The 57671-nt window shown below is 35.1% G+C and carries 54 protein-coding genes and 1 riboswitch (1 of these 55 cut by a window edge); of the genes, 40 read left to right on the top strand and 14 right to left on the bottom strand.

Annotation, left to right across the window (positions count from 1 at the left end):
• Positions 1-290: 290 nt before the first annotated feature.
• Positions 291-653 (bottom strand): YtxH domain-containing protein, encoded by a 363-nt coding sequence (locus ACYFX0_RS08805; protein ID WP_000030302.1) that lies wholly within the window; start codon positions 651-653, stop codon positions 291-293.
• Between the two features lie 180 nt (positions 654-833).
• Entirely contained in the window at positions 834-1268 is a 435-nt protein-coding gene (locus tag ACYFX0_RS08800) for an HIT family protein (RefSeq protein ID WP_460270275.1), read from the bottom strand.
• Between the two features lie 561 nt (positions 1269-1829).
• Between ACYFX0_RS08800 and ecsA the strand changes: the two genes are divergently transcribed.
• The 3 genes from ecsA to ecsC are packed head-to-tail and all read left to right on the top strand — an operon-like array spanning position 1830 to position 4498.
• Entirely contained in the window at positions 1830-2573 is a 744-nt protein-coding gene (gene ecsA, locus ACYFX0_RS08795; RefSeq protein ID WP_460270273.1) for an ABC transporter ATP-binding protein EcsA, read from the top strand.
• Positions 2566-3777: an ABC transporter permease EcsB gene (ecsB, locus tag ACYFX0_RS08790; protein ID WP_199669532.1), complete on the top strand. Its 1212-nt coding sequence runs from the start codon at positions 2566-2568 to the stop codon at positions 3775-3777. Before ecsA ends, ecsB begins: the two co-directional genes overlap by 8 nt.
• A gap of 13 nt (positions 3778-3790) precedes the next feature.
• On the top strand, positions 3791-4498 hold the full coding sequence (gene ecsC, locus ACYFX0_RS08785; RefSeq protein ID WP_460270271.1) for an ecs operon protein EcsC: 708 nt from the start codon (positions 3791-3793) through the stop codon (positions 4496-4498).
• A 38-nt stretch (positions 4499-4536) separates the two neighbouring features.
• Here ecsC and ACYFX0_RS08780 read toward each other — a convergent pair whose 3' ends face one another.
• On the bottom strand, positions 4537-4671 hold the full coding sequence (locus ACYFX0_RS08780; RefSeq protein ID WP_102981857.1) for a YjcZ family sporulation protein: 135 nt from the start codon (positions 4669-4671) through the stop codon (positions 4537-4539).
• A gap of 115 nt (positions 4672-4786) precedes the next feature.
• Here ACYFX0_RS08780 and ACYFX0_RS08775 point away from each other — a divergent pair, with 115 nt between their 5' ends.
• The 13 genes from ACYFX0_RS08775 to ACYFX0_RS08715 all read left to right on the top strand — a co-directional run bounded on the left by ACYFX0_RS08775 (position 4787) and on the right by ACYFX0_RS08715 (position 21942).
• On the top strand, positions 4787-5368 hold the full coding sequence (locus ACYFX0_RS08775) for a TetR/AcrR family transcriptional regulator (RefSeq protein WP_000164836.1): 582 nt from the start codon (positions 4787-4789) through the stop codon (positions 5366-5368).
• Between the two features lie 2 nt (positions 5369-5370).
• Positions 5371-5538, top strand: coding sequence for a hypothetical protein (locus ACYFX0_RS08770; protein WP_000783816.1), 168 nt, complete (start codon positions 5371-5373; stop codon positions 5536-5538).
• 79 nt (positions 5539-5617) lie between these two features.
• Complete coding sequence (locus ACYFX0_RS08765) at positions 5618-6094, top strand: PH domain-containing protein (protein WP_199669533.1); 477 nt, start codon at positions 5618-5620, stop codon at positions 6092-6094.
• Complete coding sequence (locus ACYFX0_RS08760) at positions 6087-7529, top strand: PH domain-containing protein (protein WP_460270268.1); 1443 nt, start codon at positions 6087-6089, stop codon at positions 7527-7529. The genes ACYFX0_RS08765 and ACYFX0_RS08760 overlap by 8 nt, the downstream gene beginning before the upstream one ends.
• A gap of 201 nt (positions 7530-7730) precedes the next feature.
• On the top strand, positions 7731-8384 hold the full coding sequence (locus tag ACYFX0_RS08755) for a DUF975 family protein (RefSeq protein ID WP_000625404.1): 654 nt from the start codon (positions 7731-7733) through the stop codon (positions 8382-8384).
• A 224-nt stretch (positions 8385-8608) separates the two neighbouring features.
• Entirely contained in the window at positions 8609-9034 is a 426-nt protein-coding gene (locus ACYFX0_RS08750) for a hypothetical protein (RefSeq protein WP_002083032.1), read from the top strand.
• Between the two features lie 451 nt (positions 9035-9485).
• Positions 9486-10022 carry a TetR/AcrR family transcriptional regulator gene (locus ACYFX0_RS08745; protein ID WP_000028014.1) on the top strand — a complete coding sequence of 179 codons (537 nt, stop codon included), beginning with the start codon at positions 9486-9488 and terminating at the stop codon, positions 10020-10022.
• A 172-nt stretch (positions 10023-10194) separates the two neighbouring features.
• A riboswitch (cyclic di-GMP riboswitch) is annotated at positions 10195-10287 on the top strand.
• A gap of 60 nt (positions 10288-10347) precedes the next feature.
• A complete protein-coding gene (locus ACYFX0_RS08740; RefSeq protein WP_460270266.1) occupies positions 10348-16839 on the top strand; it encodes a SpaA isopeptide-forming pilin-related protein in 6492 nt (2163 codons plus the stop codon).
• Positions 16840-17317: 478 nt separating this feature from the next.
• Positions 17318-18055 (top strand): 2OG-Fe dioxygenase family protein, encoded by a 738-nt coding sequence (locus tag ACYFX0_RS08735; protein WP_000144818.1) that lies wholly within the window; start codon positions 17318-17320, stop codon positions 18053-18055.
• Positions 18052-18798, top strand: a complete 747-nt coding sequence (locus tag ACYFX0_RS08730) for an SDR family NAD(P)-dependent oxidoreductase (RefSeq protein WP_001208943.1) — start codon at positions 18052-18054, stop codon at positions 18796-18798. The genes ACYFX0_RS08735 and ACYFX0_RS08730 overlap by 4 nt, the downstream gene beginning before the upstream one ends.
• A gap of 89 nt (positions 18799-18887) precedes the next feature.
• Positions 18888-19829, top strand: coding sequence for a DMT family transporter (locus tag ACYFX0_RS08725; protein WP_000939629.1), 942 nt, complete (start codon positions 18888-18890; stop codon positions 19827-19829).
• 228 nt (positions 19830-20057) lie between these two features.
• On the top strand, positions 20058-20534 hold the full coding sequence (locus ACYFX0_RS08720; protein WP_001182726.1) for a PH domain-containing protein: 477 nt from the start codon (positions 20058-20060) through the stop codon (positions 20532-20534).
• On the top strand, positions 20527-21942 hold the full coding sequence (locus ACYFX0_RS08715; RefSeq protein WP_106081492.1) for a PH domain-containing protein: 1416 nt from the start codon (positions 20527-20529) through the stop codon (positions 21940-21942). The genes ACYFX0_RS08720 and ACYFX0_RS08715 overlap by 8 nt, the downstream gene beginning before the upstream one ends.
• Positions 21943-22112: 170 nt before the next feature.
• Here ACYFX0_RS08715 and hmoB read toward each other — a convergent pair whose 3' ends face one another.
• On the bottom strand, positions 22113-22616 hold the full coding sequence (gene hmoB / locus ACYFX0_RS08710) for a heme-degrading monooxygenase HmoB (RefSeq protein ID WP_000644095.1): 504 nt from the start codon (positions 22614-22616) through the stop codon (positions 22113-22115).
• 127 nt (positions 22617-22743) lie between these two features.
• On the opposite strand from hmoB, the gene ACYFX0_RS08705 reads away from it, so the two are divergent.
• From ACYFX0_RS08705 to hemY, 4 genes are all read left to right on the top strand, one after another.
• Positions 22744-24861 (top strand): transglycosylase domain-containing protein, encoded by a 2118-nt coding sequence (locus tag ACYFX0_RS08705; protein ID WP_000756277.1) that lies wholly within the window; start codon positions 22744-22746, stop codon positions 24859-24861.
• Between the two features lie 177 nt (positions 24862-25038).
• Positions 25039-26085 (top strand): uroporphyrinogen decarboxylase, encoded by a 1047-nt coding sequence (hemE, locus tag ACYFX0_RS08700; protein WP_000252608.1) that lies wholly within the window; start codon positions 25039-25041, stop codon positions 26083-26085.
• 14 nt (positions 26086-26099) lie between these two features.
• Entirely contained in the window at positions 26100-27035 is a 936-nt protein-coding gene (hemH, locus tag ACYFX0_RS08695; RefSeq protein WP_000726782.1) for a ferrochelatase, read from the top strand.
• A 19-nt stretch (positions 27036-27054) separates the two neighbouring features.
• Positions 27055-28476: a protoporphyrinogen oxidase gene (gene hemY, locus ACYFX0_RS08690; RefSeq protein ID WP_001228108.1), complete on the top strand. Its 1422-nt coding sequence runs from the start codon at positions 27055-27057 to the stop codon at positions 28474-28476.
• A 56-nt stretch (positions 28477-28532) separates the two neighbouring features.
• On the opposite strand, the gene ACYFX0_RS08685 is transcribed toward hemY, so the two are convergent.
• The gene (locus tag ACYFX0_RS08685) at positions 28533-29885 is read right to left on the bottom strand and encodes a DUF4026 domain-containing protein (protein ID WP_000453731.1); all 1353 of its coding nucleotides are present in this window, start codon (positions 29883-29885) and stop codon (positions 28533-28535) included.
• A 241-nt stretch (positions 29886-30126) separates the two neighbouring features.
• On the opposite strand from ACYFX0_RS08685, the gene ACYFX0_RS08680 reads away from it, so the two are divergent.
• A complete protein-coding gene (locus ACYFX0_RS08680; RefSeq protein ID WP_460270262.1) occupies positions 30127-32493 on the top strand; it encodes a DUF6359 domain-containing protein in 2367 nt (788 codons plus the stop codon).
• 105 nt (positions 32494-32598) lie between these two features.
• Complete coding sequence (locus tag ACYFX0_RS08675) at positions 32599-32898, top strand: hypothetical protein (protein ID WP_098130001.1); 300 nt, start codon at positions 32599-32601, stop codon at positions 32896-32898.
• Between the two features lie 85 nt (positions 32899-32983).
• Here the strand turns inward: ACYFX0_RS08675 and ACYFX0_RS08670 are convergent, their stop codons facing one another.
• Entirely contained in the window at positions 32984-33838 is an 855-nt protein-coding gene (locus ACYFX0_RS08670; protein WP_106103666.1) for a hypothetical protein, read from the bottom strand.
• A gap of 228 nt (positions 33839-34066) precedes the next feature.
• Between ACYFX0_RS08670 and ACYFX0_RS08665 the strand changes: the two genes are divergently transcribed.
• From ACYFX0_RS08665 to ACYFX0_RS08650, 4 genes are all read left to right on the top strand, one after another.
• The gene (locus ACYFX0_RS08665; RefSeq protein WP_106103665.1) at positions 34067-34468 is read left to right on the top strand and encodes a BlaI/MecI/CopY family transcriptional regulator; all 402 of its coding nucleotides are present in this window, start codon (positions 34067-34069) and stop codon (positions 34466-34468) included.
• Positions 34469-34470: 2 nt separating this feature from the next.
• The gene (locus ACYFX0_RS08660; protein WP_460270259.1) at positions 34471-36414 is read left to right on the top strand and encodes a M56 family metallopeptidase; all 1944 of its coding nucleotides are present in this window, start codon (positions 34471-34473) and stop codon (positions 36412-36414) included.
• 273 nt (positions 36415-36687) lie between these two features.
• Positions 36688-37260 carry a TetR/AcrR family transcriptional regulator gene (locus ACYFX0_RS08655; protein WP_000963378.1) on the top strand — a complete coding sequence of 191 codons (573 nt, stop codon included), beginning with the start codon at positions 36688-36690 and terminating at the stop codon, positions 37258-37260.
• Positions 37261-37476: 216 nt separating this feature from the next.
• Positions 37477-40650, top strand: coding sequence for a YhgE/Pip family protein (locus ACYFX0_RS08650; RefSeq protein ID WP_460270258.1), 3174 nt, complete (start codon positions 37477-37479; stop codon positions 40648-40650).
• Between the two features lie 25 nt (positions 40651-40675).
• Here ACYFX0_RS08650 and ACYFX0_RS08645 read toward each other — a convergent pair whose 3' ends face one another.
• The gene (locus ACYFX0_RS08645) at positions 40676-41107 is read right to left on the bottom strand and encodes a PH domain-containing protein (protein WP_106103663.1); all 432 of its coding nucleotides are present in this window, start codon (positions 41105-41107) and stop codon (positions 40676-40678) included.
• A gap of 106 nt (positions 41108-41213) precedes the next feature.
• On the opposite strand from ACYFX0_RS08645, the gene ACYFX0_RS08640 reads away from it, so the two are divergent.
• The 3 genes from ACYFX0_RS08640 to ACYFX0_RS08630 all read left to right on the top strand — a co-directional run bounded on the left by ACYFX0_RS08640 (position 41214) and on the right by ACYFX0_RS08630 (position 42351).
• Positions 41214-41429: a hypothetical protein gene (locus ACYFX0_RS08640; protein ID WP_106103662.1), complete on the top strand. Its 216-nt coding sequence runs from the start codon at positions 41214-41216 to the stop codon at positions 41427-41429.
• A gap of 35 nt (positions 41430-41464) precedes the next feature.
• Positions 41465-41770 (top strand): DUF2087 domain-containing protein, encoded by a 306-nt coding sequence (locus ACYFX0_RS08635; RefSeq protein WP_142313048.1) that lies wholly within the window; start codon positions 41465-41467, stop codon positions 41768-41770.
• 71 nt (positions 41771-41841) lie between these two features.
• Positions 41842-42351, top strand: coding sequence for a GNAT family N-acetyltransferase (locus tag ACYFX0_RS08630; protein WP_460270255.1), 510 nt, complete (start codon positions 41842-41844; stop codon positions 42349-42351).
• A gap of 113 nt (positions 42352-42464) precedes the next feature.
• Here the strand turns inward: ACYFX0_RS08630 and ACYFX0_RS08625 are convergent, their stop codons facing one another.
• The gene (locus ACYFX0_RS08625; protein ID WP_106103660.1) at positions 42465-42965 is read right to left on the bottom strand and encodes a DinB family protein; all 501 of its coding nucleotides are present in this window, start codon (positions 42963-42965) and stop codon (positions 42465-42467) included.
• Between the two features lie 92 nt (positions 42966-43057).
• Positions 43058-43999, bottom strand: a complete 942-nt coding sequence (locus ACYFX0_RS08620; protein ID WP_106103659.1) for a helix-turn-helix transcriptional regulator — start codon at positions 43997-43999, stop codon at positions 43058-43060.
• 196 nt (positions 44000-44195) lie between these two features.
• Between ACYFX0_RS08620 and ACYFX0_RS08615 the strand changes: the two genes are divergently transcribed.
• Positions 44196-45212: a LacI family DNA-binding transcriptional regulator gene (locus tag ACYFX0_RS08615; RefSeq protein WP_106103658.1), complete on the top strand. Its 1017-nt coding sequence runs from the start codon at positions 44196-44198 to the stop codon at positions 45210-45212.
• 39 nt (positions 45213-45251) lie between these two features.
• Here ACYFX0_RS08615 and yhfH read toward each other — a convergent pair whose 3' ends face one another.
• On the bottom strand, positions 45252-45380 hold the full coding sequence (gene yhfH, locus ACYFX0_RS08610; RefSeq protein ID WP_000567010.1) for a protein YhfH: 129 nt from the start codon (positions 45378-45380) through the stop codon (positions 45252-45254).
• 180 nt (positions 45381-45560) lie between these two features.
• Here yhfH and ACYFX0_RS08605 point away from each other — a divergent pair, with 180 nt between their 5' ends.
• The 4 genes from ACYFX0_RS08605 (at position 45561) to ACYFX0_RS08590 (ending at position 49587) form a co-directional block, all read left to right on the top strand.
• Positions 45561-46295, top strand: coding sequence for an MBL fold metallo-hydrolase (locus ACYFX0_RS08605; RefSeq protein WP_106081489.1), 735 nt, complete (start codon positions 45561-45563; stop codon positions 46293-46295).
• 9 nt (positions 46296-46304) lie between these two features.
• Positions 46305-47294, top strand: coding sequence for a lipoate--protein ligase (locus tag ACYFX0_RS08600; RefSeq protein ID WP_106081488.1), 990 nt, complete (start codon positions 46305-46307; stop codon positions 47292-47294).
• Between the two features lie 170 nt (positions 47295-47464).
• Positions 47465-47893, top strand: a complete 429-nt coding sequence (locus tag ACYFX0_RS08595; RefSeq protein ID WP_106081487.1) for a hypothetical protein — start codon at positions 47465-47467, stop codon at positions 47891-47893.
• Positions 47894-48054: 161 nt separating this feature from the next.
• Positions 48055-49587 carry a fatty acid--CoA ligase family protein gene (locus tag ACYFX0_RS08590; protein WP_001055176.1) on the top strand — a complete coding sequence of 511 codons (1533 nt, stop codon included), beginning with the start codon at positions 48055-48057 and terminating at the stop codon, positions 49585-49587.
• 177 nt (positions 49588-49764) lie between these two features.
• Here ACYFX0_RS08590 and ACYFX0_RS08585 read toward each other — a convergent pair whose 3' ends face one another.
• Positions 49765-50352 carry a hypothetical protein gene (locus tag ACYFX0_RS08585; RefSeq protein ID WP_106081485.1) on the bottom strand — a complete coding sequence of 196 codons (588 nt, stop codon included), beginning with the start codon at positions 50350-50352 and terminating at the stop codon, positions 49765-49767.
• 360 nt (positions 50353-50712) lie between these two features.
• Here ACYFX0_RS08585 and ACYFX0_RS08580 point away from each other — a divergent pair, with 360 nt between their 5' ends.
• The 3 genes from ACYFX0_RS08580 to ACYFX0_RS08570 are packed head-to-tail and all read left to right on the top strand — an operon-like array spanning position 50713 to position 51696.
• Positions 50713-50931 carry a hypothetical protein gene (locus ACYFX0_RS08580; RefSeq protein WP_000516160.1) on the top strand — a complete coding sequence of 73 codons (219 nt, stop codon included), beginning with the start codon at positions 50713-50715 and terminating at the stop codon, positions 50929-50931.
• Positions 50932-50980: 49 nt separating this feature from the next.
• Complete coding sequence (locus tag ACYFX0_RS08575) at positions 50981-51460, top strand: hypothetical protein (RefSeq protein ID WP_098437610.1); 480 nt, start codon at positions 50981-50983, stop codon at positions 51458-51460.
• A gap of 8 nt (positions 51461-51468) precedes the next feature.
• Positions 51469-51696 (top strand): hypothetical protein, encoded by a 228-nt coding sequence (locus ACYFX0_RS08570; RefSeq protein WP_012614766.1) that lies wholly within the window; start codon positions 51469-51471, stop codon positions 51694-51696.
• Between the two features lie 383 nt (positions 51697-52079).
• On the opposite strand, the gene ACYFX0_RS08565 is transcribed toward ACYFX0_RS08570, so the two are convergent.
• The gene (locus tag ACYFX0_RS08565; RefSeq protein ID WP_460270252.1) at positions 52080-52625 is read right to left on the bottom strand and encodes a TetR/AcrR family transcriptional regulator; all 546 of its coding nucleotides are present in this window, start codon (positions 52623-52625) and stop codon (positions 52080-52082) included.
• Between the two features lie 172 nt (positions 52626-52797).
• On the opposite strand from ACYFX0_RS08565, the gene ACYFX0_RS08560 reads away from it, so the two are divergent.
• From ACYFX0_RS08560 to ACYFX0_RS08550, 3 genes are all read left to right on the top strand, one after another.
• On the top strand, positions 52798-53715 hold the full coding sequence (locus ACYFX0_RS08560; protein ID WP_000301540.1) for an alpha/beta hydrolase: 918 nt from the start codon (positions 52798-52800) through the stop codon (positions 53713-53715).
• Positions 53716-53861: 146 nt separating this feature from the next.
• A complete protein-coding gene (locus ACYFX0_RS08555) occupies positions 53862-54968 on the top strand; it encodes a metallophosphoesterase (protein ID WP_460270251.1) in 1107 nt (368 codons plus the stop codon).
• A 120-nt stretch (positions 54969-55088) separates the two neighbouring features.
• The gene (locus tag ACYFX0_RS08550; RefSeq protein ID WP_460270250.1) at positions 55089-56066 is read left to right on the top strand and encodes an HD domain-containing protein; all 978 of its coding nucleotides are present in this window, start codon (positions 55089-55091) and stop codon (positions 56064-56066) included.
• A gap of 43 nt (positions 56067-56109) precedes the next feature.
• Here ACYFX0_RS08550 and ACYFX0_RS08545 read toward each other — a convergent pair whose 3' ends face one another.
• Positions 56110-57234: an anti-sigma factor gene (locus ACYFX0_RS08545; RefSeq protein ID WP_460270249.1), complete on the bottom strand. Its 1125-nt coding sequence runs from the start codon at positions 57232-57234 to the stop codon at positions 56110-56112.
• Between the two features lie 5 nt (positions 57235-57239).
• A protein-coding gene (locus ACYFX0_RS08540) for an RNA polymerase sigma factor (RefSeq protein WP_460270247.1) crosses the window boundary here: on the bottom strand, positions 57240-57671 show its 3' portion. It continues 72 nt past the right edge of the window; the window shows 432 of its 504 coding nt (coding positions 73-504); its start codon lies off the right edge, out of view; its stop codon occupies positions 57240-57242.

Genomic DNA, 57671 nt, shown 5'->3' with positions numbered 1-57671 from the left:
CACTTTAACATTCTTTTTTCATTACTATCTATTATGCCAGTAAAATAAAAATTAATAAAGTCTTTTTGTGAGAATTGTGAAAATTTTTTAACAAAATGACATTCTATACAAATCATGCATAACTATGGAAGCGTTTTATGAGTCGTGAATACATGCGTTGTCCTTACATGTTAATTGATAACATATATTGTAAATGCATAAAAACACGGCATATCTATACGATATGCCGTGTCAAGGTCAATTTATATAAAAAATATTTGTTATATGCAAAAAACTAAGCAGGAATTTGTTTACGCTTTTTCTGGAACAGCTTCTTGTAGTTTCTCAATTGACTTTTGGATGTCCAAAATTTCTTTCTCAATATGGCGCTTGTTTTGAGAAATATCTTGTTTCCAGTTAGAAAGCGTGTCTTGCATGTCATCTTTTAGTTCTTGAAACACTTCTTTACCTTCTGAAGCAGTTTCAACAATTTGACGCTTTAATAATTTCGTATCAGCTGTAATATCAGCTAAAGTCTTTTTAATATCATTTCCTTTTTCTTTTAACTTGCCGCGCATGTCTTTACCAGAAGAAGGAGTTGAGAAAAGAACGGCTAGTCCAGCAACTGCTCCCCCGCAAATAACACCTGTAATAAAGGATTTAGCTTTTGACATAAAAGGAGACCTCCTTATTTTTTGTTCGTATTCATGATGTAAAACAATATGCATATCTTTCTTATATGTGCTATGCACAAACAATCATCCCTGAGCATTTTAAGTGAAGAAACAAGCCATGCGGAATTTGATGACTTCAGGGAAGTGGCTTGTTATGTATTACGCCTTCTTATAGTGTCATTATTTCACACTATTTGCAATTGTACTTGCGATGTTTTGTAAATTTTCCATAGTGTATTCATTTTGGTGTGATTTCCAAACAGCACCGAAACCATCTTTTTCACCGTAGCGTGGAATTAAATGAAGGTGGAAGTGGAACACAGTTTGTCCAGCTTTTTCACCGTTATTGTTAAGTAGGTTAAAGCCAACTGGATTAAACTCTGCTTTAATCGCATTTGTGATTTTTGGAACGACAGAAAAAATGTGTGATGCGATTTCTGGCGTTAACGCAAAAATGTCTTGTTTGTGAACTTTCGGAATAACAAGAGTATGTCCTTTTGTTACTTGACTAATATCTAAAAATGCAAGCACATGTTCATCTTCGTATACTTTTGAGCAAGGGATTTGCCCGTCAATGATTTTACAAAAAATACAATTGTCTGCTGTATGATTCATTGATCTCATCCTTTCAAATATCCTTAGCCGTATTTTACCATAATTACATAAGAGAACAAACACGAAAAACAGGAAGCTGACTCAGCTTCCTGTTTTCTGAAGAGGGATTGAAAAAGCATTATCGTAATTTACGTTTCGCAGACACCTCATTTATTTAAGAAATGCACGGTAAATCGGCTAAAGTTTCTGCCGTAGACACCCCATTTTCAAGTGAAATGAATTGCAATCTTTCATAAAAGGAAATTGTTTATTTTTTAAAACAGTATATGCTCTTTCGGAGACACCCCGTTTCGAAAATGAAACAAATGATCTGGTTATGTGTAAATTTCTTTGTCCAACATGGACACCCCATTTCATGATGACTTAACTATGTTGTTGTACTCATCAATTGGTGGTCGCTTTTTCAATGTGTTCCTTCTTCACTAATTATGATGTCCGCTTTCGGGAAAATATATGCTAATAAATTTAAATTTATTTTTGAGTACATGGATACTATGTAGTACACCATAATTTTTGGTAAGATGAATATAGAATGAATACTAATGAAGAAAGTGGTGTCGTATGAGTGAGTTATTGCGTGTAGAAAATGTTACAGGAGGATATACGAAACGACCTGTATTAAAAGACGTTTCGTTCTCTGTTAATAAAGGCGAACTTGTCGGCTTAATCGGATTAAATGGAGCTGGTAAAAGTACGACGATTAAACATATTATCGGTTTAATGAAACCGAAAAAAGGAACTGTCACAATTAATGGGAAAACAATTCGTGATGATATGACAGCGTACCGTTCTAGCTTTTCATTCATTCCAGAAACGCCGGTATTATATGATGAATTAACGTTAGAAGAGCATTTGAAATTAACAGCGATGGCGTACGGAGTTGATGAAAAACAATATGAAGAACGTGTAGGACAACTATTACATGAATTTCGCATGAAAAATCGTTTAAAATGGTTTCCATCTCATTTCTCAAAAGGGATGAAACAAAAAGTAATGATTATGAGCGCATTTTTAGTTGAGCCATCTCTTTACATAGTAGACGAACCTTTCGTTGGATTGGATCCGTTAGCAATTCAATCCCTTCTTCAAATGATGGATCAAATGAAAAAGAGTGGTGCCGGTATTTTAATGAGCACACATATTTTAGCGACGGCAGAGCGTTACTGTGATTCGTTCATTATTTTGCATCAAGGTGAAGTAAGAGCGAAGGGAACGTTATCTGAACTGCAATCACAGTTTAATATGCCAGGTGCAACGTTAGATGATATTTACATCGCGCTAACAAAGGAAGAAGATTATGAATAGCACAGCGTTATGGAAAGAACGATTTCGTTACTTTCTAAAAGAAGTTCGTACATATAGTAAATACGTATTTAATGATCATTTGAAATTTATTTTCGTGTTCATCATCGGTGCGGGAGCGTATTATTACCAGCAATGGTTACAAACGTTAACATCTTCGTTTCCAACTGCGCTCGTAATGGCAGTATTAATTGGACTCGTGTTAACGGCTGGATCCATTCAAACGTTATTAAAAGAAGCGGATCTCGTTTACTTACTGCCAGTTGAAGAAAAGTTAAAACCTTACTTCACAAAGGCATTTCTTTTTACGTTTATGATTCAGTTATACATAATCGCAATCGTAGCAGCTGCGCTTGCCCCGTTATATTTCCAGCAAATGAAACAAACAGGAGCTGCTTACATATGGATTGTACTCGCGTTTGTCATTGTAAAAGCGTGGAATTTATTTGTAGCGTGGGAAAAATCATTTTTAACAGATCAAAATATACAAAGGGCTGATTGGTTTATTCGTTTTATCTTAAACGGTTTATTTGTATATTTCCTTGTAGAACGTACTTCAGTTCTTGTTATTGGCGGAATCGTTCTGCTCATGGTGTTATATCTTGCTATCATGCATCAAATGGTAAAAGGAAAGCCGCTAAACTGGGAGTATTTAATTTCTGAAGAAGGTAAGAAAATGATGCTGCTGTACCGAATTGCGAATATGTTCGTTGATGTACCAGCATTAAAAGAAAGAGTATCTCGCCGAAAATGGCTGGATTTCATTCTGTCGATAATCGGCGAAAAGCGCACATATTTATACTTATATACGAGAACGTTTTTAAGATCAGGTAACTATTTTGGATTATATGTGCGTCTGCTCGCTCTTGGAGGAGTTATTCTTTACTTCATTCCATTTTTATACGGGCGATTTATCGTAAGTTTTATTTTCCTATACTTAATTGGCTATCAGCTATTAACTTTATGGAAACATCACCGCATGAAAATTTGGCTTGATTTGTATCCAGTAAAGGTAGATGAAAAGAAGAAAGATTTTCTTACTTTATTAAATGTGATTCTAATCATCGGGAGCGTAATCTTTACAGTTATATTTGCACTAGCAACGAAAGATTTCATGATGACAGGAATTTTACTTGTCGTAAGCATATTATTTAGTATCGGTTTCGTTTACCAATACGGTGCGAAGCGCATTGAACGTTTAAATTGAAGGGAATGAACCTATGATTACATATGAAGAAAAGGTTATAAAAGAACTGGAGCAGTGGAAAGCTACATTCATGAAAGATTCTTCTATGATGACACGGTTCTCAAAGAAAGTGCAGACGAAAGTACAACAGCTTATTCCGGCGAAAGTGCAAAAAGTCTTAACAGAAACGATTCGGATGATGGTGCAAACGATCAGCGCCGGATCAAACTTTATAAAGCCGAAGCTAAAAGAGACGACATGGTCACTGCAAAGACGTGATGACGAAGTGCATAAAAAAATGGATGAGTACAAAAAAATAGCTGCGGCAGAAGGAGCAGGGACGGGGGCTGGTGGTATTTTACTCGGTCTTGCTGACTTTCCGCTTTTACTTACGATTAAAATTAAATTTTTATTCGATGCAGCAACGTTGTATGGATTTGATACAAGTAAACAAGAAGAGCGTCTTTTTATTCTTCACGTTTTCCAACTCGCCTTTTCAAGTGACAGTCACAGAAAAGAAATATGGAAAGCAATTGAAACGTGGGATACAGAAAAAGAAAATCATATGGACTGGGAAAAGTTCCAAACAGAATACCGAGACTATATCGATTTAGCGAAAATGCTTCAGCTCGTACCAGTAATCGGTGCCCCGGTAGGCGCATATGCGAACTATCAATTGCTGCAAAGACTTGGAGAAGTGACAATGAATTGTTATCGTATGCGATTGCTAAATAGAAAGTAAAAAAAAGCATCCTAAATGTGTGATTTAGGATGCTTTTTTTAGAAGTTAATTTCGCTATAGCCAACTCCGACTACAATCAATATGATAAAGAGCACAATAATGGATGGAAATCCGCTTTTATTATCGTGACCAGCCTCATCGCCGCCTTTATCCCGCTGTTTATGGAGGCTGATTAAAGTTTCACTTTATCAAGAACTTCCTGTGTAAACTCTTATTAACTTGCCAATTATTCAGTTTCATTTTATAATTTATTTACCGACCGGTAAGTAAAAATAAGTGAGGTACAGTATGACAAAGAATTTACAAACATCGCAAAACATTGTCGAGGCATCATTTAAACTCATGGCAGAGCACGGCATTGAGAAGATGAGTCTTTCCATGATTGCGAAAGAGGTAGGTATTTCAAAACCGGCTATTTACTATCATTTTTCTTCTAAAGAAGCGTTAGTTGATTTTTTATTTGAAGAGATTTTTTCTGATTATCATTTTGCAAATTACTTCGATAAAGAGCAGTATACGAAAGAAAATTTTGCAGAAAAGCTAATCGCAGATGGTTTACATATGCTCTCTGAGTATGAAGGGCAAGAAGGAATACTACGCGTTATCAATGAATTTATCGTAACTGCATCGCGAAATGAAAAGTATCAGAAACGATTATTTGAAATACAAGAGGATTTCTTACATGGTTTCCACGATTTATTGAAGCAAGGCGCGAGACTGGGCGTTGTGTCACAACATGCAACGGAAGAAAACGCTCATACGCTAGCGCTTGTGATCGATAATATGAGCAATTATATGCTCATGGGATTTCAGTTAAAATATAAAGAAATTTGGATTCGAAATGTGAAAAGCGTCATGAAGGAGGAGTAAAAATGAAAATGCAAAAAAACTGGTGGCTCGGTTTTCTTGGATTCATTGGAGTTTATAAAATTCCAGGCATGATAGAGGCTTTTCAAGCAGATGGAAGTTGGATGAAGTTAATCGGTTTTATTTGGCTACTTTGGTTCGGATATTTTATTCCAGAGAGGAAAGAAGATTAAATTTTAATTTTCTGTAAAGTTATGTAAAATATAGATTAAGAGTATTCGTATATTAGATTACTAGATTTGGAGTGGTTACATGGATCCATTGAAAAATGAAATTAACCCTGACATGGTCAAAGTGTGGAAAATTCGTGCTGTAATTGAAGAAGGGATCGGTATACTCGTCATTTTAGCTTACCTTTTCCTCATGATAAAGTTTGATTGGTGGGCGTGGATTTTGTATGTGATGATTGGGCTAACAGTTGTGTTCGCGCCATTTTCGTACTTCTTATTCCCGAAACTACGTCAACGTTATTACAGCTACCAACTAAATGAAGAAGAACTTGAAATTCAGCATGGTCTTTTCGTCGTAAAGCGCGTATTAGTACCGATGATTCGTGTGCAGCACGTTACGATTGAACAAGGACCAATTATGAGAAAATACGGATTAGCAGAATTACACATTTCAACAGCAGCAACTTCTCACAGCATCCCAGGCTTAACGATGTATGAAGCAGAAATGTTGAAAAAGAAAATCGCAGAATTAGCGAAAGTGAGTGATGAGGATGTATAAGAGGCAGCATCCAATCACGATGTTATTAGAATTAAAAATAACAGATTTTATACCACTCATTATTTTCATGTTTAGCTTAAACGGAAAATTCCCGTTTTGGTATTTAATTCCCGCAGCATTTGGTTTACTCACTGTTTTTTCAGTATTTGAAAAATGGTATTACACAACATATTGGGTTGAAAATAACGTATTACATGTGAAAAAAGGTCTCTTCGTGAAAAAGGAGAGCTACTTAAATAAAGAACGTGTTCAAACGATTAAGACAAGTTCTAACGTACTATATCAAATGCTCGGTTTGAAAAAAATTCAGATTGAAACAGCTGGTGGGGGCGATGAAGCAGAAGTTAGCTTAGCTGGTATTACGGCAGAAGAAGCGGCGGAGCTTATTGCTTTGCTAAATGAGCCAACTCCAGAAGTGAAAGCAGAAAAAACGTTAGACGAAACAGCAGAAAATACAGTAGAAAAAGCAATCGTTACAGAGGAAAAGCAAACGACAGAGTACAAGTTAACGTGGAAAGAGATTTTAATAGCGTCTGTTACATCTGGTCAGTTTGGACTATTATTCTCATTAATCTTTTTTGTGTATCACCAAGTAGATGAGTACATTCCAAAATGGATAGAGAATGGCGTAAAGTCGTATGTAATGGAACATGATATATATGGCTGGATTTTCATGATAGCTATTTTGCTCGTCCTTTCGTGGATTATATCGACAATTGGCTACGCGTTAAAACATGGTAACTTCACAGTAAATCGAAAAAATGATGAAGTCCGTATTTCGCAAGGGTTACTGGAAAGAAAAGAACTCGTACTAAAATTGCACCGTATTCAAGGGATTACGATAAAAGAAGGCATTTTACGCCAACCGTTCGGTTATTGTGCTGTGCAAGTAGAAGTCATTCAAAGTGAGGGAAAAGAAGAAAAAGTTACACTGCATCCTATCATTCGAAAAAATCGAGTGCAACAGTTACTCGCGCATTTACAATTACCATACGAACTGAATACAAATATTACTTCGTTACCAAAAGCAGCATTGCGCCGCTATCTCATTGATAGTTTCATTTTCTTCGCTATGCTAGCAATCCCGCTTACTGGAATAAGCGTATACTTTGAAAAGTATTACATCATGTGGGCATTACTACCGCTCGCAATCCTTATCTTTACACTTGGCTACGCAACATTTAAAACAAATGGTTACTGTGTTAACGGAGAACAAATTACACTTGTCTATCGTAGCGTCGGAAAATACACAGGACTTATTAGAAGAAGACACGTCCAATCAATGGAGAAGACACAATCATATTTCCAGCGCCGCGCGGATTTATGTACGTATAAGTTTTCTAGTGCATCATCTAGTTATAAAATAGAGCATACGAGAGTAGAAGACGCGGAGAGAATGCAGGATTGGTATAAGAAGAGAATGAGTGAGGAATAATTTGAGAAAGCTTGCCTATTATGAAGGGCAGGCTTTTTTTGTTATAAGGAAATGAGTGGTTTAAGTGATAGAGCAGTACAACTACAGCACACATGTATTAATATGTATGAAAAAAGGTAATATTCTTCTATTTTAGAGGAATCTGTGGAATTTTTGATATAAATGGTATACTAAAATATAAATAGTATTAGGAGGTTATATATGATAAGTCAGTTGAAAAGAGAAGCACTTGATGCATTAAAAGGAAGATGGGGATTAGCGGTAGGGGCAACTTTATTAATTGGAATCCTTATTGGAGCTGTTGAAATGCTAACAACAGGTATTTTTTCGATATTTTGGGGTTGGGAAGAAGCAAGTGATTCACTCACAGTAAGTATTATTGTAATGCTTGTTATTGGTCCATTAACAATAGGTGCCTATTATCTTGTTTTAAATGCAATTCGTAGGACTGATGCTCGCATTGGTCATATATTTAGATGGTTTAGCGATGGAAGTAAGTTGATGAAGTCGTTTTTAACATATTTACTAATGTATGTATACTTGACTCTATGGACATTACTTCTTATTATTCCAGGTATTATTAAATCATTTTCTTATTCTATGACATATTTTATTTTGAATGATCATCCAGAATATACAGCGAATCAAGCGATTACTGAGAGTCGTCATATGATGAATGGACATAAAATGGATTACTTTTTACTATGCTTAAGTTTCTTAGGCTGGTTCATATTAAGTATTCTTACTATAGGAATCGGTTTCTTATGGTTAGTACCTTATTTCTACTCGACATCGGCAGCATTTTATGAAGAGATTTCAAAAGAATATTATAAAAAAGAGAGCACTACTTTCTAATAAAACATATAAACTATCTACCCTAAAGAATGTAGGGAGCAGATAGCAGATGGTTTAGGTGTTTTGATATTTGTCCTATTTTCGGGATTCACTTCAGGATAAGGTATAGATTTTTATATAGAAATGCTTCCCTCTATGTTTTATCATAGAGGGTTATTTTTTTATGTAAAAATGATAGGAAATAATGAATAATATATGTAAAGAAAAAAGCGAGGTGAATGAGAGTGAGCAAATTTTTAATACCGTATTCATTTTCTATATTAAGTTTCTTTATTTCAGCAACAGCACTTGATTTATATGATAGGATGGGAAACGATAGTGAGCTGGTTTCGCCGAACATAATTGGAAAGATAATTCAATCTACTGCGCAAATGGGAGTCCTTACATTGTATTTCGGAGTACCTATTATTTTAGGTGGCTGTCTACTTGGTGAGCTATTGTTTAGAGGTATCATTTTACGATTTAAACTAAGCTATATTATATCTTTATTATTATATCTATTTTTAGCTTTTAGTATTGTTTTCGTAACGGTAGGCATTCCAACTACATATGAAGATTCTAATACATTTTTCATAGGGATAACTATGATTTGTGCTGTTACATTCTTTGTGAGTCGGAATATATGGGAAAACAAGTTAATAATGGAGTGACAAAATGAAATACACCTGTCCATGTTGCGGATATAAAGTTTCACTTTATTGGATCAGTTAGAAAACCGACTAGTGAAGATGTGAAGGATGCTAGTTGGCCGCGAATTTGTTAAGTAAAATGTTATTACTCGATTCGATGGGAGTAATAACATTTTTTATTTAATGCTGAAAGAATTACTGCCGTCTTATAAAGTAATAAGGAGGACTACATCGGTAAATTTTATTGATGGATATATTAGGAATGAATACAAAAGTATAGATGTATAGTCGACTTTGTGTATTTAATGTTATCATATTGAATGATATGGAAATTTTTAATAGAATAAGTAACTAAAAATTCAAAGGTAATGAAGCTTTTGTTGTATAAAGAAAATACTTAGTAGTAATCAACAATATTAAAAATAAGATTCGTATTTATATAAATTTAGTAGAAATGGGGTTTTAAAAAGGAATGAGTATCAGCATAACGCGGCAAAAGATTTTGGCGGCCGCTTCTCAAATTGTGCAATGTAAAGGGGTTGCTAAATTAACCTTAGAAGCAGTGGCAAAAGAGGCGGGTGTAAGTAAAGGTGGATTATTGTATCACTTTGCAAATAAAGAAGCTTTAATAGAAGGTATGATAGTCAGAGGGATAGAGGATTATGAGGGCGCTATTTACAATAAAGTAGCGGAAGACTCAGAGAGGAAAGGGAGATGGGTTCGCTCTTTTGTAGAGGAAAGATTAAGTAATGAGAGAAGAACAGAAGAGTTGTCTAGTAGTATGATGGCAGCATTCATGTTAAAACCTGAATTACTTGAGCCATTACAACAATCATTTCAGCAACTGCAAAAGAATATAGAAAACGATGAGATAGATTCAGTTTGTGCAACAATTATTAGATTAGCAGCAGATGGATTATGGTATTCGGAATATTTAGGGGTTGGCAGACTAAGCCCCGAGTTAAGAGAAAAAGTGATTCAAGCTCTTATTGATAATTCGTATAAATAGAATATACGAACTATATAATGCGAAAACAATTCACCATTACTTATTTAATGTAGTGGTGAATTGTTTTTTTTATTAGAAAAATAGAACAATTTTATAGAGTATTGAATTATAACCGTCCAGACGGTATAGTAATATTTGGTTTAAGAGGAAAATGAAACAAAAAAAGAATAAAAGATATTTTTAGCACACTATTCGAAAGGATAGGCCGCAAAGCTTAGAGTCTACGGTAATACATATTGGTTACTAAGATCGTCTGGTTGCACATTTTTGATGCAACCGGACGGTCTTTTTTTGTTATATAAATATAAAAAAATAGGAGGGAACTATGCAAATGAAAAGTACTAAAAGGCATATTTCAATGGTTTCATTAGTTTTTCTAGTATTATTTTCAGTGCTGAATGTGTGGGCTCCAGTTATTCAAGCTGCTGTGATGAAAAGTCCAGTGGACGAAATTAATATTTCCCGTACTGATGGCACGACATCTGAACCGTATCAAGCCTCAGATGGTATGAAAGTAGAAGTGAAGTGGTCAGCTAAAGAAAAAATAAAAAGTGGAGATCAATTCACAATTGATATGCCAAAAGAGTTTCGAAAAGACCTTATGAATATGAGTTTTCCTTTAAAAGATGCTGAAGGAAAAACAGTTGGTACATGTGAGATGAAAAAGGGTCTATTAACGTGTACTATGGGTGATTACGTAGAAGGAAAGAATAACATTAAAGGCTCTTTATTCGTAGAATTCTACTTTGGTCTAGAAGCATATGATGGTGTTAAAGAAATTCCATTAGAATTTAACGTTGATGGTCAAATCGTCAATAAAGAAGTAAGTGTAAATAATACGACAGAGAGACCGAAGCCACAGCCCAATACGGAAAATTTATTGAAATGGGGTTCTTATAATCAAGAAGATCCTTCAATTGCTGATTGGCTTGTATACGTAAATGCAACTGGAACAGAAATGCAAGATCTTAAATTAACAGATACATTAGGACCTGGGCATGAGTTAATTACAGACAGCGTAGTATTAGAAGAGGCTGTATTTGAAGATGGTTATGCACCAACAAATATTAAGCCAGCAGATTTATCTAACATTAAAATAAATGCAACGAAGACTGGATTTACAATTGAGTTTCCAGACAGTTCAAAAGGTTATATTTTAAGATATAAAACAAAGGTTACAAATCCTGCTGCAAAGCCTCATAAAAATACTGTGAAATTAGAAGGTAAAAATATTAAAACTGAAGAAAAAGTAGGACAAGTATTTGTAAGTGGTGGAGGAGGATCCGGTTCAGGTGACAATAATCCACCTAGCATTGAAAAAAATATAGTTGATGAGAATGGCAAGCTTGTAGAGAATGAGCAGTTAACACAAATGGATCAAGTTATTCAATACCAAGTTGGTACACATATACCGAACGATCCTCCTAAATACACATCTATGGTAATTAGTGATGATTTAGAAGATGTTTTAGAAGTATTAGAGGCAAAAGTGTATGATCAAAATGGCCAAGATATTACTTCTAAAGGAACGTTAAATATAGATAAACAAAGAAGTGAAGTAACATTTACTTTTGGTGAGAGTTTTGACTATAAGTCATATGAAGACCAGATAATCAATCTCAGTATCAAGGCGAAAATAAAAAATAATGCAGACTTATCTTCTTACGTAGATAAGAAGATTCCTAATAAAGCGGAATTGCATTTTGATGATAAAACATTAACATCAAAAGAAGTAACTATTACGCCGCCTGAAGCTCCAAAAGATGGTACAGTATTGATTCATAAAACAGATTCTGAGAATCCGAATAAAGGGTTAAAAGGTGCCGAATTTGAAGTTCGAAATAGTGCAAATGAAGTTGTTGCAAAACTAAAAACGGACGAAAAAGGTTTTTCAGTACCTCAAACTTTAGCTCCTGGGACGTATAAAATTTATGAAACAGTAGCACCAGAAGGATATCAAAAATTAACAAGCCCAGTAGAGGTTACACTTCAAGCTGGAGAAACAAAAACAATTGAAATTAAAAATACTATGCAAAAGGGTCAAATTGAAGTAAAGAAAATTGATTCGGAAAATGGTGAAAAACCATTGGAAAATGCAGAGTTTGATATAGTAAAAGACGGTGTAGTAGTCGAACATATTGTTACAGATAAAGATGGTAAGGCAATCTCTAAACCGTTAGCACCAGGAAAATATATTTTAAAAGAAACAAAAGCACCTGAAGGCTACCAATTAAAAGAAACAGAGTTCGAAGTAAATGTAACAGGGGACGGCATATTCCCAATACAAGTGGAAAATGCAATGGTAGACAAAGGGAATATAGAAATTACAAAAGTGGACAAAGAAAACGGGGCAGTATTAGCCGGTGTCGAATTTGAAGTCCAAGATGAGAAAGATGGCGTAGTAAGAAAAGTAGTAACAGATAAAGATGGAAAAGCAAACGTTTCAGATCTATCAGTAGGAAAGTACAAATTAGTAGAGACGAAAAGCTTACCAGGTTACAAAAATCTAGCAGAACCAGTACTATTTGAAATTACAAAAGGTATGACAAAAGCTTTATCAATAAAAGTAGAAAATGAGCAGTTAGACAAAGGCTCAGTAGAAATTACAAAAATAGATAAAGATAGTCAAAAAGTATTAGAAGGCGTAGTCTTCGAAGTGCAAGATGAGCAAGGAAAAGTAGTAACAGAAGTAAAAACAGATAAAGATGGTAAAGCAAAAATCTCAGATTTATCAGTAGGAAAGTACAAATTAGTAGAGACGAAAAGTTTACCTGGCTACAAAAAGCTAACAGAACCAGTATCATTCGAAATTACAAAAGGTATGACAACAGTCCTATCGTTGAAAGTAGAAAATGAACAGTTAGATAAAGGTTCAGTAGAAATTACAAAAGTAGATAAAGACAACAAAAAAGCATTAAAAGGCGTAGTCTTTGAAGTGCAAGATGAAGCTGGAACAGTAGTAAAGGAAGTAAAAACAGATAAAGATGGTAAAGCAAAAATCTCAGATCTATCAGTAGGAAAGTACAAATTAGTAGAGAAAGAAAGTTTACCAGGCTATAAGAAACTAACAGATCCAGTATTATTTGAAATCAAAAAAGGCATGACTGAAGTTCTATCATTAAAAATAGAAAATGAAATGGTAGATACGGGAAATGTAGAGATAACAAAGATAGATAAAGATAATAAAGCACCGTTAGCGGGAGTAACATTCATCGTCCAAGATGAAAAGGGTAATGAAGTTACAAAAGTAACGACAGATAAAGATGGAAAAGCAAATGTTTCAGATTTACCTGTAGGAAAGTATGAATTAGTAGAGGTAGAAAGTTTACCTGGTTATAAAAAGCTAGAAAAACCAGTATCATTTGAAATCAAAAAAGGCATGACCGAGGTTCTATCATTAAAAGTAGAAAATGAAATGGTGGATACAGGGAATGTAGAGATAACAAAAATAGATAAAGATAGTAAAGCTCCATTAGAAAATGTTGTATTTGAAGTACGTGATTCAAAAGGAAAAGTAGTTACGAAAGTAACGACGGATAAAGAAGGAAAAGCAAATGTTTCAGATTTACCTATTGGGAAGTATGAGTTGGTGGAAGTAGAAACACCGGCAGGATACAAACCACTAGAAAAGCCAATTTCATTCGACATTGAAAAGGGTAGAGTAACAGCATTAAAGCTAACAGTAGAAAATGAATTAGTAGATACAGGAAATGTAGAAATTACAAAAGTAGATAAAGAAAATAAAGATGTTTTAGCTGATGCAGTCTTTGAAATTCAAGATGAAGCAGGACAAGTAGTCGCTAAAATAACGACAGATAAAAAAGGACAAGCACAAGTTACTAATTTATCAGTCGGCACATACAAGTTAGTAGAAGTAAAAGCACCAAAAGGATATAAACAATTAGTAGATTCGATTATTTTCCAAATTGAAAAAGGCATGACAAAATCTCTTGCTTTAACAGTAGAAAACGAAATGTTAGACAAGGGAAATGTAGAAATTACAAAAGTAGATAAAGATAGTCAAAAATTATTAGAAGGCGTAGTCTTCGAAGTTCAAGACGACAAAGGCAAAGTAGTAACAGAAGTAACGACAGATAAAGAAGGAAAAGCAACAATTTCAGATTTATCAGTAGGAAAGTATAAATTAGTAGAAAAAGAAAGCTTACCAGGTTACAAAAAATTAACAGAACCAGTATTATTCGAAATCAAAAAAGGTATGACGAAAGTTTTATCATTGAAAGTAGAGAACGAACTGTTAGATAAAGGTTCAGTAGAGATTACAAAAGTAGACAAAGAAAGTGGCGCGTTATTAGAAGGCGTAACATTCGAAGTGCAAGATGAAAAAGGCAAAGTAGTAACGAAAGTAAAAACAGATAAAGATGGAAAAGCAACAATTTCAGATTTATCAGTAGGAAAATATAAGCTAGTAGAGGTAGAAAGCTTACCAGGATATAAAAAACTAGCGAAGCCAGTATCATTCGAAATCAAAAAAGGTATGATAGAAGTCTTATCATTAAAAGTAGAGAATGAACAGTTAGATAAAGGCTCAGTAGAAATTACAAAAGTGGACAAAGAAAGTGGCGCGTTATTAGAAGGCGTAACATTCGAAGTGCAAGATGAAAAAGGCAAAGTAGTAACGAAAGTAACAACAGATAAAGAAGGAAAAGCGAAAATTTCAGATCTATCTGTAGGAAATTACAAACTAGTAGAAGTAGAAAGCTTACCAGGCTACAAAAAGCTAACAGAGCCAGTATCATTCGAAATTAAAAAGGGTATGACAGAAGTCTTATCATTAAAAGTAGAGAATGAACTAGTAGATAAAGGTTCAGTAGAAATTACAAAAGTAGATAAAGATAGTAAAAAAGTATTAGAAGATGTAGTCTTCGAAGTGCAAGATGAAAAAGGCAAAGTAGTAACGGAAGTAAAAACAGATAAAAATGGTAAAGCAAAAATCTCAGACTTATCTGTAGGAAAGTACAAATTAGTAGAGAAAGAAAGCTTACCAGGTTACAAACAATTAACAGAACCAGTATCGTTTGAAATCAAAAAAGGAATGACAGAAGTTCTATCATTAAAAATAGAAAATGAAATGGTAGATACGGGAAATGTAGAAATTACAAAAATAGATAAAGATAATAAGGCACCGTTAGCAGGGGTAGTCTTTGAAGTTCAAGACGACAAAGGCAAGGTAGTAACGAAAGTAACGACAGATAAAGCTGGAAAAGCAACAGTTTCAGATTTATCAGTAGGAAAGTACAAGCTAGTAGAAGTAGATAGTTTACCAGGCTACAAAAAATTAGAAAAGCCTGTACCATTTGAAATTACAAAAGGTATGACAAAATCTTTAACGTTCACTGTAGAAAATGAAATGGTAGATACGGGGAATGTAGAAATCACAAAAATAGATAAAGACAGTAAAGCACCATTAGAAAATGTTGTATTTGAAGTACGTGACTCAAAAGGAAAAGTAGTTGCGAAAGTAACGACAGATAAAGAAGGAACAGCAACAGTTTCAGATTTATCTATTGGAAAGTATGAGTTAGTAGAAGTAGAAACACCGGTAGGATACAAACCACTAGAAAAGCCAGTTTCATTCGAAATTGAAAAAGGTAGAGTTACAGCATTACAATTGACTGTAGAAAATGAATTAGTGGATGTAGGAAATGTAGAAATTACAAAAGTAGATAAAGAAAATAAAGATGCTTTAGCTGATGCAGTCTTTGAGATTCAAGATGCAGCAGGACAAGTAGTCGCTAAAATAACGACAGATAAAAAAGGACAAGCACAAGTCACTAATTTATCAGTTGGCACATACAAGTTAGTAGAAGTAAAAGCACCAAAAGGATATAAACAATTAGTAGATCCGATTACTTTCCAAATTGAAAAAGGTATGACAAAATCTCTTGCTTTAACAGTAGAAAATGAAATGTTAGACAAGGGAAATGTAGAAGTAACAAAAGTAGATAAAGATAGCCAAAAAGCATTAGAAGGCGTAGTCTTCGAAGTACAAGATGAGCAAGGCAAAATAGTAACTGAAATAACGACAGATAAAGAAGGAAAAGCAAACGTTTCAGATCTATCAGTAGGAAAATACAAATTAGTAGAGACGAAGAGCTTACCAGGTTATAAGAAGTTAACGGAACCAGTATCATTCGAAATTAAAAAAGGTATGACGAAAGTCTTATCATTGAAAGTAGAGAATGAACAGTTAGACAAAGGTTCAGTGGAGATTACAAAAATGGCTGCTGAAAGCAAGGAAGTCTTATCAGGAGCTGTGTTTGAAGTTCATGATGAAGCGGGCAAAGTAGTAGTGAAAGTAACAACAGATAAAGATGGAAAGGCAAAAATCGCAGATCTATCTGTAGGTAACTACACACTAGTAGAAGTAGAAGCACCAAAAGGATATGAAAAATTAACTAATCCAATTCCATTTGAAATTACAAATGGAATGATAAATGCAGTTCAATTAGAAGTATTAAACAAATTGAATCATTTAGCACCACCAGTTCCAGAAACACCAGATCCAGAAAAGCCTGGAACACCAGATCCAGAGAAACCTGGAACACCAGATCCAGAGAAACCTGGAACACCAAATCCAGAAAAACCTGGAACACCAGATCCAGAGAAACCTGGAACACCGAATCCAGAAAAACCTGGAACACCGAATCCAGAGAAACCTGGAACACCGAATTCAGAAAAACCGGAAAAAGAATTACCAAAGACAGGGCAGAAAATGCCTGTGGAACCATATATGGGAGCACTTCTTGTAATGATGAGTTTTGGATTACTCGTATTAGGTAGAAAACAGCAGAGATAATAAAAGTGAAAAGGTATCCTCAAAGTATTTGAGGATACCTTTTTTAACATAAAAAAAGGCATCTAGCAAAAGAACTAGATGCAAATAAAAACACTTGGGAAGACAAAATTCTTCCCGTTTCCCGTATGTAATTATATCAAAAAAATTATAAAAAACTAGTTATATTTAAAATATAATTTTAAAAAAAGTTATATACATAAATAATTGCAATACTCGCAGTTTTCTCTTTCTGAAAAATACATTTCTTTAATTTTGAATATTAAGACTAATGTTGAAAAATCTTCAGATAATTAGAAAAAATAACCAAAAGGATATATAATATTGCTTAAGAAATAGTTTTAATGGATTACATATATTTCATTTGGTGTATTAATTGAATATCATAATTTTTAATTTTATTAAGCAAGAATCTCGGTTACTTATTGCATTTCTAACATAGGGTGAGAAAGAAAAATACAATAGTGTGGAGGTTTTTATAATGACGTTTGTTCTTAGTAAAATGAGTGGCTTTAGCATAGAAGAAAAGGTACATGAATTTGAATCTAAGGGATTCCTTGAAATCTCAAATGAAATCTTTTTACAAGAGGAAGAGAATCATCGTTTATTAACACAAGCACAGTTAGATTATTATAATTTGGAAGATGATGCGTACGGTGAATGCCGTGCTAGATCTTATTCAAGGTATATAAAGTATGTTGATTCACCAGATTATATTTTAGATAATAGTAATGATTACTTCCAATCTAAAGAATATAACTATGATGATGGCGGTAAAGTTAGACAGTTCCATAGCATAAATGATAGTTTTTTATATAATCCTTTAATTCAAAATATCGTGCGTTTCGATACTGAATTTGCATTTAAAACAAATATAATAGATACAAGTAAAGATTTAATTATAGGTTTACATCAAGTAAGATATAAAGCTACTAAAGAAAGACCATCTTTTAGTTCACCTATTTGGTTACATAAAGATGATGAACCAGTAGTGTTTTTACACCTTATGAATTTAAGTAATACAGCTATTGGCGGAGATAATTTAATAGCTAATTCTCCAAGGGAAATTAATCAGTTTATAAGTTTGAAGGAGCCTTTAGAAACTTTAGTATTTGGACAAAAGGTTTTCCATGCCGTAACGCCACTTGGAACAGAATGTAGTACTGAAGCTTTTCGTGATATTTTATTAGTAACATTTTCTTATAAGGAGACAAAATGAGAGAGAATAAAATAATTATGATTTCTGGAGCCAATAGTGGTATAGGTCATGCTTGTATAAAATACTTTTTAGAAAAATCCTTTCATGTAATAGCTCTTGATATTAATAATAATAACTTAATAGATTATATGAAAACAGATATGCCTTTGAAAGTAGTGCAAATTGATTTAAGTAATAGTGAAGCGATTCATAATCTTTTTACTCAATTAGATTTAGAAAAGCTTTCTCCTGATATATTAATAAATGCTGCTGGTATTCGAGAGATAACACCTGTTTTAAATTTATCCGATGATATGTTTAAAAAAGTAATTGATGTAAATTTAGTAGCCCCATTTATACTTTCTAGGGAAGTAGCGAAGCGATGGTGTGAATCGAAAATAAAAGGTTGTATTGTGAATATAGCATCGGTTTCTGGATTAATGGCTGAACCAGAGCGAGCTGCTTATGTGGCATCAAAGCATGCCTTAATCGGATTGACTAAACAGATGGCTATGGAATTTGGGAAGCAAAATATAAGAGTAAATAGCATTTCTCCTGGTGTTATTAGAACTGAACTTACAGAAGAATACTTTAGTAATAAAGCCTTGATGTCTATGATAAAAAGTAATCAATCTTTAGATACTTGGGGGTTGCCCCAGGATATTGTTTCATGTATTGAGTACTTGATTTCTGATCAGGCCCGCTTTATTACTGGTTCTAATTTTGTAATTGATGGTGGTTGGACTGCTGGGAAAAACTTGTAGTTGAGTGTTTTTGAGGAAAAGCACCTGTCCTTTTTTAGGCTGGTGTTTTTCTCACTATAAACAGATTTTTTTATTGGAGGGGGATTAATTTGCTTCAAAAAAGTTTTAAGCAAGAGAAAACGGTACCGGCCTTAAAGATGATAGCATCAATGGTTATCTTTGGATCAGTTGGATTTTTTTCTGTTCAAACAAACTTGCCTTCGTTTGAATTAGTGTTTGTAAGGTGTATTTTTGCGACAATATTTTTAAGTGTATGCTGGTTGCTTACAGGGCAATATAAACAAGATAAATGGGAACGAAAAGAAGTTATTCAAGTTTTAATATGTGGCTTTTTCTTAGTATTTAATTGGGTTTTCTTATTTAAAGCCTTTGAAAATATGTCAGTTACAATTGCTATCTCAGTTTATCATCTTGCACCAGTAATTGTACTGTTAATTGGAAGTATCGTCTTTAAAGAAAAATTAACATTAATATCTATCATTTCAATAATTGTGTGTTTTGTGGGAGCTTTATTAATTGCTGGTATCGATGGAAGCTTCTCTGTAGGCTCATTAATGTCTTCAGGTATGATATGGGGATTTCTTGCAGCTCTCTTTTATGCATTTACAACTTTATTTGGTAAAGGGATTAACAAAATGAGTGCGTATGCAATGACATTTTTACAAACATTCTTGGGGATATTTCTTTTAATACCATTTATAGATTTAGATGCTTTTAGTGGCCTCACTCAAAGTAATTGGACATATATTATAGCTACTGGTTTTATTCACACTGGGATAGTGTATTATCTGTTTTTTGATAGTTTACGCCATTTATCTACAAAAACAATCTCAATATTAGTTTTTTTAGATCCGGCAGTGGCAATATTATTAGATACTGTACTTACTGGATTCCGTCCAACTTTAATGCAAATAACAGGAATTCTTTTTATTTTTATTGGCATGACTTTAACATTAAAAAAATCTAAAGATAAAAAACTGAGTCAAAAAGAAAATCGAATTGAAAGCGATGCTAGTATATCTCAACAATGATGAAATATATTGTGTATAAAACGATAAACCTTGCATGAATCATGTAAGGTTTATTTTAGTTCAATATAATTCATATTTATAATATATAATTTTCAAAACTGGGTATGTTTTTCTTTAATATGCTTTTGATTCAACTATTTTATTTGACTATAAATTTACAAAAATGTATATAAAACCTTGTTTTTTGATAATATATAAGTAATAAATTCATAGAATTGGAGTGATGAGATGCAGCCGTTAGAAAGGGAGATTCATTCTAATATGCTGAAAGTGTGGAGGATGCACGCTTTAATTGGGGCGGCAGTTATACTAACAGTCGTAATTGCATATTTCTTTTTCATGATTAACTTTAACTGGTGGGGGTGGTTGTTTGGACTATTAGTAACAGGAGCCATTACATTTATTCCACTTGATTATTTTGTGTTTCCAAATTTACGTCAGCGCTATTATAGTTACAGATTAAATGAAGAAGAGATTGAGATTCAAAAGGGAATGTTTGTTGTAGAACGCGTACTTATTCCGATGATCCGTGTGCAGCACGTAACGATTGAGCAAGGGCCGATTATGAGAAAGTATAATTTAGCAGAATTACACATTTCAACAGCCGCAACTTCTCATAGTATCCCAGGTTTAACGAAAGAAGAAGCAGAACAGCTGAAAAGACAAATTGGAGAACTTGCGAAGGTGAGTGATGAGGATGTATAAGAGGCAACATCCGATCACGATATTGTTAGGTATTAGGGTTGCGAGTTTGTTGCCACTTATTATTCTTGTTTTATTTAAACCTGATGAACAAGTGGAACCTTGGTATTTATTTTATCTTTTCCTTCTGGTTGTTTTATTCATCATGGCTATTTTTTCAGCAATTAAATGGTATTTTAAAGTGTACTGGATTGAGAATAATATGTTACATGTAAAGCACGGTGTTTTTGTAAAGAAGGAAAGCTATTTAAATAAAGAGCGTGTACAAAATATTAGTACGTCTTCTAACTTCATTTATCAAATGCTCGGACTCATGAAGTTAAATATAGAAGTAGCCGGTGGTGGTAATGAACCAGAAGTGATGTTGGCTGGTATTAAAGAAGACGAGGCAAAACATTTAATCTCTGTATTACATAAGAAAGAAACTACTGTAAAAGAAGAAATAGAAGAGGAAGAAAGCAAGACGGTTTATCAGTTAACAGCGAAAGAGGTTTTAGCCGCAGCGATTACATCTGGTCGGTTCGGACTAGTGTTCTCTGGACTAGTACTTCTTTACACAAAGTTTGATTTTGTTCTTCCTGAAGGATTCACAAGTAAAGTAGAAGCGTATGTGATGGGAAACGGTGTTTATAAACTAATTGTAATTGCATTAATTTTAATGGCAATTTCATGGATTATTTCCACGGCTGGATATGTGTTGAAATATGCAAACTTTAAAATTGGGCGAAAAGGGGAAGAGATTCGTATCGTTCAAGGATTATTTGAAAAGAAAGAGTTTGTCTTAAAATTGCACCGCATTCAAGCGATTACTGTAAAAGAAGGTATGCTTCGCCAGCCGTTTGGCTATTGTGCTGTTGAAGTGGAAGCAATTCAAAGTATTGGAGCAGCAAGTAACGAAGTAATGTTGCATCCATTTATGAAGAAAAAAGATGTACAGCACCTGCTCACATATTTAGAGTTACCTTATGAAATCGAAGCGGAGATCGTTCACTTACCAAAAACAGCGTTGCGTCGTTATTTCATTATGGGCTGGTTAATAAGTATCATACTCACAGTTCTAATTGCCAGCGTGAGTATATATTTAAAACAATATATTGCGTTGTTTGTTATTTTACCGTTATTTATCGTGTTTTTGTTACTTGCGTATGCTAGATATAAAAGTGGTGGTTATGAATTAAGAGAAAATCAACTAACGGTTGTATATCGTAATTTTTCGAAATATACAGGAATAATGCGAAGAAGACATGTTCAAGCAGTAGGTTATAATCAATCGTATTTTCAAAGAAAAGATGAATTATGTACAACTCTTGTAGCGGTAGCCGGGCGCGGTTATGAAGTAAAGCATATGAGAAAAAAAGATTCGCTTCGTATATATAATTGGTACAAAGAAAAAGGAAACACCGGTGTGTAATGGTGTTTCCTTTTTGTCATTAAATCGATATCTTTAGTCGAATCGTTGATATATTTCAAGATGTGATAGATAAATTGAAAAAATCGTTGATATATTCAAAGGTATGATAGATATATTCGAAAAACCGTTAATATAATTTCACGTACTGTCAGTGTTTTATCACTTTTTAATTAAACTAACACATCAAAAGTAGTCACGAACGACGGACGAGAGAAAATACTCTTTTGCTGTTCGGCATGTGGATGCGCCTGTGCCTGTGCTTGTCCTTCTGCTTGTGCAGGACGTTTTTTATGAGCGTTTTCGAATGAACGTGATTCTGTCCAGTCTTTAAAGTTTTGCTCCGTTTCCCACATCGTTAAGATGACATATGTATCGTTACTTAATGGGCGTAGAACACGGATCGCTTGGAATCCTGGTTCGTTTTCAATAAGGCCTGCACGGTTTTTAAAACGGTTTTCAAATACTGGGCGACCTTCGTCTGTTACAGAAATATTGTTACAAACGATATAGCCAGGTTGTCCTTTAAATTCACCGACAGCATCTAGTACGTCATACTGAAGTGAGCCTTCTACAGATTCTTCTGTATTTTCTTTATAAAACATATTTTTCTCATCATTTTTTGCAGTGAAATGTGATTGTTCTAGAGGTGTTTCGTATGAAATAATAGCCTTCATTTTAATGCCCCCTTAATAGTTTGTTTCTATTATATCAACTCTCTTAAAAAACTTCGAAGATTATATACATAAAGATACTTCTTTTTCAAATAATAAATGTACCATCATTTGGAAAGAAGGCCGATGTATGAAGAAAGTAAAGTGGACTTTATTAGGTGGCGTCGCAACGTTTATAGTAGCGATTGTACTCTATAAACTTATCGTGTTAGCTGGTGGCTATATGATGGATGAAAAGCAGCTCGTTTTCCACTCTTCATCACGTATCGTTGACCAGAAAGGGAAAGAAATTACGAAATTATACGTAGAAAATAGGGAGCTCGTACCGATCGAGCAAATTCCGAAGTATGTGCAGCAGGCGTTTGTTGCGGTGGAAGATTCTCGTTTTTATGAGCATCAAGGAATTGATTATCCGTCTATATTCCGTGCTCTTTATAAAGATACGTTAGCTGGAGAAAAGCTAGAGGGCGGTAGTACCATTACGCAGCAACTCGCTAAAAATGTCTTTTTAACTCGTGAAAAAACATTTACGCGCAAATTGAAGGAAGTCGCAATTTCTCTTCAATTAGAGCAAAAATATACGAAGCAACAAATTCTTGAAATGTATATGAATCATATTTATTTTGGTCATGGGGCTTACGGTATTCAAGCAGCAGCAAAGCTGTATTTTAATAAAAATGTTGAGGATTTAACAGTAGAGGAAGGGGCAATGCTTGCAGGTCTTCCGAAGTCACCAAACGGATATTCACCGTACTACTCTGCAGAGAAGAGTAAGGAACGCCGCGATCTCGTGTTGTCACTTATGCATAAACAAGGCTATTTGACTGCAGAAGAAAGCGTTCGTTATCAAGGGAAGATAATTGCTCTATATAAAAACTTAGATGAAAATGAGCTTGCATATATGCCGTATATTGATATGGTCATAGATGAAGCCGCTCGTTTATACGGGTTGTCTCATCAAGAAGTACTTCGCGGAGGATATACGTTTGTCGTACCTATGGATGAAAAAATTCAAAAGGTAGCGTATAACCAGTTTCAAGATGCAAGGAATTTTCCTGGGAAAGAAGAGGGGGCTCAAGGTGCATTTTTATTAATGGATAATCGTACGGGAGGGATTAAAGCGGCGATTGGGGGAAGAAAGTACGTCCCGAGAGGATTTAATCGTGTTTTTGCCAAAAGGCAGCCCGGATCTGTTTTAAAACCACTTATCGTTTATGCACCAGCACTAGAAACGAAAAAGTATAATCCGTATTCTTTATTAACGAATGAAAGAAATTCTTTTGAAGGGTATGAACCTCGAAATTATAATCATGAGTATTCAAAAGAAATGACGATGTATGATGCGATTTTAGAGTCGGCAAACGTACCAGCAGTTTCTCTATTAAATGAGTTAGGGGTAGAAGAAGGAAAACAATATTTAGAAAAAGGAAATGTTCATATTGCAGATGCTGGTTTAAGTACAGCACTTGGCGGATTGAAAAATGGTGTTTCAACATTTGATCTTGTAAAAATGTATCGTTCATTTTTAGCGAATGGCAATATTATTGAGCCGCACGTTATTGATAAAGTATTAAATAGACACGGTGCAGTCATTGGGGAATCACCGAAAGTAGAGACGAAAATTTTTTCGAAACAGACGGCATGGTATATGACGAAAATGTTAGAAGGAGTTGTGAAGGAAGGGACAGCGAGAGCAGGTGTATATAACGGTGCGTTAGCTGGAAAAACGGGTACAACTTCATTGCCAAATGACGATAAGGGAGCAAGAGATATGTGGTTCGTCGGCTATACACCGAACTTAGTAGGCGCTGTTTGGATTGGTTATGACCGTACGGATAAGGAACATCAGTTGCAAGGAGAAAGTGCATCTGCGACAAAATTGTTTAAGAAAATTTTAACGAAGGCTAATGTAGAACATAAAGAGAAGTTTATGAAGCCTGAAGGTGTGGAAACAATCGGTGCTCCGATTCGACTGCGTAGAATTGAAGATGTAAAAATGAAACTATCATTTAGCCCTTTCGGTTTATTTAAAGCAAAATTAAGTTGGACGCCACTTCCAGATAACAGAATTATGTACCGAATCTATAGAGTGGAGAACGGAATTCATACGCATGTTAGCACTGTAAATGGTGCTGGAGAATATGAGGAAAAGTTCGTTAACATATTTTCAAAACCGAGCTTTTACGTTGTACCATACAATACACAAACGAATCGCGAAGGAGAAAAGTCAAAAGTAGCTAAACCATAGTTTTTCTCTGTGTTATAATAAGAATGTTGTGAAAATAGTAAGCGTTTTTACGAATGTTTGTGTCAATTTAATGAACAACGTACATAATATTATGCATTTTGTTTTTACAAGCTGTATAGTAAAAAAAGATAAATATCGAACGTATTCGAAGCATTGGTAAGGAAGGGAGCAAGGGTCTTGGTAAGAACTATAAATGAGACATTTTTAAAAGCATGTAGGGGGGAACGTACCGATTATGTACCAGCATGGTATATGCGTCAAGCAGGTCGTTCACAGCCGGAATATAGAAAGATTAAAGAAAAGTATTCTTTATTTGAAATTACACACAATCCAGAGTTATGTGCTTACGTTACAAAATTGCCGGTTGATCAATATAACGTAGACGCAGCAATTCTTTATAAAGATATTATGTCACCACTACCTGCAATTGGTGTGGATGTAGAAATTAAATCAGGTATTGGGCCAGTTATTGATAACCCAATCCGTTCTTTACAAGACGTAGAAAAACTAGGGGAAATTAATCCGGAAGATGACGTACCGTACATATTAGATACAATTCGTTTATTAACGACAGAAATGTTAGACGTACCGTTAATCGGTTTTTCAGGGGCTCCATTTACATTAGCGAGCTATATGATTGAAGGCGGTCCATCTCGTAACTACCATAATACGAAAGCGTTCATGTATGCAGAGCCGAAAGCTTGGTTCGCTTTAATGGATAAGCTAGCAGATATGGTTATTACATATTTAAAAGCGCAAATTAACGCAGGAGCAAAAGCAGTTCAAATTTTCGATTCTTGGGTTGGAACAGTAAATGTAGCAGATTACCGCGTATTTATTAAACCAGCAATGGAGCGTATTTTTGCAGAAGTTCGCCCTATGGGTGTACCGATGATTATGCACGGCGTAGGAGCTGCACACTTAGTGAATGAGTGGCACGATTTACCGCTTGATGTAGTCGGCTTAGACTGGCGTTTACCAATTGAAGAAGCACGTGCACGCGGCGTTCATAAGGCGGTACAAGGAAATATGGACCCTTCATTCTTACTTGCGCCATGGTCTGTTATTGAAGAACATGTAAAAGGTATTTTAGATCAAGGGATGAAAGAGCCTGGTTATATCTTTAACTTAGGACACGGTGTATTCCCAGAAGTAAATCCAGATACATTAAAACGTTTAACTACATTTATTCATGAATACTCTAAAGGGCAGTTAGCGAAGTAAAGGAGAATTGCTGTATGAAAAAGAAAATTGGTTTGCTTGTAATGGCATATGGAACGCCATATAAAGAAGAAGATATTGAACGTTACTATACACATATTCGCAGAGGAAGAAAGCCAAGTCCTGAAATGCTGGAAGATTTAACAGAGCGTTACCGTGCAATTGGTGGTATTTCTCCTTTAGCTACTATTACATTAGAGCAAGCTAAGAAGTTAGAGAAGCGTTTAAATGAAGTGCAAGATGAAGTAGAGTACCATATGTATCTTGGTTTAAAACATATTGAACCGTTTATTGAAGATGCGGTGAAAGATATGCATAACGACGGAATACAAGATGCAATCGCACTTGTTCTTGCACCTCACTATTCTACGTTTAGCGTGAAATCATACGTTGGACGAGCACAAGAAGAAGCTGAGAAACTTGGGAACTTAACAATTCACGGCATCGATAGCTGGTATAAAGAGCCGAAATTCATCCAGTACTGGGTTGATGCAGTGAAAGGTATATATAACGGTATGTCAGATGCAGAGCGTGAAAAAGCAGTATTAATCGTATCTGCACATAGCTTACCAGAGAAAATTATTGCAATGGGCGATCCATATCCAGATCAATTAAATGAAACAGCTGATTATATCGCGCGCGGAGCTGAAGTAGCAAACTATGCGGTAGGCTGGCAAAGTGCAGGAAACACACCAGATCCTTGGATTGGTCCAGATGTACAAGATTTAACGAGAGAACTAAATGAAAGGCACGGTTATACTTCATTCGTATATGCACCAGTTGGATTTGTTGCTGAACATTTAGAAGTTTTATATGACAACGACTTTGAGTGTAAAGTTGTAACGGATGAAATTGGCGCGAAATATTATCGTCCAGAAATGCCAAATGCATCGGACGCATTTATTGATTGTTTAACAGATGTTGTATTAAAGAAAAAAGAATCTGTACTGTAAGAAGAAAGGGGGAGCCTGCTTGAGGAAAAAAGTTGTGATCGTCGGCGGAGGCATAACGGGATTAACAGCAATGTATAACTTACAAAAAAATATTCATGAAAAAAACTTGCCGATTGATACATTACTTATAGAAGCATCGGGTAAACTTGGCGGAAAAATTCAAACCGTTCGAAAAGATGGATTTACAATTGAACGCGGACCGGATTCTTTCTTAGCACGAAAAGAAAGTGCAGCTAGATTAGTGAAAGAATTAGGTCTTGGCGATGAACTTGTAAATAATCAAGCCGGTCAATCATTTATCCTCGTAAACAATCGGTTACATAAAATGCCGAATGGATCAATGATGGGAATTCCAACGCAAATTACGCCGTTTCTATTTTCCCGGCTGTTCTCCCCAATTGGTAAACTAAGAGCTGGTTTTGATCTATTAATGCCGAGGTCAAAGCCAGTATCTGACCAATCACTCGGACAATTTTTCAGACATCGTCTTGGAAACGAAGTGGTTGAAAACTTAATAGAACCGTTACTATCGGGTATTTATGCAGGGGATATTGATGAAATGAGCTTAATGTCAACATTCCCGCAAATGTATCAGATTGAGCAGAAACATCGCAGTATTTCACTCGGCATGCGTACGCTCGCTCCGAAAGAAGAGAAAGCTAAACCGAAAAAAGGAATCTTCCAAACAGTGAAAACAGGTTTAGAATCTATCGTAGAATCTCTCGAAGCAAAGATGCATGAAGGTACGATAATAAAGGGAACTCGCATTGAAAAAGTTGCAAAACAGGGTGATGGTTATACAATTACTCTTAGTAATGGAAAAGAAATAGAAGCGGACGCCATCGTAGTGGCAACTTCGCATAAAGTATTGCCGTCCATGTTTGCTCAGTACAAGCAGTTTCGTTTCTTCCGTAATATTCCGGCCACATCCGTTGCGAATGTGGCACTTGCTTTCCAAAAGTCAGCAATCCGGCGCGATATTAATGGTACAGGATTTGTCGTATCACGAAATAGCGATTACACGATTACAGCATGTACGTGGACGCATAAAAAATGGCCACATACAACGCCAGAAGGAAAAACACTCCTTCGCTGTTACGTTGGACGTGCTGGTGATGAAGCGGTTGTAGAACAAACTGAAGAAGAACTCGTTCAGCTCGTACTAGAAGATTTAAGAAAAACGATGGATATTACAGAGGATCCAGAATTTACAATCGTAAGCCGCTGGAAAGAAGCGATGCCTCAATATACAGTAGGCCATAATGAGCGAATGAAAAAGCTCACAACATTTATGCAGAAAGAGTTGCCTGGTATATACTTGGCAGGTAGCTCCTATGCTGGTGCTGGACTTCCAGATTGTATTAATCAAGGTGAGGAAGCTGCAAAGCGTGTATTATCCCATTTGGAGAAAGTAATAGATGCTGAATTAATCGCACAATAAACTATAAGAAACGCCTTCAATCATATTGAAGGCGTTTCGTTTGTTATATAAAATATTTATTCGCCAATAAACATATATAAGTTATTTGGCTTTATAACGGCATCTCCTGCATAAATAACCCACTCTGTTAAGTTATCAAAATCTAAATGATAACTATTTCCTTCACTCATATCTTCTATAAAATATGGTTCATTAATGAGTATTCCTTGAATGAAATCTTCCGTAATGTTTTGCATTTCAAACCACATATGTTCACTTTTTCCTTCTTCGTAGGAGACACCAAACTTAGCAAGGAAACGAAAATCTTCATTTGATTGTTCAATGTGAAAAATGTTGCTGAAATACCCGAAAGTATTTTTGGCATTGTAAGCCATACGATTGGTTTCACTATTTGTTTTATAGAACATGAGCCCTGTAGCTTCCTCGTGTTCTTTGAAAAAACTTTCAATATATTCTTCTGAAGTATTAAATTTGAATAAGAGAACGGATGGAGATTGATGGTATTCATCTCGGGCATCCATTCCGCCTAAGAAAGTATTTTGTGCATCTATTGGTTGTAGTTTCACTTCTTCATCCTCGATTGAAGATAATTGGTCCATACTCGTTTTATGCCCTATATAAGATAATCCTTTTTCCCACGGAATAGCGACTGTATGTATAGAACCTTGTTGACTATGCGCGATAACGATAGGCTCATTCATAGGGACTTGTCCATTTTCAACCGCATTATTAGCAAATGTTTGAAAGAGATCGCTAATGCCGTAGTAGGAAGAAATGCGATTTGGAATAATTAACTCTATTTCAGTTACGCCTGCTCTTAAAAGACCATGTGTATGAAACCAATATTGCGTAGGCTCATCATCTTTATCGTCTTCATAAACAGAATGAATAACGTACAAGTCAGGAATGTCAGGTAATAATTCATTTTCAACGTGATATTCAATATAGCTTCTAGATATCACTTTCATTGCTGCACTTGAATCGATTACAAATAACAAATCTGGGGCGAGATTCCATAAAAACTGTAACTGCTGGAAAAAGCAGTCCAGTACATCGCCTACAAATAGCGTACGAGTGAAAATTTCAGTGCCGAAAGCCGCATCTTCAAAATTACGATCTACGATTGTAGAATCTTGTCTATTGTACATTTTGTATTCTTCTGGGTCATTCGCCTCATCAATATGCAGTTCATACGGTATGATTGCTTCATCCATATGTAACTCAACAATAAGGCTTGTCTCATCACTATAAACAATTTTTAACTCATCAACTTTAGTAGCGATAGTCTCTAGCCGCTGTTTTAACTGCTCAATTGTAATTCTAGTTGGTATAACAGCAATCATATCTGAAAAATGACGTTCTAATGTTCCATTCATAGCTGCGCGGTATGTTTCTGTTTGCACTTCCATCCAATCACTCCTATTCAAATGAATCCATTTTACATGCCAATCAAATGTCGATATTTTCTGTTTTCTCTCTCTAACATTATAGAGTGCATTTGTAGAAGGTGTAAAATTATTATTTTGTATTATAGGTTGAAAGCTTGTAAATTAAATAAATCTTTTGTAAAATTTGTCGAAAAATAGTTCTATATAACGAATCATTTGTTATGATAGAAATGCTGAGAAAATATGAAATATGGAGAGGAAAATGGCTGTGAAGAAATTGTTAAGTGTCTTTTTATCATTCTTGCTATTGCTTTCATTTACTGGAACTTTAGCGCAAGCAGAAGAAACTGCTTCTATGTCAGTAGAAAAAGCAATTCAAGTATTTAAGCAGCAAGGGAAAACGAAGGGGATAGTGGAAGGGTACATTGTTGGATATACGCAAAGTTCTTCTAAATATACGAAGGATCCAGCTAAGTTTGATGATACAAACGTAGCAATTGCAGATTCGCCAAACGAAACGAATCCAGACAAAATCATGCCTGTTCAGTTGCCAAAAGGTGATGTGAGAACGGCAGTGAATGTAAAAGATCATCCTGAAAATATCGGGAAGAAAGTTAGTTTGACTGGGACTTTTGAATTATATTTTAGTAACCCAGGTTTAAAATCAGTAACAGCTTATAAGTTTCAAGGTGAAGGCCAAAACCGTGTTAGCGATGTAGTAGCTTCACCGAACGGTGGAGAAGTTGCTAAAGGAACAGCGGTAACATTAACGACGAATACAGAAGGGGCAACAATCTACTATACGTTAGATGGCTCTAATCCTACTAATAAAAGCGTTCGTTATAATGGACAAATTGTAGTGAATGAAAATAGTGTAGTGAAAGCAATCGCAGAAAAAGAAGGGCTTACTTCTTCAGCAATTTCGACGTTTTCGTTTATTATCGTAAATAATGAACAGGTTCGTATTCATGACATTCAAGGAAAATCACATATGTCTCCTTACAACGGGAAGAAAGTATACAATGTGGAAGGCGTTGTCACAGCGCTTGATAAAAACGGCTTTTATATAGAAGACAATCAGCTAGATAATGATCCAGCTACTTCAGAAGGTATGTACGTATACAAAAAAGATGCGAATGTAGCAGTAGGAGATCTTATTCAAGTTGATGGAGTAGTAGAAGAATATGTTGGACCAGGATATGCAGAGCGATTTGAAACAGACTTAACGACGACAGAAATTAAGGCGAGTCGCGTTGTTGTAATCGCAAAAGATCAATCTTTACCAGCACCGATTGTACTTGGGGAAAACGGTGTGAAAATCCCGGATCAGATTATTGATAATGATGCATTTGGTTTATTTGATCCAAATGAAGATGCAATCGACTTCTATGAAAGTATAGAAGGTATGCGTGTTACGATGCCAACACCAAAAATTATTGCACCTCAGAAAAACGGAAATTTATATGTAACAGTAAAAAATGGTGGAGATAAAATAGTAACACAATATGGCACACCTCTATTAGATGAAAATCAATTAAACCCAGAGCGTCTTTCTGTAAAAGTGCCTCGCGATTATGTAGCAAAAGTAGGAGATACTTTCACTGGAGATATAACAGGGGTAGTAGGATATGATTACGGTTCTTTCCGTATTTCGCCAATAACAGAATTGCCAGCTGTAGTGGATGGTGGATTTAAGCAAGTAGGGGCAAATATTCAGCCTCGTCTTGATAAGTTAACAGTTGCTACATATAACATTGAAAACTTCTCGGCGAATAAAAAAGAAACAACAGATGAAAAGGTAAAAGCGTTAGCGTATTCTATTAAATACAATTTAAAAATGCCAGATATTATCGGTGTAGAGGAAATGCAAGATAATAACGGATCAATTAATGACGGTACAACAGATGCGTCATTGAGCGCAAAACGTATCATTGATGCAGTTCTAGAAATTCGTGGACCGAAGTATGAGTATGTAGAAATTGCTCCAAACAATAATCTAGACGGAGGAGCACCAGGAGCGAATATTCGCGTCGGTTTCTTCTACAACCCATCACGCGTGAAATTAGCAGCAGTACCGAAGTTACTTGATAAAAATGTGGTTCGCATTGGAGACGAAAGTTCATTATTTGAAAGTACACGTAAACCGTTAGCGGCAGAATTTACGTTCCAAGGACAAAACGTTGTTGTCGTTGCAAATCACTTAAACTCAAAAATAGGGGATGCAACGCCATTTGGAAAAGTGCAACCGCTCGTATTAAAAAGTGAAGACAAACGAATTCAGTTAGCACAAGAAGTAAATCAATTTGTACAAGGAATTCAGAAAAAGAACACAAATGCACCAGTTGTTGTGTTAGGAGATATGAACGATTTTGAGTTTGCTAAACCACTAAAAGCACTAGAAGGAACAAACTTAAAGAATATGTTAAACACAGTGCCGAAAGAGAATCGTTACACGTACATTCACGAAGGAAATGCACAAGTGTTAGATCATATTTTAGTAACAAACAACATCGCACCGCACACAATTGTAGATCCAGTGCACTTAAACTCAAACATAATGAAAGAACATGGACGTGTAAGTGACCACGACCCAGTACTTGCTCAAATTGATTTGAAGAAAGCTTCTTAAATAGTCATGAAAGAACGCTTAGAGATATACTGAGCGTTCTTTTTCTGTAAAAATCATGTTAAAATTAATTGAAAATTCAGCTTTTTTATAATAAGGAGGTTAAAGATGCAAGCGTGGTTAAATGGAAAATTAATGAATCAGCTTGCGATTTTGTTTAGTACAATCGTCATGCTCCAATTTGTAGCGGAGGTAACAGGACTTACTCAAAATTTGGATATTACATATAACTTAATACATACAGCATCGTCCTATGTAACGTTTAGTTTGGCAGTCATTTTTACTTTAATAGGTGCAAGAAGAGCATTAAGTACATATGCAATTATTTTATTATGTTCAGTTGTAGGTATTAAAGCGATTTATTTTGCGGCGGTCGTTATTTTATGGGGATTGGCAGGTACGCCGTAAAGGGGGATGACTATATGAGTAATGATAATAAGAGCGTAATCCTCTAAGCTAACTTAGGGAATTACGCTCTTATTCATTCAATTATTTAGTCTGAAATTGCTTGAAACGATTTTCTACACCGTTCTCTTTTTTGCAATCTTCTTCTATATTTTTTTCTATCCCGCTTTACTCCTTGTATATACATGAATAAGCTAACGAGAAGGAAGAAAGCACATTGCATCGTTAAAATGTACGGTGACATGCCTTGCAATGGTTGTTTCGGATCATATAAATGAATAGGTGCTCCGCCTATTGAAGGAAATATTGTATTTAGCAGGACGTACGGAATGGAGGCAACTGCAAATGGAAAGAGAATTGCCATATAGTCCTTTTGTGACCATACAGATGCAGCAAGTCCTAAAAGGGCCATTAAACCTGCAAATAAAAAATTAATTCCGATATATACAGTAATGTAAGTGAGAGGTGCATCGAAATATAGGTTTGCAAACATTCCGTCATCATTTATGATGCCTGAACCTGCCGTAGGTTCTCCGTCTGGAATAGTTAATTTGCAAAATAATAACGATAAGATGAATGGAAATGTATAAAGAAATCCTCCGCAAAAAAACGTAACGATATATTTTATTACTGAATAAGGAAATAAAGAAATCCCCTTACTGACAAACGGTTTAAAACCATCTGACTTATCCGAATTGTAACTTGTACTAAAGGGAAAACTCGCAATAACTGGCATTAATAATAAATAAACATCCATTTCATTGTCGCGAAATCCGATCCATTTTATATCTGTTGAAATAGGCCCACTCGCAGCGTCTCCTAAATAACGAATGACATAGTAATAGTGATAAATACAAATAAGAACGAATCCACTAAACATAATAATTAAAGAAATACGACTACAAAAAGCTTGCTTTATATTTAAACGAAGCGCACGCATCATGACTGAAAAAGCCTCCACTATTTTGATAAACTTGTCTATTTTCTATATTACTATTAAATGTAAAGATTTTCTTGTTTTTTTATTTGATTATTTGAAAAAAGGGAAATTTGTTGTTGTTAAGTAAGGTTTAACTGAAACTTTATTTTCTAAAATATGGTTGACAATTAAGTATTACATTTGTAATCTTAATTGTAGATTACAAATGTAATATGAAGGAGTGAAATGTTTATGACAAATCAATTACCTAAAATATCTGAAGCTGAATTAGAAATTATGAAAGTACTTTGGTCTAACTCTCCACAAACAGCGAATGAAATTATAGAAGAACTAGAAGATGCAATGGATTGGAAACCGAAAACAATCCGTACATTAATTAATCGGTTAGTACAAAAGGAAGCTGTTTCTTACCATCAAGATAAAGGGCGCATGTATGCTTATTATCCGTTAGTATCACAAGATAATTATTTGCAAGTTGAAACAAAATCTTTGCTAAAGCGTTTTTGCGGCGCAGCGTTTAAGCCATTACTTGTTAATTTCTTAAAAGAGGAAAAATTGTCTTCAGAAGATATTAATGAACTGAAACGCATTTTAGATGAGAAGACAGAGGAGAACAAGTGGAAGGATAGATAACAATGATAGACACGCTTATAAATGTATACCTTCCTCATTTTTTTGATTGGCTTATAGAAACGTCACTTATGGCTAGCATATTAGTTGGATTTATTTTATGTATAAAAGTACTATTTAGAAATAAATTAACGCCCCGATGGCAATATATGCTGTGGATCGTACTAATGATAAGACTCCTTTTACCTTGGTCACCAGATAGCTCTTATAGCATTTATTCATTACTTTCTTATAATTCTAGTGTGTCGGAAGTTATTCAAAAAAATACATCTTCACCTGAGAATACAGTGAACAACGAGATGAAACATACAGTGGAATTAGAATCAAATTCTGAAACTGTGACAAAAAATCGTGAACCTGAAGTAAACGCGAGTTCGGAACAACAGACTACATTGTCTTTATACAAAATTGCTCTATATGTTTGGCTAGCTGGGGTAATCGTATTAGCAGTCATAACGTTTATTACAAATAGACGTTTATATTCTTACATAAAGAAACAACCGGATATTACGGATGAACAGGTCGCTACAGTGTTTAATCGCTGTAAGCAGTCTATGAAAATGAAGAAGACAGTTTCATTACGTTTAGCAGGAAAGATTGCGAGCCCAACTGTTTTTAGTTTCTTTCGTCCGAAAGTATTACTATCAAAAAAACATATGAAAGTATTAAATGAGCAACAATTACAATATGTCTTTTACCATGAGTTAGCTCATATTAAAAGAAGCGATGTAGCTGTAAATTGGATTATGTACAGTTTAATCCTATTAAATTGGTTCAATCCAATTCTTTGGTACGCCTATTTTTGTATGCGAGAAGATCAAGAATTAGCCTGTGATGCATATGCGCTTACGTTTATAGATAAAGAGGAGCAAATTGCATACGGCCATACAATTATTACCCTTTTAGAACATTATTCCTATCAAGTACCAAGCCTAGCAAGTTTAAGTAGAAATAAACGAACACTAAAAAGGAGAATCGTTATGATTAAAAAGTTCCAAAAGAAATCGTATCGTCTGTCTTTACTTGGGGTTATTGCTATAGCAGCTATAGCAGGCGGTTTTTTATTAAATGCAAGGATAACTGAGGGGGATGAAAGACAGAAAGAAAAGGTTGTAGAAAAAAAGCAATCTAAAACGGCTTTTGAAGAAGCAATAGAAACAGTATTAGGTACACCGGAGAATGCAAGTAGAGAATGGGGGATGTCAATAAAGTCATATAAAATGAATACAGATTTTTTGTATTTGGCAGAAAAGAATTTTACGAAAGAAGAATTTGAGCAGTATGTTCAATTATTTAAGGAAGCGCAAGAAATTCATAAGAAAGCAATGGTTAAGAAAAATGTGCCTGAGAATTATGATGGAGATACAAAGCAATATAAACCTGAACGCTTGAAGAAAGCTGATCAAGAAAGACTAGCTACTATTGAGAAGACATTAAAACCGCTTGAAGATAAGCTGGAGAAGTCTTTAACATATACTATGGAAGAAGCAAAAGAACATGTACCGTATCAAATTAAGGAGCCAACTTATATACCTGAAGGTTATGAATTAAAGAGAGAATGGGCTGACTCATATTTTGGAAGAGATGTAGAATTAGTTATTAAATCAGAATATACAAAAGGGAAATATGGTTTTACAATTTACCAGTCAAGGATGTATATGGATGGTAATGGTAATAAGGATCCACTACACTATATGATGCCTGGAGAAGAGAATCTAGAAAGTTATAGTTTAGACGGGAAAGGAATGGTCTATAATAAATCTTCTCATGGAGAGGGTAAGTTAAAAGGGCTCAAAATGTTTGTACCAGCACAAGGTAAGAATAGTGAGTATCAAATTGTCATAGTGAATGATATTTTTACAAGAGATACAAAGATATACGAAGAGATAATCGATGATGAGCTAACTAAGAAAGAGATGGAGAAGATTTTACTTTCTATGTCAAAATAATAGGCAGTGTTCTTAAACTTTTGATTTTAAGAACACTGTCTATTTTATTAAATTTCTAGTGGAATCTAGCCAACAATTATTATGAATATATTCTAGCTTTCCATACATGTATACTTTTTGATACACTATGGACAGTATGATATAACTTGACTGGGATTTTTTTATACTGGAAATAATAAAAAAGAGAACTTGTATACAATGTAAGCGTGTGGTAATATCAAAGATGTACTGATTGACTATATTATCCAATTGGTCATTTTTGGAGGTGATGATGTGGCGATAGATCGAAAACGTTCTATTATTGAAGCTGCAACAAAGTCTTTTTCAGCATTCGGTTATAAAGCAACAACGATGGATCAAGTAGCGAAATTAGCGAATGTAGGAAAAGGAACGATTTATACTTTTTTCAAAAATAAAGAAGAGCTATTTGGTGAAATTATTTCTAATTTAATTACAGAGATGAAGCAAGTTGCAGAAAACGCAATTCGTTCAGATGTTTCATTTTTTGAAAATGTACATAGAGCATTATATAGCATATTAGAATTCAGAAAAGAACATCAGCTCATGATTAAGTTAATTCAAGAAGAGCGTGATATGGGAACGAAAGAAGTACAAGAAGTGATGCAACAAGTAGATGTGGAAATCGTTTCTGTCATTCAATCGTATTTAAAGATTGCGATTGAAAAAGGTGAAATTAGCAAATGTGATCCAGAAATTACAGCATTTATTATGCTTCGCTTATACGTATCGCTTATTTTTGATTGGGAAAAAAATCATGAACCGCTAGAAAAAGAAAAAATAGCAGAATTATTCGAACTTTATTTATTAAAAGGATTGTCAAATTAAGATAATCCTTTTATTATTATAAAATATGACCATATGAACAAAGTGGTCATATATTTAATTTAAGGAGGGAAAATAGAAATATTAGTTTCGTATTGAATAAAAGTTGCATAGTATACATTCGGGGATAAGGCATATGTATGAAAAGGTATAGCCTTTTTATTTGGGTAAAAATGACCAAATGAACAATTCGGTCATTTGAAAAAAGGGGGAGAAATGATGAAATGGAATCAGTTGCTTCGTAAAGAGTTTACTGAAATTATAAAAAGCAAAAAAATATTAATTCCAATTATCGCGGTATTATTCGTACCAATTTTATATGCAGGTATGTTTTTATGGGCCTTTTGGGATCCGTATAAACAGTTAGATGATTTGCCAGTGGCGGTAGTCAATTTAGATAAAGGTGCAGTATTTGATGGGAAACCAATTGAGGTCGGAAAAGGGCTCGTTGACAACTTAAAAGATAATACAAGTTTTAAATGGGAATTTGTAAGTGAAAAAGAAGCGAAAAAAGGAATGGAAGGTAGAAAGTATTACATGTTAGTACGCATTCCAGATGACTTTTCAAGTAACGCTACAACGTTATTAAAAGATAATCCAAAACCATTAAACTTAGAATATATTCCAAACGAAAGCTTAAACTTCTTATCTTCACAAATTGGCGGAACAGCAATTGAAAAAATTAAAGGTGAAGTATCAAGTACGTTAACGAAAACATATGCAGAGAAAATGTTTGATTCTATTCAAGACGTCTCAAAAGGATTAGCAGATGGGGCGGAAGGAGCAAATAAACTACACGACGGATCACATGAGCTGCATGATGGTTCAAGTAAAGTGACGGATGGCCTTCATACACTTCAAGGGAAGTCTGGAGAGATGAAAGATGGAGTTCAGAAATTAGCGGATGGATCTAATAAATTAGTAGATGGCTCCGGCAAAGTAACAAACGGTTTAAATACGTTAAATAGCAAAACAGGCGAAGTGCAGATAGGTATCGGGAAATTAGTAGACGGGTCAGGAAAAGTAACAGATGGTTTACATGTATTAAATAGCAATACTGGTATCGGAAAATTAGTAGATGGATCAGGAAAAGTAACAGATGGTTTACATGCACTAAATAGCAAAGCAGGTGTAGGAAAATTAGTAGATGGATCAGGAAAAGTAACAGATGGTTTACATGTATTAAATAGCAATACTGGTATCGGAAAATTAGTAGATGGATCAGGAAAAGTAACAGATGGTTTACATGCACTAAATAGCAAAGCAGGTGTAGGAAAATTAGTAGATGGATCAGGAAAAGTAACGGACGGTTTAAATACGTTAAATAGCAAAACGGGTGAAATGCAAAAAGGAATTGGCGAATTACGTGATGGATCTGAGAAAGTGACCGGTGGCTTGAACAAATTAGTAAGTAAATCTGGTGAATTTAAAACAGGAACAACGGATCTATCAAATGGTATGGAACAACTGGTTGGGGGACAAAGCCAATTAGAGGAAGCTTCTCAAAAAATTGAAAAAGGTTTGCAAGATTTAAATAGTAAAGTGAAAAGTTCTGCTGCAGCTTTAGAGGAAATGCAGTCGAAAGGCCCTTCTATATTGAATACAGTAAATGAGAAAATAGATGGTGCTGGGGCGAATGTAAATCAGTTAAATGAACTTACGCAATCAACAGCAGGAGATGCAAAAAATGCAGCGCAAGATGTAGTGAATTTACAAAAGCAAATTGAGAGTTTACCGAAAGAATATCAAGAACAGTTACAACCATTCATAACAAGTGCTGTAAAAAGTACAGCGACAGTTCAGCAAAAAGCTGCCGGAGTAGCAGGTGGAACAAATAAATTAAATGAAGAAGTAAAACAATTAAAAGGCGAAATAGATCAAAGAACAAGTGATGCACAAAACAAACTACCGAATACAGCAGGATTACAAACTTTAACGAGTGGTATTGATGAATTAGCTAGTGCACAAAAGGGGTTTGTTGAAAAGTTCCAAGGATTTGGAAGGAATTTAAATGTAGCAAAAGAAGGCGCAAATAAATTTGAAAACGAATCCGGCCAATTTATTGATGGAATAAATCAATTAGCAGATGGATCAGGTCAAGTAACAGGCGGTTTAGGTACATTATCTGAAAGCGTAAATCAAATGGCAGGTGGAATAAATCAATTAGCAGATGGCTCAAGCCAAGTAACAGGTGGCTTAGATACATTATCAGTAGGAGTATCCAAATTAACAGATGGCTCAAGCCAAGTAACAGGTGGTTTAGATACATTATCAGTAGGAGTATCCAAATTAGCAGATGGCTCAAGCCAAGTAACAGGTGGTTTAGGTACATTATCAGTAGGAGTAACGAAATTAGCGGATGGCTCAAGCCGAGTAACAGGTGGTTTAGGTACATTATCAGTAGGAGTAACGAAATTAGCGGATGGCTCAAGCCAAGTAACAGGCGGTTTAGGCACAGTATCTGTAGGAGCAAATCAAATGTCGGGTGGAGTAAATCAATTAGCAGATGGCTCAAGTCAAGTAACAACGGGCTTAGGTACTCTAAATGGTGGCCTAAATAAAATGTCCACTGGCTCAACCCAGCTAATCGACGGAGTAAATAAACTAGCAGACGGATCTGGAAAAGTAACAGATGGTCTTGTAAAAGTAAACGATGGTTCAGGTGAACTTGCTGAGAAACTTGGCGAAGGGGCAGAGAAAACTGGTGAAGTAAAAGGAACGGATAAAACGTATGATATGTTTGCAAGTCCTGTAAAAGTGAAGACGGAGAAAATGGCGGAAGTTCCTAACTACGGAACTGGATTTACACCGTATTTCTTATCACTCGGTTTATTTGTTGGAGCATTATTATTATCAATCGTATATCCATTACGTGATACAGTTGGTGTTCCTAAATCAGGATTTAGTTGGTTTATTAGTAAGTTCGGCGTACTACTATCAGTTGGTATTATTCAAGCTATTGTGGCAGATATTATATTACTATTCGGATTAGGTGTAGAAGTACAAAGTATTCCGTATTTCATACTCTTTAGCATCGTTACAAGTTTAGCGTTTATCGCATTAATTCAATGTTTAGTAACAGCATTTGGTGATGCAGGGCGTTTCATCGCCATCATCACATTAATTATTCAGCTTACAACGAGTGCTGGAACATTCCCACTAGAATTGATTCCGAAGTTTTTACAACCATTTAATGCTTGGTTACCGATGACATACTCTGTATCTGGGTTGAAGGCAGTCGTATCAAGCGGAGACTTTAACTTCATGTGGCAAAACATAGGAATACTCATGATTTTCATCGTTACATTATCACTTGGAACAATTGCCTCCTTAACTTGGATGCACAAACGACAATTTAGAAATATTGCGGAAAATCAATCGATTGAAGCATAGAAAAAAGCACCTTTTTGGTGCTTTTTTATTTTAATGTAGGGCATCTTTTCTGGAGTTCGGATATAAATTTTTCAGGATCTTTCGGTGAGATTTTTACACTTCCTAAAGCTCCTGATGTATAAAAGATTTCATAACAATCTTTTGAAGAGAGAATACGATACCCAATTAAAATATTATCTGTTTTAGAGATCTTCGTTATATGACCGTACGGAATCTTACTCCGAAATGGACCACCTTTCACGAATAAGTAATCTTCATAGAATCTATATGTAATTGAAAAGGAGCACCATAATAGGAAGCCAGAAGATAGAAAGAAAATAGATAGGAGAATGTATGCATCTGTTGTAGTAGCTTCATCATCAAATATGAGAGGAAGTATTGTTACAATGCCAGTGGTGAAAATAGCAAAACTGATGATAGATAAGAAGAATGTATCCATTTTAGAGTGAAATGTCATTTGTACCCCCCCTTTCCCTTAATTTTACCATATTTCATATGTAGGGCTAAATAAAAGGACAGGAATTGCAACCATTTGAACAGAAGTATATTACATAGGAGCTGATATGATGAAAGGAAATCTTACTTACTATTTTATCCTAAATCCGCTAATCATCTTTCTTGTTTACGCCCTTTCACCTATCTTGTTTCATAAAGAAAAATATATAAATATGAAAGATGCATTAGGAATACTTGCAGTTTACTATGTGCTAATTAGCGGATATTACCTTATGGATGTTATAAGTAAAAGAATGAAGAAAAATAGTAAAGACAAACGATAAATTTTATTGCATAAAAACCGATGGAGGACAACAAAATGACTGAAAGTGAAATGAAATTTCGTGATACAACCATTCGTAACTTTTTCGATAAAGAGGACCGCCTAAAATCGATTCCAGGTCAAAAGAAGAAAAAACTAGTATTGTTGGAGCACTTAATTAGCAAATTAAATGCTGAAAATCAATATACGGAAAAAGAAATTAATACATTCATAAAACAATATCACGATGATTTTTGTACGATTAGACGTGAGTTTATTGTACACGGGTTTATGGAGCGAGAGGATAATATGTACCATATAAATGGGAGAGAAGTTTGGACGAAGTGGGAGGAGTTAAAATAATGAATTAGAGGGGAATCCTCACGTTATCTATCCTTCTTTGTAGTTTTTAGAAAAAGGTATGAGGTGATTCAGTGATACGATTAGCAAAAGAGATTGATGCAGAATCCATTATGAATATTAGAAAAGAAATTATATTATCGGAAACTACTACAAAGTTTTTTATAGTATCTCTAAATAATGTACCAAATGATATTAATGCAGAAAGAGAAAAGATACGGAAAAGTAATGAGAAAGGTAATCTTTACATAGTTTATGAAGTGGATAAAAAAGTGGTTGGCTTTTTAATTTTCAATCGATATGAATTAGACCGCTTACGACATGTAGGCACAATGGGAATGGGAATTAAAGAGGCGTACTGTAATCAAGGCATTGGTACAGAACTAATTGAATTTCTTATTAGTTGGGCTAGAGGGCAGAAAGGTTTGGAGAAAATTTGCTTAGGCGTAGTTTCTATTAATGATAGGGCGATTAGAGTATACAAACGTATGGGGTTTGTAGAAGAAGGAAGACAAAGAAAGCAAATAAAGTATGAAGATGGATCATATGGAGATGATGTATTAATGGGTTTTTACATTGAATGAAATAAAGGAGTTTTCTATTGATAGAAAGTGGGATTCTATGAGTAATTGTATAGTCGGTGCATATTGTAGTGAAAAGACTGCCGATATTGGCAGTCTCTTTTTAGTGGAGGTGCTTAGCGAACCTTAAGTTCCAGTCGCTCTTTCTGGCGAAGGTGATGTGCAAAATGCATAGAAATAAGCTGGAACCATTCTGCTGCATGTAAGTAACCAAGCCCAGGGTGTTCGACTTTACAATCACTAGGGATAGAAGAAAGTGTTGGCTCAATGTCTTTAACAATTGTAATTAATTCTAGAAGCTGTTTCTGTACGTCTCCTTTATTAGCTGGGTTTTCAGGCGTATATCCAGGATGATCTGGTAATTTGATTTTTATGTCTGGGAAAGCTCCCATCATATATACCTTTTCCCCCATATCTGTTTTCTTGTTAGCTACAGAAGGCACTTCAGTTCTGCATTTCACGATTGCATCTAACTGCATGCGTGTAGCTGAAATTAAGTGATTATACATTTGACCGAGGGACCATTCCTCATTAGAAGGCTTCATCCTAAATTGTTCTATAGAGTACTTTTCTAATTCCTCTATGTAGTACGTTGCTAACTCTTCAAATTTCTTCAAATCACTAACTCCTTTTTATGAAAATGTATTTGTTACTACCTACTATAAAGAGGTAATGCTGACAACATTATGTCAGTAGTGAAATGCAACAATTAAAGTTTTAACATTTTCTTTGCTTCATCACGGATTTTCTCAGATAGAACGTTTGGTTCAAGTACTTGCACTTGGCTTCCCCAGCTTAATACCCATTGAAATACTTCGTCTATGTTTCTTGATTTCAAAAAGATGTGAAAACCATTGTCTCTATGCTCGTATGACTCTATAAAGAAGTATCGTGATTCAATAATTTTATGTGCAATATGGGCTGGGAATAATAAATGAATCATCACAGTACGGTTGCTTTCAGGCTGATATTCTTGCAAAGAAAAGTCTTCGGGTTTTGTAAAGAATTCTTGTTCTCGCTGTAATTCCTCCATTCGATCTAAGCGGAAATTACGTATTTGTTTTCGAAGTAAACAATGGGAAACGACGTACCAAATTCCTGAAATATTGACTAAGCCGTAAGGGTGAACGGTCCGTTTTATTTTTGTAGTTTCTCTTGGTTTACGATAAGAAAAAGAGATAGCCTGTTCTTTTTGGATAGATTCTTGCAATAGGAGAAGTTGATTTTCTAGCTTTTCTTGTTCAGATTGCTGATGCGAAAATATAGGAGAAAGGAAACGGAAAGTTCCTCGTAACTCTTCCACTTTCTTTTGTTGATCAGTAGGGAGGACAACCTCAAGTTTCTCTTTTGCTGATTGTGCGTGTACAGAAAAAGAAGAAGTGAAAGTTTTCTCGATATAATCACCGCCTAGTAAAAGAGTAACAGCCTCTTCAGGTGTAAGCTGAAGAGGTGGTAAGAAGTAACCATCCATTAATGAATAACCGTGGCCAGGCATTGAAAAAATAGGAACACCCGATTCATTAAGTGCATCCATATCTCGATAAATAGTTCTTATACTTGTTTCGAATTTTTCAGCTAAGCTTTGTGCTGTAACAGTTTGTCTTCTTTGTAATTCAATTAATATAGCTAACAAACGATCTGTCCGATTCATGAAATATCACCTTCTATTTTTATAAATATATCTACTGTAAACTTCTAAAAGCAGTATAAATTCCCCTCCCATTAACAGACTTTTCCCTATGTATAATATTAATATAGTAAAATCATAACAACCCATATTGCAGTTTCCAATAATATACTATATAATCAATTTAAGAAAACGTTTTCATGCAAAGGGGGAGAATTTCGTGTCGACTATAGAGGACGTGGCGAAATTAGCGGGGTTATCAAGGACAACGGTTTCTAGGGTGATTAATAATCATCCATATGTTTCAGATGAGAAGAAAAAAAGGGTTCAATTAGCAATGAAGCATTTAGGCTTTGTTCCTAATTCTGCGGCGAGAAGGCTTCGTAAACAAAAAACGGAAACAATTGCGGTGCTAGTTCCAAGGATTACAAATCCTTTTTTCAGTAGATTTATTGAAGCAATCGAGATTGCAGCTTCTGAACATAAATATAAACTGATTATTTGTCAAACAAGATATTTACCTGAAAAAGAGATGGAGTATTTACAATTATTATCTACGAAACAAGTAGATGGGATTATTCTATGTTCACTAGAAAATCCGTGGGAAGATGTAGAGCCATACTTACAGCACGGTCCAATCGTGTTATGTAATGAATATATTGAGGAAGCAAATGTTCCAACAGTGAAGTTTGATCATGCGCAAGGAGCATACATAGCTGCTAAGCATGTGTTAGAACAAGGATATCGTAATCTTATTTTTTGCCGTGGTAACGAAACCAAATTAGTTAGCCAGCAGCGAAAAATGGGCTTTTTACGTGCCATAACTGAGAAGAGCCGCCAAGTAGAAGCGATAGATTTTCTTGAAAACGCTTTCTCTTGGGATGATGGAAAGAGAATATTCCATGAAGTATTAAAGGACAAAAAAAATCCTACCGCGATTTTGGCAGGAGGCGACGAGGTTGCAGCTGGAATTATCTCAGAGGCGAAGCACCATAACTGGAGCATTCCAGATGATCTCGCTGTTATCGGTTTTGATAATCAAATATTATCACAGATTACAGAGCCAGGTATTACGACAATTGAACAGCCAATCGATGAGATGGCCCGAAAAGTTGTCGACCTGATGATGGATAAAATCCATACGAAAAATTATCGACAAAAAGAATTGTATGAGTTTGAACTGGAGCTCTTGGTGAAAGGTTCAACGATGAAGAAGGATACGATGTTATTAGCCTAGTAGACTATGTCTGCTAGGTTTTTTTATGTTCATAAACTACTATTCTTCGTGAACGCAGTCATCACATTTGTTATGGTATGCTTCGTGCTGCTCATCAATTTCTTTCCCACAGTGCGCACAAGTTTTCGTCGGTAAATTTCTGAAAAACTCCATTGGTTGATCGATCATGTCAATCCCTCCATTTCCATTTCTTACTATCATTGTATTAGTACAAAAAACAAAAGTCAACAACTGTTTTATAACAAAATTGAAAATTAATGAAAAAGTTTAGGAAATGGATTATAGTTAACAATGTAGAATGTAAGTGAAACATGCATTCCTACTCGGTTTTAGAAAGGATGGATACATATGAAAATGACTGTTGTCGGCTTTTGGGGCGGATTTCCAGAAGCGGGAGAAGCAACGTCGGGGTATTTTTTTGAACACGATGGTTTTCGTTTACTTGTAGACTGTGGTAGTGGTGTACTAGCACAGCTTCAAAAATATATAACACCATCTCATATAGATGCAGTTGTACTGTCACACTATCATCACGATCATGTTGCGGACATTGGGGTATTGCAATATGCGAGATTAATTACGAGTGCAACAACAAGGCAACTACCGGAATTACCAATATACGGTCATACGTTTGACGAGAATGGATTCCATTCTTTAACACATGAACCACATACGAAAGGAATCGCGTACAATCCAGAAGAAACACTTCAAGTTGGACCGTTCTCGATTTCGTTCTTAAAAACTGTTCATCCTGTTACATGCTTTGCGATGCGTATTACAGCTGGAGATGGTGCTGTAGTATACAGCGCTGATTCAAGTTATATTCCTGAATTCATTCCATTCACGAAAGATGCTGATCTTTTCATTTGTGAGTGTAATATGTATGCACATCAAGAGGCTGCAAAAGCAGGGCATATGAATAGTACAGAAGTAGCAAGTATTGCAAAAGATGCGAATGTAAAAGAACTTTTATTAACGCACTTACCGCATACAGGAAACCCATCTAATTTAGTAACAGAAGCAAAACAAATTTTCAGTGGCCATATTACGCTAGCGCATAGTGGCTACGTATGGAACTCATGAGGTGATACGATGTTATTTATTGATAATAAAGGAATTACAGATCCTAGAATAAACTTAGCGATTGAAGAATATTGTGTGAAAAATTTAGATATTAACGAAACATATTTACTGTTCTACATTAACGAACCTTCGATTATCATTGGTAAAAACCAAAACACAGTAGAAGAAATTAATGCAGATTACGTAAAAGAAAAAGGTATTCATGTCGTTCGTCGTCTATCAGGCGGAGGCGCGGTATATCATGATTTAGGAAACTTAAACTTCAGCTTTATCACGAAAGATGATGGAGATAGTTTCAGCAACTTCAAAAAATTCACAGAGCCTGTAACGAAAGCGCTTGGTAAATTAGGTGTAAATGCAGAACTAAGTGGTCGTAACGACATTTTAGCTGAAGGAAGAAAAATTTCAGGTAACGCGCAGTTCTCAACGAAAGGTCGTATGTTCAGTCACGGTACGTTACTATTTGACTCTGAAATCGATCACGTCGTATCAGCACTGAAAGTAAAAATGGATAAGATCCAATCAAAAGGAATTAAATCAATCCGTAGCCGCGTTGCGAATATTACAGAGTTCCTAAACGAAGAAATGACGACAGAAGAGTTTAGACAACTTCTTCTAGAAACAATTTTCGAAGGAGAAACAGAAATCCCAACGTATGAATTAACAGAAGAGGATTGGAAAGAAATCCATAAACTTTCTGAAGAGCGCTACCGCAATTGGGACTGGAACTACGGAAAGTCACCGAAGTTCAACTTACAACATTCACACCGCTTCCCAGTTGGACAAGTTGACGTTCGTCTTGAAGTGAAAAAAGGAACAGTAACAGAATGCAAAATTTACGGTGACTTCTTCGGTTCACTAGATGTGCATGATATCGAAGAGCGTCTAACAGGCGTTCAATTCGATAAAGATGCATTCACTGTAGCTTTAGAAGGCGTAGATATCGTACGCTACTTCGGTAATATTACAACAGAAGATTTCTTACATTTATTCTTCTAAAAATGAGGAAGGCTGCCGTAACGGTAGCCTCTTTTTTTGCGTAGATTGTCGCGTTTTTTCGGTAAGTCGACATATTCGAAAAATCGCGGATATAATTTCATTCACCATAAAATCATAGGACATTTGCCCCTTATAAAGGAATATATATATTCAAAAGGAGGCGAATCGAAATGAAAAGGGTAATGTACGTTGTATTATTGCTCAGCTTCGTTATCGGAATGACAGCGTGTAACAGTGGATCGCCCTCAAGTCGTACAATTTTGTCTATCGGAAAACCAGCGGAGGATAATGTTATATATTTTACGCATACAGATAACAAACGAAAGATACATGATATACAAGACATGTTTCAAAATAAGAAGTGGAAAAGAAATGAAACATTCAGCACTGTTAATAAAACACCAGATGTTGTCTTATCAATAGATGAAGACAATACAGGGTTACCGACATTATATGTTACGGTGTATTTTCATGCAGATGGAGCGGACGCGATCAACTTGTTTAGAGAGCATACGACGTTAAATAAAGAGGAACTTAATAAACTTAGAGAAAAGATGAATGCATATTATCCTAAAATGATTTTTGGTCTAGTGTTATAAATTACTTGTAAATAAAATCCCCTTATTTTTCCAAAGTAAACTAAGAGAAGGTGATCTGTCTATATGCAGTTAATAGAATATCACTTGCTACTTTAATTTTCTTTTAATATAATTAATTTAGAATTTTTAAATATTCTAAATTTTATAAAGGTGGGGTTTTTGTGAATCTCGTTCAATCTTTGGCTGAAACGGCAAAAAAGAAGGGGGATAAACCGGCTTATATATTTATGGATCAGTCGGTCTCATATGACCAATTAAACAAAATGGTCACAAGGTTTTCTAGCAATTTAGCAGAAATGGGCATTGGAAAAGGGGACAATGTCGCATTAGTTGTTGGGAACTCACCACATTTTTTGGTCGGTTTATACGGAACAATGAAAGCGGGAGCAACTGTTATTCCAGTTAATCCAATTTATACAGCAGACGAAATGCATTACATTTTACAAAATGGAGATGTAAAAACAATCATCGTACTCGACGTCCTTCTACCTGTTATACAATCTCTTACAACAAGACTTCCTTCATTAGAAAACATCATCATATGTGAAACCTCATCAGATTTTAACCATACAGAAACCGAAAAAATGAAAACGTTTACTAGTTTTGTGGGGACTGGAGATACAACTTACGAAGGTCCTGAACTAGATGAAGAAGATGTAGCGGTTATTCTATACACTTCGGGCACAACTGGAAAACCGAAAGGCGCTATGTTAACACATAAAAATTTATATAGTAATGCGAACGATGTGGCGTCGTATTTACAATATACGGCTGATGACCGCGTTGTTGCGGCACTGCCTATGTTCCATGTATTCTGTTTAACAGTTGCGGTAAATGCACCGATTGTGAACGGGGCAACGATTTTAATGTTACCGAAATTTAGTCCGAAAGAAGTATTCCGTATTTGTCGCACGTACGAACCAACGATCTTTGCTGGCGTACCGACGATGTACAATTATTTATATTTATTTGAAGAAGCAAGTGCAGAAGATGTGAAGACGCTTCGCCTTTGTATTTCCGGTGGTGCATCGATGCCTGTTGCTCTTCTGCAAAACTTTGAAAAACGTTTTAACGTTATTGTTTCAGAAGGATACGGTTTATCAGAAGCATCACCAGTTACTTGTTTCAATCCGCTAGATCGTCCTCGTAAACCAGGGTCGATTGGCACAAATATTTGGCATGTAGAAAATAAAATTGTAAATGAACTTGGGGAAGAAGTACCTGTCGGCGCAGTCGGCGAATTAATCGTTCGCGGACCTAACGTTATGAAAGGATACTATAATGCACCAGAAGATACAGCTGCGACATTGAAAGACGGCTGGCTATATACAGGTGACTTGGCGAAAATGGATGAAGAAGGTTACTTCTATATCGTTGATCGTAAAAAAGATATCGTCTTAGTTGGCGGTTATAACGTATATCCTCGTGAAGTAGAAGAAGTATTATATACGCACCAATCAGTAGCGGAAGTTGTTGTAATCGGTGTTCCTGATGAAAACTTAGGAGAAGCTGTGCGAGCGTACGTCGTTTTGAAGCAAGCAAACGTAACAGAAGAAGAACTAATGCATTACTGTACGTTACATTTAGCGAAATATAAAGTACCGAAAAGCATTGAGTTTTTAATAGAATTACCGAAGAATACGACGGGTAAATTGTTAAGAAGAGCATTGAGAGAGAAAGCGATGCAAGTGTAATGAAGAAAAGGTCTCCTAAAATATATTTTAGGAGACCTTTTCTTTGTTTATCGTAATAACTTTTTCTCATTTGAAATGTAGTAGGAAGTTCGTATATATAATAGCAGAGCGTGTTCAAACAATGATTTGGTACGAGTAGTAATGAAGATATTCTTATTGCCTTCTTAAATAAAATTTTTAACTTTGGATATTTGTATCATATGTTTCTGCAACAAACACAAAGTCTACATGCTCTTTATCAATAAAAATACTTGTTTTAGATGGAAGACCTGTTATGGTAGAAACAATATCAACCTCAACAAGGTCAAATCCTACACGATAAGCATCTGCAATTTCAATTCCACCAGTTAGAAAATGCAATCCATCCCCAAATGACTTAAATACAAATACATTTTCTTTCAAACTTTTATTATCCATTTCAATCCATTCTTCGTTAATATAAATCTTAAATGTCGTGCACTTTGGAACACACTCGATGTGATGTATCCCTTTATAACTATTAAGCGAAAACATATAGGTATGAGTTTCTTTAAAGTTAATATCTATCCCGTATTTAAAAGCAAAGGTTTTATATACCATTTCATAAAACAATGGCATTACAATATCATCCCATGCGTCATAGGAAAAAGCATGAATTGGTATTAGATGAGGATATAAACTTACAATCGCTTTTTGAAAATTAAGTAAGATGGTTGTATCTGTAATTTCTTTTAAAGAATCATCTATTTCATGGCCATAATCTTTCGAAATTCTGTTATCAATCATATGAAAAACTCCTTATATAGTCTTCTATATACTATGTTTTTCCGCATCATCAGTTTGTTCTTTCTCCAACTAAATTGCAAGTTTAACCGATGATTCCAAAAAAGCCCTTGTCTTATTTTATCAATCGTTAAATGGATTGGGAGCAATGCTATTACATGGGGCGAGATTTGGAGTAGAGGGTTTCCTCATTGGTTCAAAGAAAAGTAAATAAACAAGTAAACAAAGAAGATAATAAAATATTGTTAATTGATTAGAGAGTTTCGCGGATATAAAATAACTCTAAAAATGTAAGGATATATTTTGAGAACGTATGATTATATAGTATATTTATTGATTCGAATCTTTAAAAGGAGGGGAAACATGGGGAAAATAATAGGGATTATTCTGATTATAGGTGGTATGATTCCATTAATTTATGCAATGATGCAAATCTATCGTCAATGGAAAGAAAAAGGGCCTTCTTTTGCTCTTAAATCAATAATTTTCCTAGTCGTAAGCATTTTGCTAGATACTGCAACAACTATTATATTGTGTATAGTAACAGTATTCATTGGTATTTGTTTAATTATCTACACATAATAAGTTCAAGAAGGCTAACTTATCGATTGGTACTAATTGGAGGGATTGGATGAACTTCATTTTACATGGATCTAAATATACAGTTTTAGCTTCCGTTTTTGACTCATTTCAAGGTAGGGAAAAAGAGTTTAATTGGCTTATAACAGACATGGAGATTGTCGCACATCAGGAAGAGAAACTTATCCGAGATTATCCTAAAATGTCGCATCCAATAGTTTGGATAGCAGGTGAAGATCTTTCAAATCTCGTAAAGAAATATAATCCTCAATTTATTTGGGGCGTACTATCTGCGTTTGATAAGTCTATAAACATTGATATTAATAATTTGCTTGTAGAGCCCTATGCAAATGGAAACGAAGGGCTCTGGGTACCAAGTCCAAATATTCAGCACCCTCAAGCAAAACTTGAAATTGTTTGTTGGGATTCCAGTTTGATGTTGTTATTAAGTAATGATATAAATATTAATGATAAATTTAGAAATTACTTTAAAGAAGCTAGGGATTTAAATGCCTATAATTCGGAATTTTGATTTTAAATTTGGGTTTTCCAAATGAAGATTATGTAAATATATATAAGCAAACTTTCCTTTTAAGAAGGATTGCTTTTTTCGGTACTGGTGCAACCTTTAACTATGACCACGTAAATAAAATGAAAGATGTAATAGTAAGTACATTGAATAGTATTCTACTTTCTGGACGCTATGAATATGACCAAGTGGGTAACCGTACGAAGATGAAATATGAGAAAGTGCCGGCGGAAAATTAGCAGTATTTTAAGGTGTTAAATATGGTAAGAAGGCAGCAAAGTGGATAGGTAATAAGGAAAGGAATCTCTATATAAAAAATCAAGTTATCAAAGAACTATGAAGGTGAAATTCTCTCGCTGGAACTAAAAGAAGGATTAAATCAATATTTTAAAAAGGGAAAACAGTATATAGAAGTTTTTCCGCTAAAGAAAAACAGCTATCCGAAAGAACGTGTTCACCTCGTATATAAAAATATAGAAGTACAATCGAAGAATACATACCCAATCATGTCCGTAGCATGGGATGATTTGGATGATGATATCAAGGAATATTATGGATTAAAATAAAGGCGTTAAAATATAAAAAGTGCACCCAACAATCTGGGTACATTTTTTCATAACCATTATATATTCCTCCTCATCAATTCCCCAACCTGTGTCGCGATATACTCAATATCATCATCAATTTCATCCAATACGTAAGATTCCAAAATGCCCATGACAGCTGTTCCTAAAAATTTTAAAACGATATGTTTATCAATGTTTTTATTGACTGAAGTATTTGCATTTAGTTTTTTCTCTAGTTCACTCATGATGAACGTTAGGAACTTTTTTTGAAATGATAATGTACTGTTACTTCTAAATAGTGCCGCGAAAAATGGTTTGTGCTCTTTGAAGTATTCAAACCATATAACAGTTCCTTCTATATAACCTTTGTTTTGTTTCTCATAGCATATTTCTTTTAATTGGTCTAAATGATCGTCCACAATTTTATCTAATAAATTGTACTTATCTAGATAGTGTAAGTAAAACGTTTTTCTTCCGATGTTTGCTTTTTCGGTAATGTTTTTAACTGTAATTTCATCAAATCCATCTGTAATTAACATTTCTATAAATGCCGATTGAATGGCGTTTTGTGATTTTATAATTCTTCTATCGATTTTCTCCATATCGTGTTCCTCCGTTGTTGATACACATATTTCTTTATGTGTGTATTATCACCCAAATGCGTAAATGTGGTCATTGAAACAAGGTTCTACTCATTTTATTATAAATATACACGCGAGTAATAACTCTCACAAGTGTAAAAATAATAATAATAAGATAAGGGCGGTTTTATATATGGCAGTTACGAAGGAAAATATAAGATTTTATGCAAGAGGTTTACAAGTTACAGGTATTTTAAACATTCCTGAAGGTGCTGAGGAAAAGAAACAAAATCCATCGATTGTTTGTGTGCATCCAGGTAGTAGCTGTAAAGATCAAACAGCAGGATTGTATGCCGAGAAGTTAGCGGAACAAGGATATGTAACGCTTGCGTTTGATGCGTCATATCAAGGTGAAAGTGAAGGTACACCGAGATATATTGAAGAGCCAGCTGCGCGAGTTGAGGATATTCGCTCAGCAGTAGATTATTTAACTACTCTTCCTTATATAGATGAAGAACGTATCGGTGTGTTAGGTGTTTGTGCAGGCGGTGGTTATGCGGTAAATGCTGCGATGACAGAGCGCCGCATTAAAGCGGTTGGTACAGTTGTTGGTGCAAATATCGGTCGTTTAAATCGTGAGTCTAACCCGATTGGTGTGTTAGAGGCAATTGGTAAACAACGTACTGCTGAAGTACGCGGAGCAGAGGAAATGATTACAAATTGGATTCCTAAAAATCAGGAAGAGTTAGTAGCAGCGGGTATGACCGATATAGATATTGTAGAAGCAGTTGAGTATTACACAACGCCGCGAGGGCAAAGTGTTAACTCTCCAAATAAGTTAAACTTTACGAGTATGGGATCGGTAATTGGTTTTGATGCGTTCCATTTAGCAGATACGTTATTAACGCAGCCGCTGCAAATTATTGTCGGCAGTAAGCAAGGTGCATTTGGTTCTTATAAAGATGGTCATGAGCTGTATGAGAAAGCAGCTTCAGAGAAAAAAGATTTACTTGTTGTGGAAGGTGTGAGTCATTACGATTTATACGATCAACCAGAACCAGTAAGAATTGCAGTTGAAAAATTAACAAGTTTTTATAAAGAGCATTTGTAAAAACAATGTTGATATAAATGGTGCCTATAGTTGTTAGATACAAGTCTAACAACTATAGGTTTTTACTATGATGAGCGAAGTGCTTAATATTTACGTTATAAGTGCATAACAAGTTATAATAGAAGAAATCAATAAGGAGGCTGGCTGTGAAGAATCTTCGTTATCTCAATATATTTACCATATTAATTATATACACACTACTTATGTTTTACATCGGCTGGAACGGATGGGTTTGGCTTCATGCGGTATTTGGCTGGGAATCTTGGGGATATTATGCTTTTATAGTTGCATTTATTTCATATGCGTACATTCTCGTGCAAGTGTTTAAGTTTTTGCCATTTCTGCGAACGATAGGTTCGATTTGGTTTGCGGTTATACAATATGCGCTTATGTTGTTGCCATTAGCTGATATTATGGTCTTTCTTTTACAGTTTTCAGTAGAGAAAGAAGCGGCAATTATTTGGACAGGGGCGGCTGTGATAGCTGCATTTATCTTTATCTTTGCGTATGGAGTATTTAATGCGTATAGTCCGGTAGTAAGAAAGTACGAGGTGCACATACCGAAAAAGGTAGAGGGGCGTAAAAGTTTACGCATTGCGATGGCTTCTGATATGCATTTCGGTAAACTGTCTGGCGTTTCGCATTTAAAAAGACTTGTTCGTCATGTAAATGAGATGGAACCTGATATTATTTTACTGCCAGGTGATATTATCGATGATCATCCAGGTGTGTTCATTCAAAAGAATATGGGAACGATCATGAAACAAATGAAAGCTCCATTAGGCGTATATGGCGTTTTAGGAAACCATGAATACTACGGCAGAGCAGTTCCAGAGTTTTTACAAGAGATGGATAAGATTGATATTCGTATTCTTTTAGATGAAGTGATTACAATTGAAGATGACTTTTATCTCGTTGGAAGAAGAGATAAAACAGAGCGAAATCGCCAAAGCTTTGAACAATTAATGAGTACGGTAGATAAATTGATGCCTGTTATCGCAATGGATCACCAGCCATTTGAGTTGAAACAAGCAGCAGCGGCAGGTGTAGATTTATTATTATCCGGTCATACGCACCGCGGACAAATGGCGCCCAATCATATTGTAACGAGAAGAATGTACGAGCTAGACTGGGGATACGCACAAAAAGGCGCGTTCCACGCAATTGTTTCTTCTGGATTTGGATTTTGGGGACCACCGCTTAGACTTGGTAGTAGGTCGGAGATTGTGCAGGTAGAAGTTACATTTGAATAGGGGTTATGAAATAGAGAGCTGATGGCTCTCTATTTTTTCAATAAAAACAAATAACAATAAATATTTATGTTGGTGCTAATTTCATAAAAGAGACTCGATTAAAATAAAGGGGGATTGTAAGTGATCATATCAGATGTACTATACGGAGAATTTGAAGTGGATCAAGTAGTAGAAGAATTAATTTTAAGTAAGTCTGTGCAAAGACTAAAGGGAATTCATCAAGCAGGCGCAAGTTACTTAATGAACGAGAAATGGAATGTAACTCGCTTTGAGCATTCAGTGGGTGTTATGTTATTAGTGAAAAAACTAGGTGGTTCAGTAGAAGAACAGATTGCTGGTTTACTACATGACGTATCACATACTGCTTTTTCCCACGTGATTGATTACGTTTTTGATAATAAAGATGAAAGTTATCATGAAGAGATATTTAGTTCTGTTGTGAAAAACTCAGAAATTCCAGCGATTCTTGCGAAGTATGGTTATAACTATGAAGATATTTTGTTAGATGATTCGAAATGGACGTTACTCGAAAGGTCAGCACCAGAATTATGCGCAGACAGAGTGGATTATACATTACGAGATATGTATACATATGGGTATGTTTCTTTAGAAGAAGTTCACAGTTTTTTAGAAGATGTCATCGCTGTAGATGGGAAAATGGTTGTTCAAAGTGTCGAAATGGCAGAATGGTTTACAGAAACGTATTACAAGGAAGTAATCGATTTCTTTATGGAACCAATGAATATTTACGGAAATGATATGTTAGCGAAAACGTTAAAGGTAGCTCTTCATAAAAGGATTATTCATGCAGATGATTTTCTTCTTGAAGATGAGGAGCTTATTTCGAAATTGCAACAATGTAATGACCCCGAAGTAGAAGCTTTATTAAGCAAAGTTCATCGAAATGTAAAAGTAAAAGAAGATAGAAACGATTATGATTTACATCAGAAAAATAAAGTGCGTCTTATTGATCCGCCGTTACTTCGTGAAGGAAAAATCGTTCAGTCGTCTGTTGTGTCAGAAAACATAAGACAGATGAGTGATATTGCTTATGAAAAAGCGGTGAGAGGGATGTATGTGAAATTGATTTCGGAATAAAAAAGAAGTAGCGCATCTTTTTTAGAGCGCTACTTCTTTTTTATTAATTATCAAACCAATTCCAAATCTCAATATCTCCAAGAGTCGCATAACGTACGTGCGGGGAGTTTTGTAATTTTAATAACTCTTTCGATGGGCCAGTAATAACAATTCCGTATACTTTTACACCGTTATCCTTTACATATTGATAACGTTTATCTAAGTTTAGTTCTTTCTCAGAAAGCGCTGCTATTTTGCTTACCGTTTTTTTATGGATAGAAAGGACGCGCATCATTTCGGTTACTTTGTCTTCTTGCGTTTTCTGCCCGTCAGTTTCATTATCGAGGAATCTTACATGTTCTGGAAACCCTATAGCTTCTCCGCCATGTAGGATATAGTTATCTACATTTTTTCTTTCTTGCCCTGTATCTAAAGCGTACCATACAGGAGTTGGAGGGAGTTCTTGTGCTTCAAATATGCTATATAAAAGCGGTTCTAATTCTTTTAAAGTGTAAGCTTTATCAAAAGAAATTGCTACTTCTGCAACGGTTCCATCATGTACTTTTGCAAGTGTATCCCATACTTTTTTTGATGAATCCTTTAAATAATCACCCTGCTCTGTTTTTGGATGAACAAAGAAGAGTTTTGGTTGATAGAACGGATTCATCCAAGTTCGCTTCGTAACATCTACAGATGATAAGAAGCTTTTTGTTTCTATTGTACCGAGGGGTATTTCTTTTTTACCCACGGTTCGTACTAAATCAAATTGGCTATTCGTACGGAAAAAAGCTTCTACACTTGTTCCGCCTCCCATAACACGGCTATTTGGGATCGTTGCTTCAAGTGTAAGCGAAGGAACCTCTCTAATTTCTTCTAGCCTTTTATCATTATTAGCTTGAAAATAAAAGGCTGATAATACCCCGCCGATTATATAGATAACGATGCAAATTGATAATATAAAACCAAACGTTTGTAAACGATGTTTCCACTTAATTCTCCAAAAAGGAACTTTAAAATCTTTTGGAGGTAACTTTTTCTTAATTGGTTCTGTCTTTGTTAACAGCTCATCTAAGTAAGCTTCACACGCTTCACATGACTCAATATGACTTTCTAACAGTTCTTGTTCATCATGCGTGAGTGTTCCGTTTTCGTACTTCTCCCATAGTTTTTTAAATGCTGCACAACCCATCTGTATCACTCCTCTATGTTTCTCGCTTCTTTTCGTCCGCGGTGTAATTCAATTTTTACTTTCGCTAATGAGAGACCAGTCATTTCTGCTATTTCCTTATAGGAGAATCCATAGTAATCTCGTAGTAGCAGGACATTTCGTCTTTCGAGCGGAAGAGAAGATAAACTTTCTAACCAACTAGCGATCTCAAATTTTACGAAATATTCATGTTCTGTACTTGGCGCGTTTGGTAAATGGAATTCTTCCACTGTAGTTGTTTTATATTTTTTTTCTTTTCGATACCAATCGATAAAGGCGTTGTAGGCAATTGTAAATAACCACGGCCTAATTTCTTCGCCTTTGTAATAATCAATATGGACGAGCATGCGATAAAAGGTTTCTTGCATGAGATCTTCCGCACAGTGAGAATCTCCGGTTAGGGAGAGAAGATAGCGAAA

The sequence above is a fragment of the Bacillus sp. NEAU-Y102 genome, from assembly GCF_054788175.1.
This window is presented reverse-complemented; position numbering and strand designations above follow the sequence as displayed.

Coding starts and splice junctions, on each gene's coding strand:
- ACYFX0_RS08650 (WP_460270258.1), top strand. CDS start 37,477: ATGAAATGGAATCAGTTGCTTCGTAAAGAGTTTACTGAAATTATAAAA.
- ACYFX0_RS08670 (WP_106103666.1), bottom strand. CDS start 33,838: ATGATGCGTGCGCTTCGTTTAAATATAAAGCAAGCTTTTTGTAGTCGT.
- ACYFX0_RS08600 (WP_106081488.1), top strand. CDS start 46,305: ATGTTATTTATTGATAATAAAGGAATTACAGATCCTAGAATAAACTTA.
- ACYFX0_RS08715 (WP_106081492.1), top strand. CDS start 20,527: ATGTATAAGAGGCAACATCCGATCACGATATTGTTAGGTATTAGGGTT.
- ACYFX0_RS08645 (WP_106103663.1), bottom strand. CDS start 41,107: ATGACATTTCACTCTAAAATGGATACATTCTTCTTATCTATCATCAGT.
- ACYFX0_RS08745 (WP_000028014.1), top strand. CDS start 9,486: ATGAGTATCAGCATAACGCGGCAAAAGATTTTGGCGGCCGCTTCTCAA.
- yhfH (WP_000567010.1), bottom strand. CDS start 45,380: ATGATCGATCAACCAATGGAGTTTTTCAGAAATTTACCGACGAAAACT.
- ecsB (WP_199669532.1), top strand. CDS start 2,566: ATGAATAGCACAGCGTTATGGAAAGAACGATTTCGTTACTTTCTAAAA.
- ACYFX0_RS08720 (WP_001182726.1), top strand. CDS start 20,058: ATGCAGCCGTTAGAAAGGGAGATTCATTCTAATATGCTGAAAGTGTGG.
- ACYFX0_RS08635 (WP_142313048.1), top strand. CDS start 41,465: ATGACTGAAAGTGAAATGAAATTTCGTGATACAACCATTCGTAACTTT.
- ACYFX0_RS08765 (WP_199669533.1), top strand. CDS start 5,618: ATGGATCCATTGAAAAATGAAATTAACCCTGACATGGTCAAAGTGTGG.
- ACYFX0_RS08685 (WP_000453731.1), bottom strand. CDS start 29,885: ATGGAAGTGCAAACAGAAACATACCGCGCAGCTATGAATGGAACATTA.
- hmoB (WP_000644095.1), bottom strand. CDS start 22,616: ATGAAGGCTATTATTTCATACGAAACACCTCTAGAACAATCACATTTC.
- ACYFX0_RS08605 (WP_106081489.1), top strand. CDS start 45,561: ATGAAAATGACTGTTGTCGGCTTTTGGGGCGGATTTCCAGAAGCGGGA.
- ACYFX0_RS08805 (WP_000030302.1), bottom strand. CDS start 653: ATGTCAAAAGCTAAATCCTTTATTACAGGTGTTATTTGCGGGGGAGCA.
- ACYFX0_RS08660 (WP_460270259.1), top strand. CDS start 34,471: ATGATAGACACGCTTATAAATGTATACCTTCCTCATTTTTTTGATTGG.
- ACYFX0_RS08585 (WP_106081485.1), bottom strand. CDS start 50,352: ATGATTGATAACAGAATTTCGAAAGATTATGGCCATGAAATAGATGAT.
- ACYFX0_RS08675 (WP_098130001.1), top strand. CDS start 32,599: ATGCAAGCGTGGTTAAATGGAAAATTAATGAATCAGCTTGCGATTTTG.
- ACYFX0_RS08595 (WP_106081487.1), top strand. CDS start 47,465: ATGAAAAGGGTAATGTACGTTGTATTATTGCTCAGCTTCGTTATCGGA.
- ACYFX0_RS08565 (WP_460270252.1), bottom strand. CDS start 52,625: ATGGAGAAAATCGATAGAAGAATTATAAAATCACAAAACGCCATTCAA.
- ACYFX0_RS08755 (WP_000625404.1), top strand. CDS start 7,731: ATGATAAGTCAGTTGAAAAGAGAAGCACTTGATGCATTAAAAGGAAGA.
- ecsA (WP_460270273.1), top strand. CDS start 1,830: ATGAGTGAGTTATTGCGTGTAGAAAATGTTACAGGAGGATATACGAAA.
- ecsC (WP_460270271.1), top strand. CDS start 3,791: ATGATTACATATGAAGAAAAGGTTATAAAAGAACTGGAGCAGTGGAAA.
- ACYFX0_RS08705 (WP_000756277.1), top strand. CDS start 22,744: ATGAAGAAAGTAAAGTGGACTTTATTAGGTGGCGTCGCAACGTTTATA.
- ACYFX0_RS08760 (WP_460270268.1), top strand. CDS start 6,087: ATGTATAAGAGGCAGCATCCAATCACGATGTTATTAGAATTAAAAATA.
- ACYFX0_RS08680 (WP_460270262.1), top strand. CDS start 30,127: ATGGCTGTGAAGAAATTGTTAAGTGTCTTTTTATCATTCTTGCTATTG.
- ACYFX0_RS08620 (WP_106103659.1), bottom strand. CDS start 43,999: ATGAATCGGACAGATCGTTTGTTAGCTATATTAATTGAATTACAAAGA.
- ACYFX0_RS08640 (WP_106103662.1), top strand. CDS start 41,214: ATGATGAAAGGAAATCTTACTTACTATTTTATCCTAAATCCGCTAATC.
- ACYFX0_RS08770 (WP_000783816.1), top strand. CDS start 5,371: ATGAAAATGCAAAAAAACTGGTGGCTCGGTTTTCTTGGATTCATTGGA.
- ACYFX0_RS08575 (WP_098437610.1), top strand. CDS start 50,981: ATGAACTTCATTTTACATGGATCTAAATATACAGTTTTAGCTTCCGTT.
- hemH (WP_000726782.1), top strand. CDS start 26,100: ATGAAAAAGAAAATTGGTTTGCTTGTAATGGCATATGGAACGCCATAT.
- ACYFX0_RS08560 (WP_000301540.1), top strand. CDS start 52,798: ATGGCAGTTACGAAGGAAAATATAAGATTTTATGCAAGAGGTTTACAA.
- ACYFX0_RS08580 (WP_000516160.1), top strand. CDS start 50,713: ATGGGGAAAATAATAGGGATTATTCTGATTATAGGTGGTATGATTCCA.
- ACYFX0_RS08730 (WP_001208943.1), top strand. CDS start 18,052: ATGAGAGAGAATAAAATAATTATGATTTCTGGAGCCAATAGTGGTATA.
- ACYFX0_RS08740 (WP_460270266.1), top strand. CDS start 10,348: ATGCAAATGAAAAGTACTAAAAGGCATATTTCAATGGTTTCATTAGTT.
- ACYFX0_RS08545 (WP_460270249.1), bottom strand. CDS start 57,234: ATGGGTTGTGCAGCATTTAAAAAACTATGGGAGAAGTACGAAAACGGA.
- ACYFX0_RS08800 (WP_460270275.1), bottom strand. CDS start 1,268: ATGAATCATACAGCAGACAATTGTATTTTTTGTAAAATCATTGACGGG.
- ACYFX0_RS08735 (WP_000144818.1), top strand. CDS start 17,318: ATGACGTTTGTTCTTAGTAAAATGAGTGGCTTTAGCATAGAAGAAAAG.
- ACYFX0_RS08665 (WP_106103665.1), top strand. CDS start 34,067: ATGACAAATCAATTACCTAAAATATCTGAAGCTGAATTAGAAATTATG.
- ACYFX0_RS08775 (WP_000164836.1), top strand. CDS start 4,787: ATGACAAAGAATTTACAAACATCGCAAAACATTGTCGAGGCATCATTT.